This window comes from Paenibacillus sp. DMB5 (assembly GCF_001517085.1).
Taxonomy (GTDB): domain Bacteria; phylum Bacillota; class Bacilli; order Paenibacillales; family Paenibacillaceae; genus Paenibacillus_AQ.
Window position 1 is genome coordinate 173,015 of the sequence record NZ_LRAC01000140.1, and the last position, 53,461, is coordinate 226,475.

The following is a 53,461-nucleotide window of genomic DNA, read 5'->3' on the forward strand; positions in this document are numbered from 1 at the left end:
CGTCAGCAGACGGCGCGCGACCTCATCCTTCGAGCTGAGCGGAAGATCCAGCACAAGGCCGTCTGCATCGTAGATGGACACAATATTGGTGTCCGTGCCGAATCCGGCGCCTTCCCTGGACACATCATTGGCAACGATCAGATCCAGATTTTTGCGGACCAGCTTATCCTTTGCATAATATTCGGCGTTGCCTGTTTCGGCCGCAAAGCCGATCAGAAACTGGTTATCCTTCACCTTGCCCAGACTCTCCAGGATGTCGGTTGTTTTAACCAGCTCAAGCGTCATGGTATCCCCGCTCTTTTTAATTTTGGCATCCGCACTATGCTTCGGCCGGTAGTCGGCTACAGCAGCAGCCTTAATGAGAATATCGCAGCTGTTCCAGCGGCTGACAACCTCATCCAGCATAGACTGTGCCGATTCCACCCGGACCAGGGTAATTTCAGGATCCTGCGGCGGCGTTTCATCTGTCCGTGCCGCGATCAGGGTTACCTCTGCGCCCATGGCCCGCGCAGCACGGGCGATTGCAAAGCCCATTTTGCCGGAGGAATCATTGGAAATATAACGGACCGGATCAATCCGCTCAACAGTTCCGCCTGCGGTAACCATCACTTTTTTGCCGCTTAAAGGACCTTTAAGTCTATCAGCCTGAATATTGAAATACTGCTCGACCACACGGACAATCGACTCCGGCTCCTCCAGTCTGCCTTTGCCTACATAGCCGCAGGCCAGCAGCCCTTCTCCGGGTTCGATAAACTGCACGCCGCGTGAAGCCAGTGTATTCATATTACTGACTACAGCCGGATGCTGGTACATATGCACATTCATCGCCGGCGCCACCATGACAGGTGCTGTAGTGGCAAGCAGCGTGGTGGACAGCATATCATCAGCCAGGCCATGTGCCATCTTGGCAATTATATTGGCGGTTGCCGGTGCAATAAGCACCAGGTCGGCGGAACCGGCCAGATCAATATGAGAGATTGAAGCGGGGTCACGCTCCTGGAAGGTATCACTGTATACCCGCTGTTTGGACAGCGACTGAAAAGTCAGCTCGGTAATAAACTGCTTGGCCGAAGCTGTCATAATAACATGAACCTCGGCCCCCTTCTGGGTCAGCTTGCTCGTCAAAGCTGCCGCCTTATAGGCAGCAATGCCCCCTGTAACGCCAAGGATAATGATTTTGCCTGTTAAGCTGTTCAACATAATCCCCCCTGTTTCAAGCCAGTATCAGGCTCCGATGAACCGGATCTGACATTCAATAGCCGGATGATAGCCTGAGTCGGCCTATACCGGCAAGAAGAAACGGCTGCGCCGCCTTCAGTAAAGGTTGGCACCCGTTTCTAAAAAAATAACAACCTTCCGGTTGTCAGGAACAGCCCGGGTACGGGCTACATATGACATTATACTACATAATTCCGGCTGACCGGAGCAGAAACAGCTGTTAAACGAGAGCTGTTTCTGCTGCAGGTGCAGCAAGAAGCGGAAACTACTCTTCGCCGCGGGTCACAAGGATGCGGTCTTCATAGATTTCTTCCAGCGCAACGCCGACGAACTTATGGGATTTAGGCGCTTTGACATCAGTCTTGCCGCCTTCACGGAGCAGTCTTGCCCGGCGGGCTGCAGCGACAACCAGCGAATACTTGCTGTCAACCTTGTTCATCATTTCATCAATAGACGGATATAGCACGTAAGACACCTCTTCATCATTTACTGTAAATATGGTTCAATCCTGGCAGCGCTTATTATCTTACTTTGCAGTGCTCGGCGATAATAATGCTCTCAATTCGTTTGCAGGCGAGGTCGATCTCATCATTCACTACGGCGTAGTCATAGTGCCGGATCAGCCCAATCTCATCCTCGGCAACAGACATGCGGTGGCTGATTACATCGGGATGCTCCGTACCGCGTCCGCGGATGCGGTCCTTGAGCTCATCCATAGAAGGAGGCAGCAGGAAGACAAAGATTCCTTCAGGAAACTTCTCCTTGACCTTCAGCGCACCCTGCACCTCGATCTCCAGAATGATATCTTTACCGCTCTCCAGCGTACGTTCCACAAAATCACGAGGAGTCCCGTAATAGTTCCCTACATATTCTGCATATTCCAGCAGCTGGTCTGCTTCAATCATTGCAGCAAACTCATCCCTGCTCTTGAAAAAATAATTGACCCCGTTCTCTTCGCCTTCCCGCGGATTGCGGGTGGTGGCAGATACGGAATAGACAAGCTCAGGCATTTTGGGTCTTAGTGCTGTACACACTGTGCCTTTGCCAACGCCGGATGGTCCGGATAAAATAATCAGCAATCCTTTTGACATAGTACACTCCAATTGTTGTTATTCGTCGTTATCGTCATCTTTACTGGACAGACGGTGTGCCACTGTCTCCGGCTGAACTGCCGAGAGGATGACATGGTCGCTGTCCGTGATGATGACGGCCCGCGTCCGGCGGCCATAGGTTGCATCGATCAGCATATGCCGGTCTCTGGCTTCCTGGATGATACGCTTGATCGGTGCAGATTCCGGGCTGACAATGGAAATAATACGGTTGGCCGACACGATATTTCCAAAGCCGATGTTAATTAATTTGATTGCCATGTTCCGGTTGTTCCCCCCATAGGTTACATCATTGCTTGCCGAAAATCCTGTTACTCCATATTCGCCGCCTGCTCACGAATCTTCTCAAGCTCCGCCTTCATCTCGAGCGTGAGATTCACCAGATTCAGATGATTGCATTTCGACCCGATTGTATTCGTCTCCCTGTTCATCTCCTGGATGAGAAAATCCAGCTTGCGTCCTGCCGGCTCACTTCCATCAAGCAGGGCCCTGCATTGTTCAAAATGACTGTACAGCCGGGTAAGCTCTTCATCAATGTTACAGCGGTCGGCAAAAATAGCAATTTCCATTCCGAATTTATGCTCTTCAAATGGGAACGTTCGTCATTCAGTTCGCTCAGCCGCTGCCGCAGCTTATCGCGGTATTCATTTACAACTGCCGGGGCTAAGGTTGTCATCGCCGCGTGCAGCTCTTCAAGATGGACAAGCCTGCGCGACAGGTCGGCCGCAAGATAGCTTCCTTCCCGGGCACGCATCTGAAGCAGCGACTCCAGGCTCTGCGTTAATCCCCGCTCAAGCATCTCGGACCATTCTTCAGGCGTACCGGCTGATACAGCCGCCGGCCCCTCCTTCAGTTCCATAACACCGGGCATAGAGAGTATATCACGCAAGGTCAACTCTCCCGCAAGCTCGAACTCCTTCTTCAGCGCTTCTGCCGATTCCAGATAGGATTTGACCGCCTGACGGTTCAGCTCCTGCAAGGCAGGCGCCTCATCCGCGGTCTCCCTGTTAATGATAACATCTACCCGTCCCCGTCTGATATGGTTCTGCACAGTCTTGCGCAGCATATCCTCATAAACCGTCCAATCCCGGGGCATCCGCAGCACAACTTCGCAGTAACGGTTATTCACCGATTTGACTTCGAACGTAATCTTGTAACCGCCGAATTGCAGGGATGATTGACCGTATCCGGTCATGCTAAATGACAACGGAATCACATCCATTACACTATTGTAATTGATTCTTACTAGCGAAACAAGGGGGACAATTTGCGCCCCTGCTTGGCCCAAATATACTCCAGCAGCTGTACGCTCATGTCGTAGAACATAAACGGGGTCATCAGGTATATCCCGTTAAAGTGTTCGGTGGCGGCATCCAGCAGCTCCTTGGCGATGGCGACGCCCTCTGCCCGGCCGGCTTCGCCTTCCAGTCCCTGCATTCGAGTGCGCACCTCATCCGACAGCTGGATACCCGGCACCTCGTTATGCAGGTATTCGGCATTGCGGCCGCTTGCCAGTGGCATGATCCCGAGGAAAATCGGAATATCGAGATGCTTGGTCGCTGCCGCAATATTCGCAATCAGCTCCGGATCATAGACAGGCTGTGTCATAATATAATCGGCACCGGAGGCAATCTTTTTCTCCAGCCGCTGCACCGCTTTGTCCAGATGCTTCACGTTCGGGTTAAACGCCGCCCCGATCACAAACTTGGCCTTCTGTTTGAGCGGCTTGCCCGAGAAGGCAATCCCGTCATTAAGCTGCTTGATCATCCGGATAATTTCGAATGAGGTCAAATCGTAAATGGAGCTTGAGCCCGGCAGATCACCGAACCGCGCCGGATCTCCCGTAACAGCCAGCACATGGTCAATGCCCAGCGCATCAAAGCCCATCAGATGAGACTGGGTCCCGATCAGGTTGCGGTCCCGGCAGGCAACGTGCACCAGCGGCCTAAGCCCGGTCCGGGCCTGTACCAGCGAGCCGAGTGCCATATTGCTCATCCGTGTTACGGCAAGGGAGTTGTCAGCCAGTGTCAGGGCATCTGCCCCTGCTCTGCGCAGCGCCTCAGCGCCTTTCATGAACTTCGTAATATCGAGATCACGCGGCGGGTCGAGCTCAACAATCACTGTATGGCGCTCCTTCACCAGATCAACCAGATTTGGCTCACGGCCGCTGCGGCCGCCGTCCTCCTCCAGATGCTCATGCACGGTAATGCTGTGCACACTCTGTTTCACGGCCGGCTCCGGCAGAGGCTGCGGGACATACCCGCGCAGCGCAGCCGAGATTTCAGCGATATGCTGCGGTGTTGTACCGCAGCAGCCGCCGATAATCCGGCTGCCCATATCCGCAAAGACAGGGGCCATCTGCCCGAAATAATCCGGCGTTGCACCGTAGCGGTACTGCCCGTCCACATAATCGGCAATCCCTGCATTAGGATAGACCGACACCGGCAGCGCAAGGCTTCCTTGCAGTGTTTTGAGGGCACGCTTGATGCCGTTAGGCCCGGTCCGGCAGTTGAAGCCGATAATGTCTGCCCCGTCCTGCTCCAGAACATGAAAAGCCTCCGGCAGCGTTAACCCGTCAAGCGTACGCGCCGTCTCATCCACTGCCAGCTGGCAGATGACCGGAAGGTTGCTAAGCTTGCGGACCGCCTTCAGCGCCAGGTGAAGCTCCTCTACGTCATAGAAGGTCTCCAGCATAATCCCGTCAGGCTGCTCTTCTAGCAATGCAGCGAACTGCTGGGTGTAGAAGCGTTTCAGCTCGGAAGCGGACAGATTTGCCCGTTTGCCGGCACGGATAGAGCCTACCGCACCGACTACATACCCGGCCTCCCCCGCCGCCTTCCGTGCAATCCGCACACCGGCGCGGTTAATATCCTCCACCTTGCCCTCAAGGCCGAATTTGGCCAGCTTGTCATAATTGGCGGAGTACGTGTTGCTCTCCAGGAGCACGGCTCCGGCTTCAATATAGCTGCGGTGCACATCTTCAATGACTTCAGGAGAGTTCAGATTCAATTCTTCATAGGAGATGCCGACAGGGAAGCCCTTCTGATATAAAAAGGTTCCCATCGCCCCGTCTCCGACCAACACGTTATTCTTCCATGCAGAGCGCAAATCCGGCTTCACCGCAAGAACCTCCCCTATACTGTCATTAGTTTCATACTAATGTAACATAAAACGGGATGGATGATAAGCATTCGGGAGCCCAAATATGGACATACCAGGCGGAGGCCCTGCATGGCATTACAGAAAATGCCCATACTACTTTTATTAACCAGCAAAGGACTGTTCCGGGTTGAAAAGAAAAACGCGCAGACTGCTGCTCCGCAAATATGCAGTAATCCTTATTTTATCTGCACTGTCCCTGATGTATCTGTATTTATTGGACTGGCTGTTCGGCTATGGCCTGGGCAACATTGCTTACATCCTCAATTATCTCCTCTATTCCGCTTCGGAAAAGCTGGCTGCCGCCGTCATGGTGCTCGCGCTGATTGTGCCCGATATCATCTACTGGGTCCGCGGCACTCAGCCGGGACGGGGCTCCGAAAAATAGCTGCGGACAGCCGTAATAATGATCAGAATAACGGGGATGACAATCATGAACACCGGGTAGACCGTGTACAGCAGCCTGCCCCCTTCATCCAGATGCTCTGTGAAGCTGCGGGCATCCAGCATCGAAGTAAAAAGAATGATCAGTGTGCAAGGATAGAGCATCCGCCGGTACGGGAGTTTGAACAATTCAGAGATTCCAATCAGGGCGGCGCTGAAAAAGACCGACATTTTGAAAAAGACCCCGATGATCAGCACCATTACCACAAAAATATCCACCCGCTGGATGAAATCCGAAATCGAGATTTTGCTGATCGTCGGCATCAGCGGCAGCGGGGAACGCTTCGCGATATCCGCCCCCAGCACCGAAATATTCAGGGCAATCGTGGCGCTAAGCAGCAGCGCGGAAAAGAGCATGGCGGCAGCTATAATCCACGGGCCTTTCCGGGCATCGGATAGATAAGGCATCAGCATCGTAAAGACGATCATTTCTCCGAACGGGAACATATAATTCTGATGCACTACCGAATCCATTACCGGCCGGAAGCCGTCCTCCAGCACGGGCAGCAGATGTTGAAGATTAATGGAGCCTGACAGCATCAGCAGAATCATACTGAATAATCCGATCATTAAAACAATCGTGGTAAACACCAGCGAAGTCCGTGTAAGCACCTCAGTACCCTTATGCAGCACATAGGAGCTCGACAGAATCATCAGCATGCTGAGGATAAACAACGGTGTGTTATGCATCGTGGCCATTGCCAGCATCGTACTGCCGTCACGCAGGCCCCTGCCGGATAGGTTCATATACAAAATAATGTACAGCAATGCAACCGGTGTACCGGCGGTTTTGCCCAAAAGCTTGCGGGTGTAGCCAATGAACGTCAGATCCGAATGCTTTCTGTACAGATAGGCATACCCCCAAAACATCAGCAGGCCGGCCAGGGAGCCGACCAGAATGGAAAGCCAGGCATCCCTTCCGGCGGCCATACCCAGATTGACAACCAGGGAAGTCCCCAGTTCAAACAGAAGTGTTATGCTGAAAAACTGGAGTAATCCTATTTTCACTTTTCCCATATTGATCCTCCACCACTCTACGGATTTACCTGAAATGAGTTGCTGCGCATGTCGGTATGCCTGATGACTGCATCGGCCTCAATCTGATATTCACAGGCCGCAAAGACATCCTCCCAGTGATCCCTTACCTTTTTCCAGCCCTGCGGGTCTCTCCGCTCCATTGCCAGTCCAAACCCGATATAATCACTTTTGTATTTTTTTGCCGTCTCTATGGCTGCCTTGATTTTCTCGGCGGTGTCCTCTATGAGCACGGGGGAAAGATTCTGAAGTGTCTTAGGGGAAGTCAGGTCCAGGCTGTTCGGGCTTTCCTTGATTGAAGCCTGCTGGCTGATTTTTACAGTAAAAACCGGATGCTCCGGATCTGCTGCCTTTACCCCCACTTCAAGCTGGGACTGGTATACATTAAAGGCAAGAAAGCCGGCACCGGGATAACGGATCACCGCGGGATAGCCTTTGATTTTATTGTGCAAAAGCGCTGTCGCCAGCGCAGCGTCCCCCTTTAGCCAGCCCACCAGCCTGTCATCCTTGAAAGCGGCGAGCTCCGTTACTTTGAGCACAGCATGCGGGGCAATGGTTTTCATATTATCATTTGTATCCGCTGCTTCACGGCTGCCGTCAGTAATAACACCGTTAATCACCGGTCCCCCGCCCCTGAGCTGGATGCCCCTGATTACATCGTCAACCTCCATCCGGTAGTTATAACCGAAATGCTTGGAGGTCGTATCCAGCTTCTCTACCAGATCATTGGCAGGAATTTTGCTAAAAACGGTCATGGTGGACATTATGTCTCTGGCAGGCTGATTTTTGGCAATAAAAATCAGACTGGTAAGCCGGGTGTCGCTCTCCCGTTCAAGTACGTCCAGCAAATCCTTAATTCCTTCCCTGGCCAGCTTTTCGGATATAACCAGAACACGGACATGGCCCAGCGAGAGAAAGCGTGCCGTCTGGCGCGAAGCATTAGCCAGCGCCTCATACATCGTATGGCCCTTGCCTGTATACAAGGCCACCGGTGAAATGCCGCGGGCGTTTTCTCCGGAAATTTCGTCGGCGACAATGACCTGGAAGGAGAGGACAAATTTTTCTGCCTCCCCCTCACCCCGGTCTATGGCGACACCCGACACGATTGCCCGGCGGTTAAGCTCGACGCTGTCCCAGCATCCGGCCAGCACCAGGGGAATGACCAGTTGGACCGTAATAAGCAAAGCCAAAGAAAAGCTACTTTTCTTCATCTCGCCCATCCTCCCTATCCTCCTGCCTGCCGGCAGCATCGTTATTGCGTATAAGCGGCGCCAGCGCAGCTTCATGGCCGGTCGTCACCCGTTTGTAAGCCGGCATTTCCTTCCTGAGCTGCTCCGGTGATTTGCCGGGCTTCATTAGCCAGAGCGGCAGGCGGAGAAGGGTGTCCTTCTGCCCTTTTACAGACAACGGCACGAACGGCGATAAATAAGGAATACCGAAGGAACGCAGGCTGTTCATATGCGCCACCAGCACAATCAGGCCGAGCGTAATGCCGTAGAAGCCGAACATCCCGCCCAGCAGCAGAAATCCGAAACGGATGATCCGCCCTGCGATCGCCATGTTATAGGCCGGGATAGCAAAGCTCGCAATTCCTGTCAGGGCAACAACGATAACCATAATAGGTGTTATAATGCCTGCTTCCACTACAGCTGATCCAAGAATCAGTGCCCCTACAACCGATACGGTCTGTCCAATGACACGCGGCATCCGTACACCGGCTTCACGCAGGATTTCAAAAGCCCCCTCCATCAGCAGCGCTTCAACAAAGGCCGGGAACGGCACGGTCTCCCGCTGTGAGAGCAGATTAATAAGCAGGGTAGTCGGAATCATTTCATAGTGATAGGTGGTCAAGGCGATATACACTGACGGGCCGAGCAACAGCACTATAAAACTGACATACCGGACTATCCGCATAAGGATGGCAATGTCAAAACGCTGCGAATAGTCTTCGGCGGACTGGAAAAATTGGGTGAACACCGCAGGCATAATCAGCGCAAACGGGGTTCCGTCAATAATGATGACCACCCTGCCTTCGAGCAGATTACCTGCAGCAACGTCAGGGCGCTCAGAGTTATAAATGGTCGGAAACGGGGTAAAGGTCTTGTCCTGGATCAGCTCTTCGATGAATCCCGATTCCAGTACCTCGTCCATCGATATTTTGTTCAGCCGGCTCCGGACCTCCTCCACCAGATCCTCACCTGCTATTTCCTTCATATAGAGCATAGCTATATGCGTCTGTGTTTCGGTGCCGATTCTCGTATATTCCAGCCTCAGCTTCGGTGATTTGATCCGTCTGCGGATCAGGGATATGTTAGTGGCGACAGATTCCACGAACCCGTCTTTTGGCCCGCGTACAACCATCTGGGAGGATGGCTCCTCTACGGAGCGCTTTTCCCCGCCCTTGGTATCGCAGAGAACCGCACTCATGCAGCCCTCGATGAGAACAGCCGTATCTCCAGACAGTACAGCCAGTAGCAGATCATTCCAGCCCTCTGTGACCTCAGCATCCCCCAGCTCCAGAATACCGTCCAGCAGCACTGCTTGAACCATGGCAGGATTTGCTGTATCTTCCGGGAGCTTCTGCGGCTCCGCCAGGAGTGAGCCGATTACAAATTCATTGACGGCAGACGGGTCCGCCAGACCGCTGATATGAATTGCAGCTGCCTGGAAGCTGCGCGCTCCGCCGATCTGGAGTCTGCGCACTTTAAGATCCGGGCTTTCCCCGAGCTCGGTCCGGATATTCCGGATCGTCTCGTCCAGATCTCCCGTTAATCCCGATGTTCTGCCGTTTCTGCCCGTCACACCGGCTGCCACCGCCTGGCTGTCCATGCTCCGCCGCCTGCTGCTCATCGGACTCCCCCCTTCTGATAATGGTTCCTATTATTCGCGGTTCTTCCTGCCATTATTCGGCTATGCGGCGGGATAGAAACGTAAAAGAACCATCTGACTGCATAAAAAAAGGATGTCCGCAAGCCGTCAGGCTTACCGGACATCCTTCTATTCGCTGGCTGCAGTGTTATTACGGGCTGCACCCGGCCTGATTACACTTCTACAGAACCTGTATAGACCACCTGAGCCGGACCGGTCATATACACATGATTATCCTGTTCATTCCATTCGATGAACAGATCTCCGCCTTTAAGGCTGATTACCGCGGAGCGGTCTGTCAGATTATTCAGCACAGACGATACCAGCGTTGCACAGGCTCCAGTACCGCAGGCCAGGGTAGGACCTGCACCGCGTTCCCAGACCCGCATGTCCACATGTCCGCGGTCTCGGACGGTTGCAAACTCCACATTGACCTTTCTAGGGAACAGCGGATGAACCTCCAGCTTCGGCCCCCAGGTTGACAGGTCAAAATTCACAGCATCATCCACATAAATTACACAGTGAGGATTACCCATCGAAACGGCCGTAAACTTAAACTCCGTGCCATCTGTCTCAATCGGCTGATCCAGTACCGGCTCGGCATCGATAGCTACCGGAATCTGTGTGCCGGACAATACCGGCTCACCCATATCCACCGTTACGGATTCAACCACACCGTCCTTCACCTGTAGCGATACCTTCTGCTCGCCTGCGCCGATGGTTTCGATCACAATTTCATCCGACTCTACCAGCCCGTGCTCATAGACGTACTTGGAGACACAGCGGATGGCGTTGCCGCATTGTTCAGCTTCCGAGCCGTCCGAGTTCATAATACGCATCATATAGTCGCCCCGTTCGGACGGCAGAATGTATACAAGCCCGTCGGCACCGATTCCAAAGTACCGGTTGCACAGCTTCACCGCCAGCTCTGCAGCATTAGCCGGCAGCTCCTGCTCGCCGAATACGATAATAAAGTCATTGCCAAGACCGTGCATTTTTGTAAATTCCATCGAAAGGTCCACTCCTAAAAGGTTTGTTAGCATTCACATGTGAACCAAGCATACCTCAAGGAGCGGGGACAATGCTATTGATTTTATGCTGAAATTTTTGTACTTTTCATCACCGGACGGCCGCCGCTCTTGCTGCGGTTCTTTTTGCCGCCCCATACGCTGCCTGCTCCCATCAGGAAAGTCGGGATGCCTGCGCTTACGAATACCAGGCACCATTCCCGGAAGTTCAGCGGCACGGTCTTGAAGACCGGCTGCAGCACCGGCAGGTACATGACGAGCAGCATAAGCACCACTGACGACAGGACAGCCAGCACCAGCGCTTTATTCTGCAGCGGGTTGCGGTGGAACACTGAGCGCGAGCTGCGGCAGTCAAACACATGGATCAGCTGGGCCATGACCAGCGTTGCGAAGGCTACAGACTGTGCGCGGATCAGCTGCTCCGCACTGCCCGGAGCGGTACGCAGGGTCAGCCAGAAGGCGCCGAGTGTGCAGAGCCCGATCAGCAGGCCGCGGCTGATAATCTTCCAGCCCAGGCGGCGGGCAAATATATTTTCCTTGGCCCCGCGCGGCTTGTGCTCCATCAGATCCTTCTCCGGCTGGTCAACCCCGAGAGCCATTGCAGGCAGGCCGTCGGTTACCAGGTTAACCCACAGGATCTGGATCGGCACCAGCGGAAGCGGCAGGCCGAGCATCATAGCGAAGAACATGGTGAGGATCTCGCCGACATTGGAGGCCAGCAGATAACGGATAAATTTGCGGATATTCTCGTAAATATTCCGCCCTTCCTCAATTGCGGCAACAATCGTCGAGAAATTATCATCGCCGAGCACCAGCGCCGAGGCTTCCTTTGTAACGTCGGTACCGGTAATTCCCATGGAAATGCCGATGTCTGCCGCTTTGATCGCGGGAGCGTCATTGACGCCGTCACCGGTCATGGCAACCACATGGCCGCGCCGCTGCAGCGATTTGACGATCCGCAGCTTGTGCTCAGGAGATACACGCGCGTAGACATGCACATTATCGGACACCTTATCCAGCTCGTCGTCATCCATACGGCTGAGCTGTGTGCCTGTCAGCACGGTTCCGCCGCGCTGCAGAATACCTAGCTGGTGGGCAATCGCTTCTGCGGTTGTACCATGATCGCCGGTAATCATTACGGTCTTGATTCCCGCCCGGCGGGTTACACTGATCGCATCGCGCACTTCACGCCGCGGAGGGTCGATCATGCCGGCCAGTCCGGCAAAAACGAGCTGGCTTTCCGCTTCCTTCTCACTGCCGGCGGCCTCACCGGAGCGAAGATCCCGGTAGGCCATACCAAGCACCCGCAGGGCGCCGGAAGCCATCTCCTCGTTCGCTTCAAGCACCTTCTGCCGCAGCGTCGGCGTGCAGGGCACAACCGCGCCTTCCCACAGCATATAAGTGCAGCTGTTCAGCAGAACGTCCGGCGCACCCTTGGTGCAGATCATCCGCCCGCCCGGATGGCTGACGACAACAGACATCAGCTTGCGTTCCGAATCAAACGGGAATTCCTGTTCCCTTGTATAGGTTACTGCGAGCGACTGTGCAGTCAGGCCCATTTTGGCGGATAGGGCTACCAACGCACCCTCCGTCGGATCACCCTTCAGTTCCCACACGGGCTGGCTGCTCAGCGGTTTATCCGCAGATTCACCCTTTTCCTTACCTTTGCGTTTGCCGCGCAGCTCGCCCTGGAAGGTTTCAACAATCTCGGCATTGCTGCAGAGTGCTCCGATCTGCAGCATGCGCCGCAGATTCTGATCATTTTTCAGATCAACCGGTCTGCCCTTCTGCAGAATCTGTCCGGAAGGGGCATAGCCCTCACCGGTCACCTCCAGAATCCGTCCTGCGTTCCAGACCCGAGTAACCGTCATTTTGTTCTGGGTCAGCGTGCCTGTCTTGTCAGAGCAGATCACTGATGCACAGCCCAAAGTCTCTACTGAAGGCAGCTTACGGACGATGGCTTTGCGTTTGATCATCCGCTGTACGCCCAGCGCGAGCGCAATCGTCACGATCGCCGGCAGCCCTTCGGGGATAGCGGCTACGGCAAGGCTCACGCCAGCAAGGAACATTGCTGCTGCAGGCTGCCCGTGCAGGATACCGGCAAGCACTACAACTATGGTGAGACCCAGCGAAACATAAATCAGAATTTTCCCCAGCTGCTCCAGACGGTGCTGCAGCGGAGTTTCCTGCGATTCGGTGTTCTGGATCAGATCGGCAATTTTCCCCATCTCCGTATCCATACCGGTGCGGACAACAACAGCTTTACCTGTGCCGCGGGTAATCATCGTGCCCATAAATCCGATATTTTTCTGGTCGCCAAGCGGCAGCTCGGCAGCAGAAATGGCATCGGCATGCTTCGATACAGGCAGCGATTCGCCGGTCAGCGCCGATTCTTCAGCATACAGCGCACTGCATTCCAGCCAGCGGACATCGGCCGGAACACGGTCACCGCTCTCCAGCAGGACGATGTCACCGGGAACCAGCATTCTGGCCGGGATAAGCTCCTGCCTGCCTCCGCGCAAAACTTTGGCATTAGGAGCCGACAGCTGTTTCAGCGCCCGCAGTGAACGCTCGGCCCTGAATTCCTGCACAAAGCCAAGCACCCCGTTAAGCAGGATAATGGCGACAATCGTAATGGCATCGAGGTACTCGCCCAGCAGGCCGGATACCAGCGTTGCCCCCATCAGCACCAGCACCATAAAATCCTTGAACTGGTTAAGCAGCAGGGTCAGCGGCGAGATTTTTTTCCCTCCGACAGTTCGTTGAACCCGCTCTCCTTGCGTCTTTCCTCAGCTGCCTCTGCGCTCAGGCCCGCTCCCGGCTGAACGCCGAACAGCTTCTGCAGCTCCTCTGCACCGAGCCGGTGCCAGCTTTTTTGTTCCATATCGTTTCTTTCCCCTCCCGGTCGTTTCTTGACTTCCGGCGGCGCACAGCTTTTCCACCTGTTCATGACCAAGTGTATTCATGGTCGTCCCAAAATATCACTGCCCGTCTGCTTTCCCTTTTGCGCGAATGTGTTAAAGTATGGCATCATAGGGAGTAGCACTTAATCATTTTGCGACAGGAGAGCTTTTATCATGGCATTAGACGGTATTGTTACCAAAGCGATCGTGCACGAGCTTCAGGCCTTTATCGGTGCGCGTGTCGGCAAAATATATCAGCCCAGCACACACGATCTTATTTTCATCCTGCGCGGGGCGGGAGGCGGGGGCAAGCTGCTGCTGTCTGCGAACCCGACCTATCCCCGCCTGCACCTGAGCGAACGCAGCAGCGTTAATCCGGCGGAGGCGCCGATGTTCTGCATGCTGCTGCGCAAGCATTGTGAAGGCGGAACCATTGAGAGCATTGCCCAGGTCGGCATGGAGCGGATCATCCATATCAATATCCGGACCCGTGACGAGCTTGGCGATGTCTCGGCCAAACAGCTGATCATCGAACTGATGGGCCGCCACAGCAACATCATTCTTACCGATCTTGCCAGCGGCACGATCATTGACGGCATCCATCATGTGACCCCGTCAATCAGCAGCTACCGGGTTGTAATGCCGGGGGCCGCTTACACCGAGCCGCCGCAGCAGCATAAGCTGAATCCGCTGGAGGTCGGCGAAGAGGCATTCATCAAGCTGATGGCAGACGCTGAGGAAGCCGCACTGCTGGGCGAAAGCGAAGAAAAGGCTGACCCTGAGGACATGATCGAAGGAGATATAGCCGGGCTGCTGCGGTCGCTGGAAGGACCGGTGCAGGACGGAAGCGGCGGACCTGCTCCTTCAGCAGACCCTGGGGGCTGGATCGTACATGCTTTCAGCGGGATAAGCCCTCTGATCGCCGGAGAAATTCTGTACAGAGCAGGTAAGGATTATGTACCGCAGAATCCGGAGGCCCCTGAAAAGCTGTGGTCAGCATTTGATTCCGTAATGAAGCCTGTAAGAGAGCTCCGGTTCGCTCCGGTTTCCGGCAATAATGCCAAGGGTAAGCCGGTCTTTTCCGCCATTCCTCTGACTTTACTGGGCGAAGAGGTCCGGCATTACAGCACGATCAGCAGCTGCCTGGAGGAATATTACGGGGATAAGGCAGAACGTGATACAGTCAAGCAGCGGGTCGCCGACCTGATACGCTTTCTTACCAACGAGCGGAGCAAGAATGTGAAGAAGCTGGCCAAGCTGCAGAAGGATCTGGAGGAAGCGGATGATGCGGACCAGTACCGGATCTGGGGAGAGCTGCTTTTTGCCTCCCTGCATACCGTGTCCAAGGGCGACAAGGAAGCCCGGCTGGTGAACTATTACGATGACAATCAGGCAGAAATCACGATTCCGCTTGATCCGCTGCTCACTCCGTCGGACAATGCGCAGCGTTATTTCAAGAAATACAACAAGTATAAGAACAGCCTGCTTGTGATAGAAGAGCAGCAGGCCAAGACACATGAAGAGATCACCTACATGGAGACGCTGCTGCAGCAGCTTGCCCATGCCTCGCTTAACGATATTGAGGAAATCCGCGATGAGCTGGTCAGCCAGGGCTATCTGCGAGACCGCAGCAAAAAGGGTAAAAAGAAGAAGAAGGCTACCCGGCCGACCGTCCAGGTCTATACCTCATCCGAGGGCGTGGATATTTATGTCGGCAAGAACAACCTGCAGAACGAATATGTCACGAACCGCCTGGCCTCGCCTAATGACACCTGGCTGCATACCAAGGACATTCCCGGCTCGCACGTCGTGATCCGCAGTGAGGCGTTTGGGGATGCCACCCTGGAGGAAGCGGCACAGCTGGCCGCTTATTACAGCCAGGCCAAGCAGTCGAGCAGCGTTCCGGTTGATTGCACCCTGATCCGCCATGTCCGCAAGCCAAGCGGTGCGAAGCCGGGCTTCGTCATTTATGACCATCAGAAGACGCTGTTTGTTACGCCTGATGAAGAACGGATTAGAAGCCTGCCGAATACGCTGAGAAGCTGAACCTGCCTAAACCAAAACAAGCCGAACTGCGGGAAGGAAAACTTCCTGCGGTTCGGCTTTTCTATTGGACGCTATTCCAGTCAATAGAGCAGCTGACAGTTTCATAGATCTCGTGATGCAGCTTTCAAGGTTATCTGCGGTCACCTGCAGCATCACGGAGCTGCTTCAGCACATCCGCAGGCACGCTTACGCTGCCCAGATCGCCATGGAAAATGATACCCTGGCGCGCACCGTGAAAATCCGAGCCACCGGTAACCAGCAGCCCGTATTGCTGTGCCATCGCCGTATAACGTGCAGCATCTTCAGGACTGTGATCCGAGTGATGCGCTTCGATGCCGCGCAGCCCGCTGCGGGCAATAATGCCCCGCACCAGCTCATCATCGCCGTAAATGCCGGGATGAGCCAGCACGGGCGTTCCGCCTGCTTCAATAATCCATTCACAGGCTTCCTCCGGTGTGATGCGCGGTGGTGATACATAGGCTGCTGCGCCCTCAGCAAGATATTTATCAAAGGCATCTCGCATGTCGGCAGCAGCCCCAAGCCGCACCAGCTCATCGGCAATATGCGGCCTTCCGATGCTCTCGTCGGGCTTCAATGCACGGCCGAGATTGGCAAGCACCTGCTCCAGTGTAATATCAATACCAAGTTCACGCAGCCTGGCCAGGATCGCTTCGTTCCGGGCAGCCCGCGTATCCCGCTGGGCTGCCAGCCTGGAGAGAAACTGTTCCTGTTCAGTGTCTATATAATAGCCCAGAACATGTATCTCCTTGCCTTCTGCACGGGTGCTGATCTCTACTCCCGGTACGACAGTAATGCCGTATTTCCGTCCTGCCTCCAGCGCTTCCGCAACACCGCTGACCGTATCATGGTCCGTGATGGCTACGGCCGACAGCCCTTTATCAAAGGCGATCCGTACATTCTCCGCCGGCGGCTGCATGCCGTCCGAAGCCTGCGTATGCGTATGCAGGTCGGCATATCCCAGCAGACCGGTCCGGCCGGTTTCTTTTAACATAATGTCATCCTGCTGATTGTCCATCTCTGCCACCCCGTTGTTCTAAAGTAGGTACGCTGTTCATGCTATCCCATTCCTCACGGAGAATTCCCATCTTGACTGCATCGAAATATTCGCCGCGGACAATCCGCGCTTTGCGGATCTGCCCCTCCAGTGCCATACCGCACTTGGCGGCCAGTCCCATCATCCGTACGTTGCCCGACCAGGTGGCGATGCCAAGGCGGACAGTATCAAGTGAAGCAAACAGATAAGCCATCCACATTTTGAATGCCTCGGTTCCGTAGCCGCCTGACCAATAACGGGAATCAAAAATAGTAATCCCGATCTCGAGCCAGTCCGTTTCCTCCGATACCCAGTATCTGTTGACCGTGCCTTTGAGCGTTCCGTCTATTTCAATTACCAGCCTTGACCGCGGCTTGTCGGTCCGAGTCACTGCCAGCACTCCACGGTAGCTCTCTGCAAATTCCTCAAAGCTCTCTTCTTCCAGCGGGTAAAACGGACCGTCCCACTTCTGAAACTCCTGATCCTCAGCCTCATAGTAGTGATAGTAAATGGTCCGGAGATCCTCTTCAACCAGATCTCGCAAAATCACCCTGTTTCCCTGCAGCCGTACACCCATATCCTATTCCCCCGCTTTATCCTGTCTTGTTCCACAAGCCGGGCCCTGCTGTACTACCGGTCGTCCTTATGCTCACGCAGATAAGTCAGGAAGGTGACTGCCGGGATCGGTAGCAGCGTTGACTTCAGATGAATGGCATAGAACTGCCGCTTGAAGGAGGCATCGGTAATATCGACAACCTTGAGCAGCCCCAGCGCTACTTCATGCTTGACCGAGGACGTAGAGATAATCGTGATGCCCAGCCCGGCTTCTACCGCCGATTTTACCGCACCCGTACTGCCCAGCTCCATGACGATTCTCATGGCTCCCGGATCAAGGCCTTTGTCGCGCAGCTGCTCCTCCATCACAATACGGGTACCGATCCCTGTTCCCGCAGGACAAACGGGTATTGCAGCGCATCTACAAGGGTAACCTCCTCCTGCTCGGCCAGCGGATGCCCCCACGGTACGATCAGCTTCAGCTCATCCCCCATCACCGGCTCCAGCATCATGGCCGGATGGGCTACCGGCGCTTCAACCAGCCCGAAGTCCAGCTGATGCTTATGAATCTCCTCGATAATCTGTGAGGTATTCATAACCTTCATGTTAATAGAGATATTCGGATAATCTTTGCCGAACGGCCCAAGCAGGCGGGGCAGCACATATTCGCCGATGGTCAGGCTCGCCCCGAGCTGCAGCCGCCCCTCCAGCATATGCGTGAACGCCGACATGGCCTGATCCGCTTCGCGGATCAGCTGAATGCTCCGCCGTGCATACGGCAGGAGCACCTGTCCCGCTTCCGAGAGCACGATCTTCTTGCTCGAGCGGTCAAACAGCTTGGTGCCAAAATAATCCTCCAGCGCCTGCACCTGCATCGTAACCGCAGGCTGTGTCATATGCAGCCGCTGGGCGGCTGCCGAGAAGCTCCCCTGCTCGGATACCGTATAAAAAATATGAAGCTGATGAAAATTCATGTATTCAGGACTCCTTCAATGCTGTATAGATCGATCTTTTTATAAAAAAGGCATGCGGTCCTCGGCCGCATGCCTTTTTGCGTACTGCTGCGCGCTATCTGCGTTTGCGGCGCTTCTTCATCAGCTTCATCCGGCGGGAATTCCGCAGACGCGAGAAGTAGCCCTGCAGATCACGCAGCTGTGGAGTCGCCGAGATCCGCCCCAGAAAGGAGACAATCACCATCACGTGCAGCGGCCGGCCGGACAGGCTGGTGACACCCTCCAGCTCCTTGAACTCTGCAATCACAACGGTATCCTCATCGATCAGATAGGCGTTGTATTTGCTCTGCAGATACGGCTTGATCCGGTTCTGCTTCAGGCATTGCCACAAAAAAGCAGCGGGCTCTAAACCGGCATCTCCTTCACGGCTGACCCGGTCCGCATAGCGGCTCTGCGCGTGGCTTGTTATGACAATATCAGCGACCCTGTAGTCATTCAGCATGATGTGAAAAGGCTCATATGCCCCCCACCAGTCTAACCCTTTGCCATGCATCATCATCACTCTCCACCGGAAGGGTCTAGGGCATGCTCTTATTGTTGTCAATCTTACCGCATTGACGCAGCTTGTTCAAGCATGCCGCTCCGGACCGGCCGGTATCAGGCCTGTAGTCAGTGGCTCACTTTGCTCATTGCAAGGTCAGAATCATCCACATAGCTGCTCCCCTTGATCTTCTTGCATCTTTTTTTGAGCCGTGCCGCCTCCTCGGACAACGCCTCAATTGAAGCAAACTGCCGGAAACGGTTGGTCACAACCGCAACGGAGATCGAGACCAGCGGAATCTTTTCCATGCCGCCTGAACGGCCTTCGGTCAGAACATACTGCTGTGCCAGATGGCCCGGATGATAGAACTCTTTTATAACCTGCTCAAATTCCCTGATAATGGCCCGGCAGCAGTCCTCAAACTGGTAGTCGTTAATAAAAATAATAAAGTCATCCCCGCCGATATGCCCCAGGAACCCTTCCAGCTGCAGGGCGCAATGCTTCAATATCTCCGCAGCCGCCTGAATCAGCCGGTCTCCCTCTTTAAATCCGTACGTATCGTTATAAGCCTTGAAATGATCAAGATCTATGTATAATACACTGAATTGATCCTGCAGCAGCGACTTTACCATCCATTCATTGATACTCAGATTGCCCGGCAGGCCGGTTAGCGGATTAAGAAAGCTGGCTGCCACCGCCTGAATCTCGGCAAAGTTCAGCAGCAGGTCGCGCACGCTCACCGCACCAAACAAACGCCCCTCATGCGTAACGAGCACATAGTCGTAGAGATTCTCCTCGCTTCTGTCCATCGCCAGCCGGCTGACCTCCGTAATCCGTGTCTTGTAGTCCACCACAAGCGGATTGCGGTCCATGACCAGCTCCACTGCCCTGCCCATATACAGCGTATAGCCATACAGCGTTCCGATCTGCTGATAAAAGCGGATGCGCATAATCAGGGCTACGGCTTTCCCGTTTTCCGTAACGGAAACACCCTGCAGCCGGGGATTGCTTTTGAAAATCTGATCTACATATTCACATTTATGATGTGGGGAAATCTCCGGGATTTGCTCCGCAATTTCACCGATTTGAAGAAACATAGCCATAGGCTCCCCTTCCAGCAGCTTTAATAGGCTCTACAGGACAGCTGCCCTGTACCGGAAGCTGCCCCGGCCTGCCCAGCGCATAACCTTGCCCGAACTCAATGCCCGCCCTCTGCAGATATACAAGCTCCTCCGCTGTTTCGATGCCTTCTGCAATGACTTTGGTGGCTGAACGGGCCGCATACTCCCGGATCAGCTCCAGCAGCTCCTGCTGTTCCCGGCAGCCATGGATGCCCCGGATCAGCGACTTGTCCAGCTTAATGAATTCCGGCTTAAGGTATACCAGCGTTTTGAGGCTGTTATAGCCTGAGCCTGCATCATCAACTGCTATGCGGAAGCCCTGCTCACGGTAGTGGGACAGCACCTTTTCAAAGCCGATATAATCCTGTACAGCCTGCCGTTCAGTCAGTTCAAACACGACACGCTCCGGGGACAGCCCAAGCGACTGCAGCAGGGCCAGCGTCTCTCCGCTCTTGTGGCGCGTATCATTCAGCACCCCAGGATGGACATTGATGAAGACTAATGTGCCGCTGGCACGGTCCTCCAGAGGCAGCCGTTCCATATACCTCAGCAGTGACATCCTCCGGCAGTTCTGCTCAAAGCGGAACATCTGGTCCGTCCGCCCGGCAAATTCATAAAAGTGCTCTGTGGTCGGAAAATAGGCTGAGGACGGAGGACGGTTCAGCACCTCATGTCCGACTGTATGACCGGTACGCAGCTGCAGAATCGGCTGAAAATACGTATCCAGACGTTCATTGTTCATGATATCCAGCAGGGCGGATAACTGGCCGAGCTCCTGCAGCTCTCCCTTAAGCCTGACATTCAAATGCTGAAGATACCTGGGAATGGATTTTATCTTGTGGGACAGCGCCCGCTCTTTGCTCATTTTGATCACCTGTATGCCTGTCTTCGTGAATTTTATCACTCTTAGCACAAGCATATACGCAAAGTATTAAGCGGTGATTAAATATCCTGCCAAATATCGACAATCGTCCACTTTATTTATGGCCTGTTTCTGTTCAAAGCAAAAAGCAGACGCTTAGAGCGCCTGCTTCCTGATACCATTCCGCCTATGAACTTATCCTACAAGCCGTAATAACGTGACTTGTCCTGCCCGTTGCTGGTGTATTCCGTCTTCAGTTCATTGCGGTAGGATCTTTCGATCTTACGCACATATGAGAGTCTGCGGACGTTCTTCATCACTTCTTCCGCACGTTCTGCGTTCACATACATTACCGCATAATGCATCCTCCGGGAGACATAATGCAATGTTCCGTATTTCTCAAGGTTGCGTGCCGCCTTGACATCGCTGACCCATACGATATATCCTGTCCGTTCCGCAAACATAAGCTCATCCGCCCTTTCGTTCTCTCCCCTGCAAGGGGCAGCTTATCCGCAGGAGCACTTGCCTCCGCTGCCGCATCCGCCCTTTGGCGACGGATCATTGCTTGGCACCTTGATGCTCTCCGATACCGAGAAAGCGATCGCTTCCGACATTGAGTGTAAAATATCGTCCAGCGTCGCCTCCGCCTGCTTGAAGCGGACGACCTCTTCGAACATCTCAAGCTCCTTCTCGACTGCTGTCACTTCGTCCTTGGCCATATGGTAATTCGGGTGAAAATGCCCGAAGCGTTGTGTCTCCTCAAACAGCTCCTTCTTGCTCTGCAGCCGTCTGACCATGGCCTGGATTTCGGGATTGGCGCTTACGCGCCCCTTCCAGTATAAATAATCCGACACTTCAGCGGATTGATTAATCATATCGCCTAATTCATAGGCGTATGTCAGCACTTCGGCCATATCGACCGTATTCAATTCCGCTACGCTCATGAACGTCAACTCTTTTCTGTACTGATGTTCTACAGTAATGTGTAGACTATCCTATCATAACATAACCAGTCACCTAAGCAGAAGAAGAATTTCTCAGCTCCTGCGGGAGCAGCAGCTTCATTTCCTTCCAGTCACCCGGCGCCAGCTCTGCTTCTTCACACTGCCCGGTTCCGGCAGGCATCAGGCCGCCGGCGACCCTCCAGGGATGCCCGCGGAGCTGCTCAGGGATGAAATCACAGATTTCCCCGTCTATAGACAAGCGGACCTTAATCCCCCACCGGAAAGCCTGTTCCATCACCTTTTGAGCCGTAGTTGTATGGTATTCTCTCCATTCCCTTACCCACATCTGCGGAATGCTGTCCTCCCCTGGAAGCAAGGGCTCTCCTGCCCCGTCTGACGCTGCCGGCACTGTCCGCAGCACAGTCCTGCTTCCGAACAGGCCGGAAGCGCCTTCCGGTGAAGGGAGTACATAAGCCGACCCGGCGCAGGCGGCGTCATCAGGCAGACACAGCGGATGTGCCTCGTCCCGTTCCCCGGTTCCGCCGATCTGCCGCGGCGGCGCCAGGCCGGCTGCCGCCAGCTCCCTGCGCACCTGTTCTGCATGGCCCTGCTGCACAATGAAATGAAGCGGGCGATCCGGGTCAGGCTCTCCCCGAGCCGTGGATGCGCTGCAATGTCGGCAGCGTCCGCCTCATCCTGGCAGACAAGCAGGATGACCTGTGACCAGGCGGTCCGGCCGATGCTGCGCGACCACTGGGCAAGGGACTGCCTGACCTGATCAGGCAGCCCGCCGCGGGCATGGGCGGCAAGCCAGCCGGCCACCTCCTCAGGAGGCAGCCCCCGTTCGGCTGCCTCCTCCAGCCCTTCCCGGCTCAGCCGGAAGCTCCATATCCAGTCGTCTATATTCAGCAGCTGCGCACAGCCGGCAAGCCCCCAGCGAAGCCGGTAGGAGACATCCGGAAGAACCAATACCTCAAAATCCGGCTGGATGATAAAACTCCCTCCAGCTGCTTCGCCAACGGGTAAGGGATGAGCGGAACCGGCGCCGGGGCCGGAAGCCTGCAGCATCCCGGCGGCAGCACCGGCTTGTGTCCGGTCCACCGGAAACAGATTTCTGCGCTGCCCGTCATTCCCAGCTCACACCAGCCAAAGCCGGCCATGCACTGCAGCCAGCTGAGACACCCTTGCTGCAGTATCCCTGCTTCCTTGCCGGCAGCAAGGCCGGTCTGCTGCATGAAACTCAGGAGACTGCTAAGCGTATACCAGCTGCCCGGCATAAAAGCAGGAGACGGCAAAAGATAGCGCAAATGCTGCAGGGCAGGCTCCTCAGCAGGATAACGTTCCAGAATCACACTGTACAAATGGCTTGTCATTTGTGATTCATCAAGGTCCAGCCAGCTCTGCAACAGATCCTGCTCCAGCTGATAGGCTTTATCCCCGGCCCTGACCAGTCCGAGCGTTAACGCAAGATCCAGGAGCACCGTAACAGGAAGCGGCACCGACTCATAGGCCGGAGATCCCGTGAATACCCCCTGCAGATGCCTGTCCTGCACAGGCAGCAGGGCAGCCAGCCGGCCGGAATGCTTCTTGTGGATACCGCCTTTGGCAGTCAGCGGAAGCCCCTCCTGGCGGATGAACACCAGCGTCCGGAACAGCTGCGCCGCCAGTCCCGCCTCAGCCGGCCACTCAACGGCCACGTGTTCACCTGTCACCGGCTCAAGCTTGCAGGCGAAATACTCCTGCTGGACCGCCGCCAGCTGCCGCGGCGGAATCTGGAACAACTGCTCGCCCCACACCTTCTGGCGCAGCTCAACCAGCCCTGCCCGGCGCAGCTCCAGGATGGCCAGCTGCAGCTCAGCGCGGCAGAGTGTTTCAGGACGCAGCCGCTCGGCCTTCTCCGCTGCGAACGGCCTGTCTGCATAAGCGGCACATATCCGGCCCAGCACTTCCAAGGCAGATGGGCTCAGCGTCATCATGACATCGCCTCCTCCGGCGGTCCGGCCGCTTTAACCGCATATTCATATCCCTGCTCTGTCAGGAACAGGCGGCGCCGCAGTGCAAATTCCTGTTCACGGCTGTCACCGGTAACCAGGGTATAGAAATAGGCCCTGTTCTCGCCCTGCTTGGGACGCAGAATCCGGCCCAGCCGCTGCGCCTCCTCCTGGCGGGAGCCATAGGCGCCCGAGACCTCGATGGCAACCGAGGCATCGGGCAGATTAACTGCAAAGTTGGCTACCTTGGATACCACCAGCACCTTAAGCGTACCCTCGTTGAACGCGGCATACAGCTCGTTGCGTTCGCGCTGCGGCGTCTTCCCGGTTATCAGAGGTGCATTCAGGCAGGCGGCCAGCTCATTAAGCTGATCCAGGTACTGTCCGATTACCAGCACCTTTGAGCCTGCATGGGCCGCAATGATCCGTGCAGCCGCCGCAGCCTTGGACGGATTGCCGGCCGCAAGCCGGAACTGCTCTTTGCTTCCGGCATAGAGATACCGGCTTCGCAGATCCGGATTCATAGGCACGACCAGCTCCACACATTCGACGGAGGCGATCCAGCCCTGCTGCTCCAGTGATCTCCAGGGCAGCTCATAGCAGCGCGGCCCGATCAGCGAGAAGACATCCCCCTCGCGGCCGTCCTCCCTGACCAGCGTTGCAGTCAGTCCCAGACGCCGCGTCGCCTGAATATCGGCGGTAGCCCGGAATACCGGAGCGGGAAGCAGATGGACCTCGTCATAGATAATCAGGCCCCAGTTCCGTTCATTGAACAGGTTCATATGGACAAAATTCTCTCCTTTGGAGCGGCGGTGCGTCAGCATCTGATAGGTGGCCAGCGTGACAGGCCGTACTTCCCGGCGTTCACCGGTATACTCCCCGATCTCACCACACGTAAGGCTGGTCCGCTGCAGCAGCTCCTCCCTCCACTGTTCAACCGAGGTTGTGTTGGAAGTCAGGATCAGCGTCTCGCATTGCAGCTTTTCCATTACCGCCAGACCAACGACCGTCTTGCCCGCTCCGCAGGGCAGGACAACGACACCGCTGCCGCCCGTTCCGTAAAACAGACGGACTGCTTCCTCCTGGTACGCCCGGAGCCCGAAGTCAGCCTCATTGCCGCCGGCAGTCTTGGCCCCCTCCTGTTTCCAGACAAGGCTCAGCTCCTGTCCTTCCCGGTAGCCGGCATAATCCAGCACCGGGTACCCCAGTCTTGTCAGCTCCTGCTTCAGCAGCCCGCGGCAGCCCGCAGGGCATAAGCATTCCAGCGCACCGCTTCTTTTCAGGTGAAGCGCGTCCAGTCCGGAGCAGCCTTCGAGTTCATCCAGCAGCGACGCGCTGTCGGCCCGCAGCAGCACCAGCCGGCTGTCGGCTGCATTGGCATGCAGCGTTAGTCTCCCGTACCGCGTAATCAGTCTGCCGATTTCTTCCTCCAGCCCGGCCGGAATCCCCCATCTTGCCAGGTTCCGCAGACTGGCGATAATCTGCTCCGCCGTCCTTCCTCCTGCTGCAGCGTTCCATAAGGACAACGGAGTGATCCGGTAGGTGTGATAGGCGGGGAGGCTTTTTACAAGCTCCGCATAATCTGCAAGCTCTTTACCTGCGGCCTCGAATCCCGGATGTCCGCATTCCAGCAGCACCGTCTTGTCTTTGCGGGCAATACATGCCCCGGATCCGTTCATAGCATCGCCTCCTGTCTATTGTCACTGTAAGCTGTTCTGAAACAGACAGACAGGAAAAAGCCCATCTCCGCATTGCTGCGGATATGAGCTCCCCTTATTGCCCTCTTCAATGCAGCTGGCGCTGCGAAATTTCACTCAGCGCTTCTCCCGCTTCGTCGGCAAAGATTCGTTTTACAGCCAAATCGCCAAGCGATACCACACCGATCAGCTTGCCGCCGCGTGTTACCGGCAGGCGGCGGATTTGTTCCGAAGCCATCAGTTCAGCGGCCTCATCTACAGTAGCGTACTCCTCGATGGAGACCACCTTGCTGCTCATCACGGTCTCCACAGAGGAAGAACCCGGGTGCTTCTCCGCGTACCCTCTGAGAACCAGGTCCCGGTCCGTAATAACCCCGATGAGCTTTCCTCCCGCTTCCGAATCCACTACAGGAATAAACCCGGTATCGTAGTCTCTCATTTTGACGGCAACTTCATAGACATTGTCCAGCAGCGTAACCGCTGCAGGCTGCGATGTCATCACTTCCCGGACTGTTTTCACAAAAGAACCTCCTGTCTGCTCCGTAATATACGGAAGTAGGTTCCCCTCATTCTGGCGAATTATGCACTGTCAGAACAATTATTCATTCAGGCAGGAGTCAGCAAGTGCCACCAGCAGTCTGGCGCCGTGCAGCATCGCATCCTCATCAAAATCAAATTTGCTGTGATGATGCGGGTATACGGCATTTTTATCCGGATTCCCTGCGCCTACAAAGATAAAGCAGCCGGGAATCTCCTTGACATAATAAGCGAAATCTTCAGCCGGCATGATTTTTTCCATTTGTATAACCTGTACTGTATCCCCAAGCGCTTCAGGGGCAACCCGGAAAAACCGGCTGAACTCCGCTTCATCATTGACAAGCGGCGGATACCCCATCAGGTAATCCACCTTGGCTTCCGCCCCGTAGACCGCGGCAACCGCAGCCGCCATCTCTTCAATTCTGCGGCGGATCATATATCTTGTCTCTTCATCAAAAGCCCGGACAGTCCCTGTTATCCGGCAACGCTCCGCAATGATGTTCTGGGCTGTACCGCCCTGGATCGTTCCGATGCTGAGGACAGCCGGCTGCAGCGGATCCACACTGCGGCTGACGATGGTCTGCAGCTGGGTTACCAGCGCCGCGGCAGCTACAATGCTGTCTACCGTACGGTGGGGCATCCCGCCGTGTCCGCCTTTCCCGGTAATATCAATGAAGAACTCGTCCGCCGAGGCCATCAGCGGGCCCGGCGCACTGCCGACCGTTCCCAGCGGCAGCGGTGTCCACAGATGCAGCCCGTAGACGGCATCCGCTCCCTCGAGCACGCCTTCGGCGATCATGTCCTTTGCCCCGCCCGGACAGATCTCCTCCGCCGGCTGGAACAGGAAGCGCAGCTCACCCTTGAGCTCGTCCCGGCGGGCGCTGTAATAGGCCGCAGCTCCAAGCAGCATCGCCGTATGCCCGTCATGCCCGCAGGCGTGCATAACGCCGGGGTTCTGCGAAGCATATTCGCTTCCGCTCTCCTCTGTGATGTTGAGCGCATCCATGTCAGCACGCAGCACCACCGTCTTGCCCGGGCTGCCCCCTTTGAGAATTCCGGTCAGTCCGTAACCGGCTTTGCTCCGCCTCACCTCTATGCCAAACGCGGCCAGCCTGGCCGCCACAAAAGCCGATGTTTCCTTCTCTTCGTACGACGGCTCCGGATGACGGTGCAGATGGCGGCGCCATTCCACCATGTCCGGAAGCAGCTGTTCAATCTCTCTTTTATCCATTACGGTTCCATTCCCTTCTCCCGAGTGTTTATATTGTAGCAGAATCGCAAAAAACTGTGTATCTGCAGAGCCGGTCTGCCTTGCACAACCCCTGGAAACATACTATCATGAGGAAGAACATCTATAATATTGCTACGAAATTATCATTATACTTCACAAGGGGGATATGTGCGCTATGATATTTGAGAACACTGGCCTCGTAGGACTGCAAAGCGACCTTCAGTATCTGGATGAAAGTGCGGCCAAAGCCGGATTTATCCGCTGGCAATGGGAATACTACAGGGCTACTTACGATTGTAAGATTGAGGATCACCAGAACGGCGGCGAATATTTCCTTCGGATTAACACACGCGCCGTCGAAGGCAAGCTGGAAAAGCCCGATGCCGTGCTTGCGATTGAAGCCGTTTACCTGGGCAAGGCCACCTTTCCCCATGGCCTGGAGTACGAATCCCCGGTCCCTCAGCCCGTACTGGATAATGCAGCACAGCGCATTCTTGAGCTGAAAGGACTGCTTGAAGCTTGAACACCGTAAAAGGAAAAACCAAACAAAAAAACAGCCTGCCCAAAAGAGGCACACCCGATTTCCAGCTGCTCATCCTGACTCTGCTGCTTGTAGGCTTCGGACTCGTCATGGTGTTCAGCTCCAGCTCCAGCCTCACGCTGGCCAGTGAAAAGTTCGGAAACGATCCGCTGTACTTCCTTAAGAATCAGATCCAGTGGGTTGTGGTCGGCAGTGTTGTAATGTTTACTGTGATGAATATCCACTACAGCAAATTCAAGAAATGGTATGCCCCGATCTTTTTGCTTACGCTTGTTCTGCTGCTGCTGGTAGCCTTCACTGAGCGCACCAACGGCGCCAAGAGCTGGTTCAACATCGGTGGCCTCGGCATCCAGCCCACGGAGCTGCCAAAATCTCCATTATTCTGTACCTGTCTGCGCTGATAACCAAAAAGGGTGAGCGGCTGCGGGATTTGCGCACAGGCTATATCCCGGTCATGATCATTGTCGGTATTGTCGCAGGTCTTATCATGATGCAGCCGGATTTGGGCTCCTGTCTTATCCTTGTAGCAACCAGCGGACTCGTCATTTACGCTGGCGGCGCCAGTATGAAGCATATTATCGCCTCGATTGCACTGCTCGTGCTCGGCGTGGGTATTGTCATGGGTGCCAAGACTGCTATAGACTCCTTGTCGCCGCAGACAGCCACAGTAGCAGCAGACAAAAATTACAAGATGGACCGCATCGAGGCCTTTCTTGATCCTTTTAAGGATCCTGAAGATGGGGGTTACAATATCCTCCAGTCCCTGACGGCACTGGGAGAAGGCGGTACAAGCGGCGCCGGCTTCGGGCAGAGTATCCAGAAGCTTCATTATCTGCCCTACCCTTATACAGACTTTATATTCGCCGTTATCGGCGAGGAGCTGGGCTTCATCGGCACGGCTGTTTTCCTGCTAGTCTATCTGTACTTTATCTGGAGGGGAATCATGATTGCCCTCAGGTGCACCGATCCTTTTGGTACGCTGGTCGGTATCGGGGTCATGGGGCTGATCGCCATTCAGGCCTTTGTCAACATAGGCGGCGTCACCAAGACGATCCCGCTTACCGGGGTCACCCTTCCGTTCATCAGCTACGGCGGATCTTCACTGGTCGTAACAATGTTCTGCATGGGCATTATGCTAAGCATCTCGCGTGAAACCAACCGTCCGGCCAAAGAAGAGGTCACCAAATCTGTAACCACCGTCAGACAGGTACGCGCCAGCCGCTAAATCTGCCTCTTCAAGCTTCACAAGATACAAAAAGGCAGTCCGGAAAGCTAATTCCGGACTGCCTTTTTACATTCTTGGCTTACGAGATTTCGTCATTCTTAAAGGCAACGCCTTCTACTTTTACATTGACCTCAACAATATGAAGCCCTGTCATGCTCTCTACCGCTTCACGCACGTTCTGCTGCAGCATCCGGCAGACCTCATGAATCGGTGTCTCGTACAATACGATAATACGCAGATCCACTGCAGCTTCAAGCTGTCCGACCTCGACAGTGACGCCCTTCTGCACATTTTTGCCGCTGAGGCGCTTGGCCCAGCCTTCGGATAAGCCGCCTGACATGGCCGCTATACCCGGAGTCTCCAATGCCGCTAGTCCGGCAATTTTTGAGACGACATCATTGGATATCCGTATGTTTCCCATTTCAAGTTGAAGTTGTTCCGCCATGCCATATCCCCCCTACACTCATTATCAATTATTGTAATTCGAAAACAGGCTAAAAAGCAAATGACTTCTGCAGCACCGTTTACACTCTGGTTTAATTTGGGTATATTGAAATATGAATTTAACCTACATACAAAGATCGGGGTGTGTTTCACTTGAAAAAATGGATTTCTCCGGCGCTGCTGATTATCACTTTTATCTTAAGCGCAGTCGGACATTATGCGGACTGGGATCACACGCTGCAATTCGTGTTATCCGCAGTTGCGGTTGTTTTTGTAGCCGGCTTCCTCGGACGGGCAACCGAAAGCGTAGCCCACTATGCCGGACAGCGGCTGGGGGGCTTTCTTAATGCCACCTTCGGAAATGCCGCAGAGCTGATCATTGCCTTCTTCCTGGTCAAGGAAGGGCTGTTTGACATGGTGAAAGCAAGTCTCACCGGCTCCATTATCGGCAACCTGCTGCTGGTGCTGGGCCTGAGCATTTTTGCAGGGGGAATGAAGTTCAAGGTTCAGAATTTCAACGTCACCCTGGCCGGACTCAACGGCTCACTGATGATCGTGGCAGTTATAGCCCTCTTTGTTCCCGCCATGTTCTTTAACACCCACTCCATCACCGAGCGGGACACGGATGTGCTGAGTCTTGTTGTGGCGGGTCTGCTGATTGCATCTTATATGGCGTGGCTGATCTTCTCCATGATTACCCACAAGAAATATCTGGCCGATGTAACGGATGAAAGCGCAGAGGAGCTTCCTAACGAGCATGCTCCTGCCTGGTCCAAGGGCAAGTCCATCCTGTATCTGATTCTGGCTACTGTAATGGTCGCTTTTGTCAGCGAATGGCTGGTCGGCACGCTGGAGACGCTGACCGAGCGCTTCGGCTTCAGTGAACTGTTCGTCGGTGCGTTCCTGGTCGCTATTATCGGGAATGCGGCTGAGCACAGTGCGGCAATTATGCTGGCTATGAAGAACAAAATCGGGGCTGCAGTAGAGATCGCTGTCGGCAGCAGCCTGCAGATCGCTCTGTTCGTAGCACCTGTCCTCATCTTCGCCAGCTACTTCCTGGGCAATACCATGGACATCGTCTTTACGACTATAGAGATTGTAGCCATCGCCGTCTCTGTGTTTATAGCCAAATCAATTATACAGGACGGTTCCACCAACTGGTACGAAGGGCTGCTGCTGCTCGCGGTCTATATGATTCTTGGAGTCTCCTTCTACCTCGTATAGGCTCATTCTCCACCATTTCTGTACAACAAAAAAAGCACATGGGCGGTCAATAACCCTCATGTGCGTTTTTATGAACAGATGGAAGCTTCAGCCTAATTCCCGCGCTCTTCCGCCTTCTTGTTCAGCGCCTCGTACAGTACAGCCAGATTACGCTCCAGCTCACTCAGTACCTGCTTACCTGTATACTCTGGTACAAGCCCCGCCCTGACCGCAAAATCGACCTCTCTGGAGAAGCCGTACATCTGGGTATCCAGCACTTCCTCATAGAGAGGGCAGTAACGAGTCGCCAGATTCTCCATCTGCACTTCGATGAGCTTCTGAATTTTATCGGCATCTTCTTGTAGAAGAGTAATTGCTTTAAGATTAAGCTGTTCCTGCAAATCCGATGAAGTCATGCATTTTCCCCCCCATGTCCAAAAGTTACAGCTGTTACTGCTATTTAGTTTAATATTAGTCGAAATTGAGATTCAATACAAGAATTCAGTTTCGCGACTGCAAAAAAACGCCCTGCCGCATAGGCAGGACGTCTTTGAGGCTGATAGATTACTCAGCAACAACAGTAAAATTCAGACCGTGCTTGGAGAAAACTTCGCTCATTGCTTTCTTTGCTTCTTCGGCATCAGTGCCGTGAACATGAAGTTCGTAGCTTTGACTGGAAACCAGGGTTGTAAACAACCCAAGGATACTCTTAACGTCAATGTACTTGTTGTCCGCCTGAAGGACGATTGATGAGTTGAACTGGCTTGCCGTTTGGGCAATATCCACGATTGCCGCATTGTTACTGGACATAGGAATCCCTCCGCAACTTGATTAGAAAAACTTAGTTCGTTTGTTCATTTGTAACCAACTCCATGATACCTTGAATCCGCTTACTCGCGCAAGGTGTTTTCTGTTGATTACATTTTATTTCAGGTTTTCAGGATTCAGACCATCAAGCTCCGGAATCACGAAAATTCCGTCCTTGCGGATCAGCACATCATCAAAATAAATCTCCCCGCCGCCGTACTCGGGACGCTGGATCAGCACAAGATCCCAGTGGATCGAGGAACGGTTGCCGTTGTCGGTCACATCATAAGCCTGCCCCGGAGTGAAGTGAAGGCTGCCGGCGATTTTCTCATCGAACAGAATATCCTTCATCGGGTGCAGGATGTACGGATTGAAGCCGATTGCGAATTCACCGATATGGCGTGCGCCGTCGTCGGAATCAAGAATTTCGTTAAGGCGGGCAGTATCATTGCTGGTCGCTTCCACAATTTTTCCGTTCTCAAAGCGGAATTTCACATTTTCAAAAGTGATGCCGTTATACAGCGTGGCCGCGTTATAGCTGATCGTCCCGTTAACGGAATCGCGGACAGGGGCGCTGTAGACTTCACCGTCAGGGATATTTTTCTGGCCGGAGCATTTCTCCGCACCGATTCCCTTGATTGAGAAGGTGAGCTCTGTTCCGGGACCTGTGATCCGCACCTTGTCTGTCTTCCGCATAAGCTCCGCAAGGGCATCCTGGGCTTTGTCCATTTTGGCATAATCCAGGTTGCATACTTCAAAGTAGAAGTCTTCAAAAGCTTCAGTAGTGGTGTTGGCCAGCTGAGCCATGCTCGCGTTAGGATAACGCAGAACTACCCATTTGGTATGCTTAACCCGCTGCTCGCTATGTACCGGATGAGAATAGAGTGAATTGTACAGCTTCATATTTTCTTCCGGCACATCAGCCAGATCGTTGACATTCTCGCCGGCGCGGATGCCGATATAGCAATCCATCTGCTTCATGCGGTTCAGGTCGATCTCAGCCCAGGTTTTGATCCCTTCCGGGGTGGCATATTTAAGCATGCTGCGCAGGACGGTGCGGTCAGTCAGCTGGACAAAGGCATGGCCTCCGGCTTTGCCGACCTCCTCCACAACAGCTTTGATCAAATCTCTTTCACTGCCGATCATCTCGACCAGCACATTTTCGCCAGGCTGCACGTCTACGGAATACCCCACAAGGTTTGCCGCCAGCTTTTGAATTCTCGGATCCTTCATCCTGCTCTCTTCCTTCCTCTTACATAAAAATGGCATACCGTTCTATTGTAGCACGCCCTCTACTCAGCGCAAGCCTTCTGTGTCAGGTAACGTTCTATTGATAGCCGTAAAAATCCACCTTGGTCACATACGCTTCCCCGGCTGCGGGATCTGTCATCCCCGGATAACGGATGGTCCGCGTCCAGGTCAATCTCTTGGGCAGGCTATGCCTGGTGTCCACCTTCATAAAATAGACTGAGGTCACTTCAGCTTCATCTAACCGCTGTTCAAGCTCCCTGGATTTCTGTGTCCAGAGCGTATTCATCGCTTCCCTGACCTCAGCAGTCTGCCCTGCAGATTCAGCGTCTGACTCCTGCCGGATTGCCTGCATTTCCCGTTTTAGCTCCTCAGACAGCTGCCGCTTGGCTTCATCAGGACTTAACCTGATCCGCAGCACCCGGGTCCCTCCGGATGAACCGGATTCCTCAGTCACCTGCGTGTCCGGCTTTTGCAGCTCCTCCAGCTGCCGCAGTGGGTTGAGTCCGGCAAGCCTGCCGGCTTCACCGGATTGCTGAGGCAGCCACTCTCCGTTCTTCTTCTCCAGCTTTGTATAGAAGGAGGGAGCGGACGCCTTGCCCCGGCCTAACTTTTTCACGCCTTGCACATTTGCCGCCCTGGTCTCCCCCGCCTCATCCGGAAGCAGGGAATACAGGCTGATCCGGGTATGGTCCTGTACTTTGCCTCCATAATACAGGGCAGACTCCGGTACAGGCTTCCCCGCTATCAGCAGTGCCGCCGAACCTTCAAACGTAACGGCATCTTTTCCGTCCATTCCGGCCAGAGCCAGATTCAACTCCTCCGCGGCCGGCTTGCCGCCGGGCATTGTGCAGCCGCTGAGCAGCAGCAGAGCCAGAACCGCCGAGAGCTTTTGCTTATGAGACAAGACCGGTATTTTCATGGCACCCAAGCCTTTCCTGATCGGTTATCTTTCTAGGTTCTCCTTCTATCACAGGCTTATGCACTATAAACCCAAAGTGGGGTTTAACATGGAAGCTGGATCCGGTACTTTGCAGAGGCCGCATTCTTATCTATCAAAAAAGAACCCTTTGGGCCTGTGGCCTAAGGATTCTTTATATTTACATCCGAATTTTTACCGTCAATCACTACCTGGTTCCGCCCGTTATTCTTTGCCTCATAAAGCGCCATATCCGCTCTGTAAAAGAGCGACTCCACGCTTACCCGCTCATCCGTCCAGCTCCATTCTGCGATTCCGCAGGATACAGTGACCCGCGGCTCCGTCTCACCCATCACCCGCTTGCGGATCCGTTCAGCCACGAACCGGGCCTGCTGGATACCAAGCTGCGGCAGATAAACCGCGAGCTCCTCACCGCCCCACCTCGCTGCTATATCACCTTGCCGGATGGAAGATTTGACAATTTCACTTACCTGCTTCAGAATTTTGTCACCCTTCTGGTGACCGTATGTATCGTTCACCATCTTGAACTGATCGATGTCCACTACAACCAGTGTTCCGCAGAAGTCCTTTGTCTGCCGCTCCTTAATCTCTTCATCCAGGTAGTGACGGGCGTACAGGCCGGTCAAGCTGTCCCGGTTCGCCAGATAGCGAACCTCAGCATGCAGGCGGGCATTGCCGACAGCGAGTCCGATGTGGCCGGCCATCGCCTGCAGCAGACGGAAGCTGTCATAGGAGAAGTAATGCGGCTCGCGGTGAGTCAGCATAATCGCGCCCCGGACCTCTCCGCCCACATTCAGCGGAGTTGCAATCACCGACTGCGACTCCGTTGCGGTCATAAGCCGGGAAGAAACGCCTGCGGTATTGCTGTATTCTGATAAAATAAGCGGCTCACCCAGTGCATATACCTGCCCGCCCAGTCCCTTGCCTGTTTCGATGATCTCTCCGCGCAGCGCGGAAAGTTGCAGGCGATCGCTTCAAGCCCGCCCTTCTCTTCATTAAGGTGCAGTATACAGCAGTAATCGGCGCCGAACATCTCCAGCAGCTCTTCAAAGGCGTATTGGAAAATGTCCCCGAGACGCAGACTCTGATTGAGGCGCTGGGTCAGCTCATTGCTCATGCGCAGCTCGCGGATCAGCTGGTTCGAGCGCTCATACAGCTTGGCGTTTTCGAAAGCTGTTCCTGCAGTATCAGCGATCATGGTCAGAAAACGGAGATCTACATCCGGGAAGGACGGCTTGTCCAGCATCATGTGAAATACGCCGTATATCCCTTGCTTGCCGCCAAGCGGCAGGCCGATCTCTACAGAATTATTATCACGCCCGGCATGCAGAGACACGCGCCCGTCCTTGAATGCCTTTGCGCAGACATCGTCCATGCCCCAGCTCAACGGCAGCGGTTTGACCTGCGGGTGGGTGCTGCGGTGATCCTGGGACATAAACAGCTCCAGCCGCGCACCCGGATACATTGCCGATATGCTGTCGATCACCTCGGTCAGCACAGCGTTGACGTCAATGTTGTCGTGCATCCGCTGAACGATCTGGAACAGCAGGGATCGGCGGCTGCTTTCCCGCTCGGCATGCAGGTGGACGCCTGCCAGATCAGAGACAAATACATGCTCGAACCTGCGGTAAAAGCAGGTCTGGTAATGCATCGCCATCGCTTCCGCCGTATGCCGTCCGCCCTGTTCGTATTGCTCAGCCGGCATTGCACAGCCAAGCAGGGCGAAGATTTCACCTTTGCTTCTGGTAAACACAGGGATCACCAGCAGCTGCACCCCGGAACTGCCCGCCGGAACTTCTGGGGCGAATGTAACAGGCTCCCGTGAGTCTAGGCTGCCGGCTGCGCCCTTTTCCCACTCTGTTCTCCAGAGCCCGCTCTGCGCACCGGTTCCGTCAGCCGCTTCAATCCATTTTCCTCTATAGTTAAGCACACACCAATCCCACAGCTTCGCAAACGGAGGTACATTCAGCCCCCGCCATTCTCTGAAACTCTCTGCAAGCAACTGGCCTGCGTACGGGAAATCATAGGATACGATATCCGTCTCCCTCAGCCACGCGGCGGGATCACCTGGGTCTCCGCTTGATTGCATTGTGTCCTGCAACAGCATACGTGTATCTTTCTGAACGCATGCTTCCTGTTCCGACATAACTAGGATCCCCTTTGCATCTCAAATTAAAATATATCCGATAACATCTAATTAGCTATATTTTACTCCCTTTCTTCCTGTAATGCATTATATTTTCCTAAAACCCGGGATTTTTTTTAGGACCAAAGAACTAACGACAAAGATAGACAAAATCTTATAAAAGAAGAACTTGACTTTGCCTGTTGTTTTCATATAATATTTATTGTTGAACAAGACTGATAAGAAGTCTTACTTGGGCGTAACGTTGTGTCACCCTCACGCATCCCGTTACTGCCAGGGCAGCGGCTGAACTTCCCCGGCAGAGTGAAACCAAATACACGCTTTCACGAAGACGGTTGCGGCACAAATAGGCCCTACCATGAAATTTCAATTATAAAGGAGTCTACTTTAATATGGCACGTTACACCGGACCTAAATTCAAACTCAGCCGCCGTCTGGGCATTTCCCTTAGCGGTACAGGCAAAGACCTGAAACGCCCTTTCCCTCCGGGACAGCATGGCGCTAACCAACGCAGAAAAGTAAGTAACTACGGAATGCAGCTTTTGGAAAAACAAAAACTCCGTCACATGTACGGTTTGGGCGAGAAGCAATTCCGCACATTGTTCTCCAAAGCTCAGAAGCTCCAGGGTATCGCGGGCGAAAACTTCATGTTCCTGCTCGAAAGCCGTCTGGACAACCTGGTTTACCGTCTTGGATTTGCTAACTCCCGTGCAGGCGCACGTCAGCTGGTAGCCCATGGCCACGTAACTGTAAACGGCAAAAAAGTCGACATCGCTTCTTACCGTGTAAGCGTTGGCGATGTAATCGGTCTTCGCGAAAGAAGCCGTTCCATGAAGTCCATCAAGGAAGCTCTGGAAAACCGCAATCACCTTCCAGCTTACCTGGAATATGCTGATGCAGCATTCGAAGGCAAATATGTTCGTTTGCCAGAACGCGCCGAGCTGTCCCAGGATATCGATGAAAAGCAAATCGTCGAGTTCTACAACCGTTAAGATTGGTTCGATCAAAGCCTCCGGTTCTCCGGAGGCTTTTTTTGTAGTCTTCTACATCAGATTCAGCCTGGCGAACTTGCGCTTTCCTACCTGAATAATATCCCCATCCTGCGGACTGACCTCTACAGCCTGCTCCTCCAGCCTTATTCCATTAAGCTTCACTGCCCCCTGCCGGATGCTGCGTCTGGCCTCACTATTTGTCTCCGCAAAACCGAGCAGCGTCAGCAGCCTAACCAGCTTAAGGGTACCGTTCTCCAGCTCTGCGGCAGCAAGGCTGTAGGTATCTATCTCCTCCGGCAGCGCACGCTGTTGAAAGACCGTAACAAAATGCTGCTGTGCGGACTCTGCCGCTTCTGCCCCATGGTACATCCGGACCAGCGTATGGGCCAGACGCATCTTCACATCCCGCGGATGGGCAGTTCCTGAATCCAGGCTCCGCTCCAGCGCCGCCAGTTCCTCATTACTGAGATCGGTCGCCATTTCGAAGTATCTCAGCATCAGCTCATCCGGCACAGACATTGTTTTACCGTACATTTCATCCGGTGCTTCATCAATGCCTATGTAGTTGCCCAAGCTTTTGCTCATCTTCCTGACCCCATCGAGGCCTTCAAGCAGCGGCATAAGGACAACAGCCTGCGGCTCCGCCCCGTATTCCTTTTGCAGGGTACGGCCCATAAGAATATTGAACTTCTGGTCTGTGCCGCCGATCTCGATATCCGTACTGTTCACCACCGAATCCATTCCCTGCATAAGCGGGTAGAAGAACTCATGCACACTGATTGCCTGCCCGGCCTGGAACCGCTTGGTAAAATCATCCCGCTCCATCATCCGCGCCACCGTTACTTTTGCCGCCAGATTGACAACCTCAGCAAAGTCCATGGGAGTTAGCCAATCCGAATTGAGAAGCAGGCTGGTTTTATCCGGATCAAGAATTTTGAAAATCTGCTGCCGGTAGGTTGCCGCATTGCGCTGAACTTCCTCCTTGCTGAGCTGTTTTCGCGTCTCGGATTTGCCTGTAGGGTCTCCGATCATTCCGGTAAAATCCCCGATAATCAGCTGCACCTGATGACCGTACTGCTGAAACTGGCGCAGCTTGTGCAGAACAACAGTATGCCCGATATGAATATCAGGTGCCGACGGATCAAGCCCCAGCTTAATGTTGAGCGGCACCCCCGTTCCCACTGACTTCACCAGCTTGGTTTTCAGTTCCTCCACCGGCACGATTTCCGCTGCACCGCGAACGGCCGTTTCCAGCTGGCACTCCACCTCCCGCTGCTGCGCAGGGGTCAAATCTTCCCAATTCATACCATGTCCTCCTTCAAATTGTCCCAGTTGAATGCAAAAAGAGCCTCTGCTCATCCCTAAAGGGACGAGCAGACGGCTCGCGGTACCACCCTAATTAAAGATCCCCGCCATGAGAGAAGCAGCAGCAGATCCTTCACTTCATTATCATAACGGGTATGCCCCGGTTCCGGACTACTGGCAGGCCTCCAAAGCACCCGTGTTCCTCCGGACAGCTCCAGACTGTAATTCAAAGGGGCCTGGTGCCGGTTCGCACCACCCACCGGCTCTCTGAAACACATGGCTTACCTTCTACTGATGTCCTTCAACGCTTTTGTCCGTATCCAATTTAAGTAATTTTATACCATGTAAGGATTCTAAAAGTCAACAGTTCCTTAAACTTACTTTCCGGCAGAAGCGCATTCAAAACCGGCAAATTGTGCTATAATAGTTCCGTTAAAAGGAGGATTATCGTCGATGGTTGAGGAGAAAAAGAAGAAGACCGCAAAACAGCGTCCCCCGCGCAGATCCTGGCTCCGCAGGTTCGGTTCAGTCGTAAAATGGATGTTCATACTCGGCATCCTGGGCCTTCTGTTTGCCGGCGGTGCCGTGGCAGGCTATGTCACTTCGATTGTGAAGGACGATCCTGTACGCTCAGAGGAATTGATTCAGCAGCAGGTCAGCCAGAACGCCATTACCGGCTTTGCTTATTTCCGTGACGGACAGCCGATAGGCCAGCTCCGTACCGAAGAAGACCGCAGGCTTATTGAATTTAATGATATTCCGCAGCTGGTGATCGATGCCGTTCTCGCCATTGAGGACAACAATTTCTACGAACATGTAGGAATTGATTTCAGCAGCACCCTGCGTGCCGTCAAGCAGAAGCTGCTTAACGAGTCCGTCCAGACCGGGGGCAGCACCCTGACCCAGCAGCTGGCCAGACGTGTATTTCTTAACCTTGACCGCACAGAAGACCGTAAGGTCAAGGAGATTTTACTGTCACTGCGCCTGGAGCGTTTTTTATCCAAACAGGAAATCCTTACAGCCTACCTTAACAAGGTTCCCTTCGGAAACGGCTCCAATGGCTACAATGTTTACGGTATCAAGGCAGCAGCCAAAGGAATATTCGGGCTGGATGATCTCGACAAGCTCAATGTCGCTCAAGCCGCTTACCTGGCCGGGCTTCCCCAGCTTCCCTCCAAGTATTCCGCCTTCAACGGCGTAGGTGAATTCAACGAGACGGCCTTCGGCCGGGCCATGGAGCGCCAGAAGCTTGTGCTGCGCCGGATGCTTGAAGAGAACAAAATCACGACATCACAGTACAATGAAGCGCTGCAGTTTGATATCCAGGCTTCTCTGGCTCCGCATACGAAGAAAGCTTATGCCACCTTCCCTTACCTGATGCTGGAAACAGAGCGCAAGGCAGCGGAAATTCTGCTGTCCCTCAATGAAGACAAGAATGATACAGAAAGCACGGAGGGCGCTGAAGGTTCAACAGCCTCCGGCAACGACACAGTCCTGCTTGAGGAAGCACGTCAGCAGCTGATGACCGGCGGTTACCGCGTATACACCACAATTGACAAAAAAGTATACAGCGCCATGCACAGCATTTCGGAAGACAGTGATAATTTTACGAAGGACAGTGAATCAAGAGGCAAGGAACAAACGGCCGGTATGCTGATCGACAACAAGACCGGGGCCATCCTTGGAATGATAGAGGGCCGTGATTTTAATATTGAACAGATGAACTATGCCACGCAGATGATCCGTCAGCCGGGTTCTACCATGAAACCGATCGCAGCCTACCTGCCTGCGCTCGACAGCGGTCTGATCCAGCCGGCCAGCATCCTGGACGATGCCCCGATTATCCTGAAGGACGGCACCAAGGGCTTTCATATTCCAAAGAATGCCAACAACCGCTATCAGGGGCTTGTTACGGCCCGTTACGCTCTTAACAAATCACTCAATCTGCCGGCTCTGAAGCTGTTTAACGACAAGGTCGGCATTGAAGAATCCTGGGCTTTTACCAAGAAGCTGGGGATAACCACTATTCAGGATGATGATTACCATGCGCAGACCGGGGTTATCGGCGGTCTCCGCTACGGAGTATCCGTCGAGGAATTAACGAACGCCTATTCTTCAATCGGCAACAACGGCGCTTTTAATGATGCCTACATGATTGAGAAGATCGTCGATTCCCAGGGCAAAATCATTTACCAGCATAAAGTGAATCCGGAGCAGGTGTTCTCTAAGCAGACGGCTTATCTGATGACAGACATGCTGCGGACTGTCATTACAGAGGGTACAGCTTCCACCGTAAAAAGCACTTACAAACACTTCAAGGAAGTGCCGATTGTCGGTAAAACCGGTTCCACTCAAAACTATGGCGATGTCTGGTTCATGGGTTACACACCAGATGTAACACTCGGCATGTGGGTCGGCTACAAGGAGCAGATCAACACGCTTCAGGGCGATACCCAGAAGCGGCAGGCCCAGACACTGTGGGCCAAGGTCATGAACGCCGTAATCGACAAGCAGCCGGATCTGTTTGTAACCAAGGAGTTCGCTCAGCCTGAAGAGATAGTCAAGAAGACGGTCTCGGCATACAGCGGCAAGCTGCCGACTGATCTGACCGATAAGTTTACAACAGACCTGTTTAATGCCAAATATGTGCCGCAGGGCAGTGATGACGGCATCTCCAAAGCTAAATACATTACCTACAATGGTGTGAACTACCTGCCGCTCGAAGGTACACCAGACGATTTCCTCAAGGAGAAGATCGTCGTCAAGCGGGAGAAGCCGATTCAGGATCTCATCAAGGAGCTGCAGGCAGCCTTCGAGGGGATGAAGGAGCATGAATCGCTGCAGTATTATCTGCCTGCGGATGCCAAAACCGACTTCCCGACCGAGGTTGACCCGCGTGTCGATGATGGTACGGCTCCTTCACCTCCCGGCAATGTCAGTGTCTCCTATAGCACAGGTAAGGCTGTCATTTCATTTACCGCAAGCGGCTCGCCGGATGTTGTAGGCTACCGCCTGTACCGTTCCCTGAACGGAGGCGCCTTCCAGAAGCAGGCGGTCATTTCTGCAGGCGAGAGCACCGTCTTCAAACCGGGCACACCGCAGAATGTCAACGCCACCTTCTATGTCACAGCTGTGGACGTAGCAGGGCATGAGACAGCTTCAGGCAGTGTTGCCGGCGGCGCTGCCCCGACACCAGAGCCGACGCCAACCCCCGATATCCTTCCGGGAGCAGAGGCTACACCTGAAGGCGGCCAGCCGTCTGACGGTACTGTAGAAGATCCAGGTATGATCATCATAGAATCGCCGGGCAGCGAAGAAGTACCTACCGGCGGCGTTAACAACGCAACCGGCGGCAACAGTAATGCCGGCTCCGGCAATGCCCAATAAGATATCAAACACAAAGAAACACCGGTTCCCGCTGAATGCAGGAACCGGTGTTTCTTTGTATCTTCCTATCGGATTAATCCTCAATGGTGGAGAGGTCGCCTGCCGGAAGCTGCAGCTCCCAGGCCTTCAGCACGCGGCGCATAATTTTGCCGGAACGGGTCTTGGGCAGTTTCTCTTTGAACTCAATTTCACGGGGGGCAGCATGCGCAGACAGCCCTGCTTTGACAAAGGCCGCAATCTCATCCTTCAGCTCTGCAGTCGCTGTATAGCCTTCTCTGAGCGATATAAAAGCCTTTATAATCTCTCCCCGCAGCAAATCGGGCTTCCCGATAACCCCTGCCTCAGCCACGGCAGGGTGCTCTACCAGCTTGCTCTCCACCTCAAAGGGGCCGATGCGCTCCCCTGAGGAATTGATTACATCATCGATCCGGCCCTGGAACCAGAAATACCCGTCCTCGTCCATATAAGCAGAATCACCGGAGATGTACCAGCCGGGTATCCGGAAGTATTCATCGTATTTAGCCTGGTTGTTCCAGATCTTCGCCATCATGGAAGGCCAGGGCGTACGGATCGCCAGATTACCCATCGAATACGGCGGCAGCACATTACCCCTGTCATCGAGAATGGCTGCCTCAATGCCTGGCAGCGGGCGTCCCATGGACCCCGGCTTAATATCCATCCCGGGATAATTGCAGATCAGCTGGGCTCCGGTTTCAGTCATCCACCACGTATCATGAATACGCTGATGGTAGACTTTATCGCCCCAGCGTACCACCTCCGGATTAAGCGGCTCTCCTACTGACAGCACATGCCTGAGGCTGCCAGATCGATTCCGGCAAGGCTGTTCTCCCCTGCACCCATCAGCATGCGGAATGCTGTAGGCGCACTGTACCAGACGGTGACAGCGAAGCGCTCAATCGTTCTGTACCAGTCTCCCGGACTGAAGCGTCCGCCCCGCACCACATTGGCAACACCGTTCAGCCAGGGCGCGAAAATTCCGTAAGAGGTGCCGGTAACCCATCCGGGGTCTGCGGTACACCAGTAGATATCATCTGGCCGCAAATCCAGCACAATTTTGCCTGTATAATAATGCTGGATCATCGCTCTCTGTACATGGTAGACCCCTTTGGGCTTCCCGGTAGAACCGGAGGTATAATGCATAATGAGGCCATCCTCCAGGGTAAGCCATTCCGGCTCCAGTTCCGCCTTCGCTGCCGCCATCTCCGCCTCATAGCTGATGATTCCCTGCTCCTCTACGTCCCCGCCAACTACTATAATATGCCGGAGTGCAGGCAGCTCCTCCCGTCTCACCCGTTTCAGCAGCTCCGGTGTAGTCACCAGAGCAACCGCACCGCTGTCCTCCAGCCGGTCTTTTACAGCTGTCTCCATAAACGCCTCGAACAGCGGCCCTGCCACTGCCCCAACCCTGAGGACACCGAGCAGGCTGAAATACAGCTCCGGGCTGCGCGGCATAAAAATAAAAACACGCTCTCCCTTGCCCACGCCGTATTTGCGCAGAACATTACCAAAACGGCTGGAATGTTCCTGGAGGTCAGCGAAGGTATACCGCTCTTCCCGGGACGAATCGCTGTAGATCAGGGCAGTGGATCCACCACGTCCTTCCGAGACATGGCGGTCAATCGCTTCATGGGCCATATTCACCTTGCCGGTGTGATACCAGGAAAAAGTCCGCTCTACATCCTCCCACCGGAATTGCTGCACTGCCAGGGTATAATCCTGCATATTAGCATGTTCTACACGGCCCGGCAAAATTTCATCGTGGACTTGCCCCATTACTCTTGCCTCCCCTGCTGGATTGATTTAAGCTTGAAAAGCGGGAATTCTTTAACCCGCCAACTGTCAATGCGATAATTGTGAATATTTTATGTCGGAATCAGTATAACACAGTAAGCGATTTCATTCCATAATTTAGTTAGACGGAAGGAGCCCGGTACATGGAGCACTGTAAAATCCCAGTCTCGCACACCCTCCTGCATAACAATAGCCTAATCACCGTGAGCGGCCCTGTGTCTTCAACCTTTTTGCACAGCCTCACTATTCATCCCGATCTTGATGCATTCCGCAAACCGCATGAGCAGCTGGAGGCCCTAATAGAAATCAGCGAATTATCTGAAGGCCGGGTAATTGCCGCCGTCTGTGACCAGATCCTGGTTGGTTATGTCACTTTTCATTATCCGGATGAGCTGGAGCTGTGGTCACAGGCCAATATGCCTGATCTGATTGAACTGGGGGCAATAGAGGTAGCCGATGGTTACAGGGGGAGCGGACTTGGCAGGCAGATGCTTGCCTCCGCTTTTGAGAAGGAACAGCTGGAGAATTACATTGTGTTCACTACAGAGTACTACTGGCACTGGGACCTTAAAGGCAGCGGTCTGGATGTATGGGCATACCGGAACATGATGGAAAAGCTGATGAAATCTGTGGGGATGGTCTGGTATGCACCGATGATCCGGAGATTTGCTCACATCCGGCCAACTGCCTGATGGTCCGGATCGGCAGCAGGGTGCCTTTGTCCTCCCAGGAGACCTTTGACAGAGTCCGCTTCAGGCAGCGTTTTATGTATTAGCCGATTAATCTTTACAGCTCCGCCGCTTTCAGCATATATTCGAGAATGGCATGTGAGGACCGTGCTGCCTTGACTGTAAATTCATTATAGCTTAAATGGGCTGAACCGTCGGCTTTATCCGACATGGAACGGATGATAACAAACGGAGCCTCATTCATATAACAGACCTGGGCAACAGCCGCCCCCTCCATCTCTGCGCAAGCGCCGTTCAGATCCCGGTACAGCGCTTCGACCGCTTCACTGCTGGCGATGAACTGGTCCCCCGAAAGCACAATACCCGTTACATAATGCTGCTTCAGCTCTTTACAGGCCTGCTCGGCCAGCTTCACCAGTTTCTCGTCTGCGGTAAAGACAGACACCTCCTGATACGGAATAACCCCCTTGGGGTAGCCGAGCGCCGACACATCCATATCATGCTGAATACAGGCCGAGGAAATGACGATATCGCCGATATCAAGAAGGGGATGAACCGCTCCGGCCACTCCGGTAAAGAGTACCTTGATACGCCAAACGTATCCAGCAGAATTTGCGTGGTGACTGCCGCATTCACTTTGCCGACCCCTGATTTGCAGAGAACCGCCTTTCTGCCAAAAACGTCGCCGGAATAGTATGTAACCCCTGCCTTGACTGCAGTCTGCTTGTTGTCCATGCTGCTGAGCAGCAGCTCAATTTCCTCATCCATCGCGCCTATTAATCCGATAACCTCACTCAATCGATATTCCTCCGTTACCTCCGCTGTCGCGGGAATCTGAAACCATTCACCCCGGGCAACATAAAAAGCTCCCGAAGGAGCTTTCTACGTACCTCTATAAAAGATTCTTACTTGTTCACGTGATTGACAGAGAGGCGGAGAATAGTCTCATGCGGCAGAATAACCCGCGGATTCTCAACGGTCTCCTTCTTCATCAGCTTGGTCAAAAGTCTCATTGCAACCGCACCCAGGTCATACATCGGCTGAGCTACAGTAGTCAGCAGCGGACGAACCATGGACGCCATGCGGATGTTGTCTACGCTGATGATCGAGAAATCATCAGGAACCTTCAGACCTTCATCCTGAATGCTGTGGATGGCGCCAATCGCCATTTCATCAGTTGCAGCAAAGATGGCTGTCGGCTTCTTCTTGAGGCCAAGGAAGTACTTCATCGCTTCGACACCGGATTCGTAACGGTAGTTACCGATGCGCACCAGGTCTTCCTGATACTCGATTCCAGCAGCTTCCAGTGCTTTCTTGTAGCCCTGGAACCGCGCATAGCCGTTAGCCGGATCCTGCAGCGTCCCGCTGATCATCGCTATTTCACGGTGCCCGTGACGGATAAGCGTGTTCACAGCATCAAAAGCCGCATTCTCATGGTCGATATCAACCGAAGGATAGGTGCCCTTCTCGTCGCGGGTTGCACAAAGCACGATTGGAACAGCCGAGGTCTGGAACGCCTGGATATGCTCTTCCGTTACCGTACCGCCCATAAAGAGCAGCCCGTCAACCTGCTTCTCCAGAAGCGTATTGATTACACGGATTTCCTTCTCTTTGCGTTTGTCCGCATTACACAAAATAATGTTGTAATGATACATGTTCGCGATATCCTCAATCCCGCGGGCAATTTCCGCAAAAATCGAGTTGGAGATATCGGGAATGACAACTCCTACGGTTGTCGTTTTCTTGCTGGCGAGACCTCTCGCCACGGCATTTGGACGATAGCCCAAACGTTCAATTGCTTCAAATACCTTCTTCCGGGTCTGCGGCTTCACGTTAGGGTTATTATTCACAACCCGTGATACCGTAGCCATAGATACGCCTGCTTCGCGAGCTACATCGTAAATGGTTACCGTCAAATTACTCTCTCCATTGCGATAAATTTTATCGTTCGACTAATTAAAATTATGATACGACACTTTGTACAATTGTGCAATGATAACGCTTCATTTTCCTTTCAAATTTCTTTCAAAGTTAAAAAAGTCCTGTGAAAGTATGAAGTTTTTGTCTATAAACCGCAAATACAGCACGTTCATCCTGCACAAATAATGAGCCTGATACTATGGTAACAAAAAGTCCGTGAAAAATCCAACATTCGTGAAAAATTTTCATCATTTTTGCAGAAAAAACTTTTCATTTCGCGCTTTCTGCCGATTGTACTGCCAATTGCGCCAGTCTGCTTCCGGTTTCTTCCATCCATTTCACATCAGCAAGCTCGACAGCAAGCCGGTAAACATCGAGCAGGACATCAATCCGGGCCTCAGCGGCTTCACGGATGCTCTCCTCCAGTTCACTGAACCCCCCGGGAAATTCGCCTGCACTTAAGACCTCCTTCAGCACACTCGCCCACTCATTCCGTTCAGCAAAAGATAGCCGCCGCCCCGGAATGACATTCTCCAGCTCCCCGATCAGCCTGCCCAGCTCCCTCTTAATGGATGGCAACGGTTCATAACGGGCGCAGACCCCGCATGTATACACGGGTACGTGAGTGATTTTGATCTTTGCGCTGTAAATCAGGGTGTGCATATGTATGGTCATGGTTCCGCCGCAGTTGCATGACTTTTTAACAACGTTATCTTTTAACATCTCCTACACCTCAGGCTGAAGAAATTGAAAAACGCAGAAAGCTACCTTTTCCAAAGCTATATTCGACTTCCGGCATCCAAACTCCTTCCGATTTGCATTAAATGATTTAATTGGCAATAAAGCAAAGTAATGTTTATGCAAAGATGACTTCATATTTCAAATTTGATAGAATGAACAGGATATCGAGATCCGAAGGGAGCTGCTGACAATGAGATTATCAGGTAAAAAAGTGATCGCACTGGTGGATGATGAATTCGAGGATCTGGAGCTCTGGTATCCGGTATACCGGGTTCGCGAGGAAGGCGCCGAGGTCCATCTGGCCGGACTTGAGAAGGGTAAAACCTATATCGGCAAATACGGTGTACCCGCGACAGCCGAATACTCCTGGGATGATCTGAGCGCAGCCGATTACGACGGCATTCTTGTGCCCGGAGGCTGGGCACCCGATAAAATCCGCCGCTACAGTGCCGTACTGAAGCTGGTTCAGGATTTCAACGCTGCTAAAAAGCCGATCGGCCAGATCTGCCATGCCGGCTGGGTGCTGATCTCCGCCAAAATCCTGGACGGGGTAACCGTTACCTCAACGCCAGGAATCCGTGATGACATGGAGAATGCCGGAGCTATCTGGAAGGATGAAGCTGTAGTGACTGACGGACACATCATATCCGCCCGCCGCCCGCCGGACCTCCCTCCATACGGTAAAGCCTTCTGCGATGCACTGGCCGGGGAATAAGCGGACGTATAATTTATTATCAAGCATGACAAACAAGCCCTGCCTCATCATCTCCTGAGGTTCAGGGCTTGTTCCGTTTCTTTGTCCGGCGGTTAGTCACGGATTTCGAGCGATACCTTCTGGTTAATCGGGGCCGGATAGCTGGTTATAGTAAATGTCAGCGGCTGGGCGTACTTATTGCTGCCTAATCCCACATAATCCAGCACAGGGATCGACTTCTGGTCGGCTGACGCCTGATACGGCGGAATATCATACAGTTCGGCGGATGAATGAATCTGGCCTTTGGAATCGGTAAACTCACTGTCCAGGATTAAAGCGTTATAGTATTTTTTCTTCCCCGGTGCTGTGTTATGATTCAGAATCATCGTTGTTCCTCTTTCGGCTGAGTACAGGGACATGGTTAAGTAATTGTCAGGCGCTTTGATGATCTGCTGCTTTTCCGTATCAATAACCAGTTTCAGGGCATCCTTATCCAGCGCCAAAATGCCGTCGAGCTGAAATTGAAGCGGCTGGCTGGACCGGCTGTCATTCCCGAAGATCAGAATCTCCTTGCCTTCAACCACCACTGTGCGGACAGGGCTCATACTCGAATAAATACGGCTGCTCCCCAATAAAAACCGCGGATTGATCATGGAAAAGATTTGTTTGCCGTTGTGCTCATTGTAAACGGGCTCCAGGTAAATCCCGGTCGCAGCAGTATACACTTCGTTGATACGGATTTCCTGTCCGTCTACCGTCAGCGTTTTGTTAACGGTGTGGACCTCGCCTGACTTGGCTATCTTCCCTTTATCCAGTGTAATAGGGACAGACAGCGCCGCCAGCGGCTTTTCTCCTGAGACTTCCGTTACAGTTCTGGATTTACCCAGCACCAGTTCAAGTGTAATCTGGTCCGGCAGCGAACCCAACCCTCCAGCCCACTGCAATATTTCGTAATCATATGTCGTTCCGGTTGGCACATCCCTGATATTTAAAGAAAAGCCGTAGGGATAGTTCACCGGTGAATAGCCTCTTCCTTCCAGCTGCAGATTATCCACACGGGCTTTTTGACCGGTATTATTTTGCAGGGAATACAAGATCATGATGCCCTTGCGGTCTGCGGCAATTCCGTCTACCTTCAGTACAAACCCGTTCTGCTCAGCCGTTACACCGCTAACCCGCTCTATCAATCCTGCTTCAATGGCTGTGGATACGGTAGTATCATTTATTGATTTTTCAAAATATGGTGTGAACGCCTCAATCATCTGTGATGGAGCTGATAAGTTCTGTGGTTCCAGCGGCTCCGGCTGCTTACCGATCCAGGGAACCGCGAACAGCGCCGCAGCAGCTAATACTACTGCTACACTTACCGAAAACCTTTTACGTGCTGATGTCCGGTTGCGGGCTGGGCCTGATATTCCGCTGCGTATTGCCGCATTCATTTTAACTTGCGGTATATCCTCCAGTTCCCTTGATATTCCGTCAAAATACTCCTTTAACAGCCTTTCTTCACTGCCAGCCATTTGCCGCTCCCCCTTTCATTTTGTTACGCAGCTGTTTGAGCCCCTTGTTCAGCCACGTTTTGACTGTTCCTTCCGGCTTGTCCAGTACTTCGGCAATCTCTGTTAACGTCATGTCGCGGTAGTATTTCAATACAAGCACCTGGCGGTATTTCAGCTTCACGCTGTCCAGCGCCTGCTCCATATCCAGCTTCCGGTCACTGGTCATTACCATGACAACCCCGCCGGTTTCATCCGTTGTTTTTACCGAAACCAGCCGCTTCCTCCGCTTCATTTCATCGTTGCAGCAGTTAACCATTATCCGTGTTATCCAGGGTGCAAATTTTCCGGAATCTTTAAGGCTTTTCCGCTTGCTCCAAGCCCGGTACGTTGCTTCCTGCAGCATCTCAAGTGCATCCGCCTCACTGCGGAAATAGCTGTAGGCTATTCCGTAGAGGATCCTTTTCTGTCCCGATACAAGGCTGATAAAGGCCTGAGCCTCCTCTTTGGCCTGCTGTACATGTTCAAGCTCCATCAGATTTTCCATTCTCCGCTATCTGAGCCTCCTTTATATGCAGCTTCAAAAGCTTCTTTTGTACTTCTATCTATACTGACTCCCGGAGCCCGGAAACGGTTTTACTTTTTTTTCTAATGCTTTTATGTGCATCCCTGTAACGCAAAAAGTCCGGCGTATTCGCCGGACCGTGCATTCAGCAAACCTGTAATTCGCTGATTTTCTCTACGATGTTTTTTCCTTTATTGCTTCTGCCGCCGTAGCTCCCCGTCCGGCAAATGTGCCAAGTACCTCTTCCGTCTCCAGGCTTGTCTTGTACCGGAAGCACGCTTTCGCCGTCTCTCTGGCCTCGGACGCTACGGTATTAAGGGTTCGGTGCTTCACACGCAGCAGTGCCTGCGGCGACATGCTGAGATTGCTGATACCGAGCTCCAGCCAGAGCGGCAGTGAACGTTCATCCGCTGCCAGCTCGCCGCAGACGCTGATATCAATGCCGGCGCTGCGTGCCGCCTGCACAGTCATCCGGATCATGCGCAGCACCGCCGGATGGTATGGATGGTACATATGGGCGATCTGCTCGTTCATCCGGTCCACGGCCAGTACATACTGCACCAGATCATTGGTGCCGATGCTGAAGAAATCGACTTCTTCAGCCAGGAGATCGGCAATCATAACAGCAGCCGGAACCTCAATCATGATGCCGACCGGAATGTTGGCGTTATAGGGAATGCCCCGCTGATCCAGATCCTGCTTCACCTCGTTCAATACAGCCTTGGCGGCCTGAACCTCTTCCACGGAAGAGATCATCGGGAACATAATTTTGACATTGCCGTAATGGCTGGCCCGCAGAATTGCCGTCAGCTGGGTTTTGAACAAATCCGTCCGGTCCAGACTGATGCGGATGGCGCGGTAGCCAAGGAACGGGTTCTGTTCTTCCGGGAGCTGGAAATAATCCAGATGCTTGTCTCCCCCGACGTCCAGTGTGCGGATAACCATCGTGCTGCTGCCAACCTTCTCGGCGACCAGCTTATAAACCTCAAACTGCTCTTCCTCTGTCGGAAAGGAGTGCCGGTCCATGTACAGGAATTCTGTACGGAACAGGCCGACTCCCTCCGCACCGTACTTCAGCGCCATATCCAGCTCCTTGACGGAGCTGATATTACCGGCCAGATGCAGATTAACGCCGTCCTTCGTAACAGCTTCAACGGTAGCGAGCAGCTCGAGCTGTTCCTTTTTGCGCTGCTGCTTATCACGTCTAGCGGCATATAACTGTATCGTGGCTTCATCCGGATGCAGCTGTACAATGCCGGTATCCCCGTCCATCGCCAGCATGTCGCCGGTCTGGATCGGATTGCTGATTTTGTTCTCAAGGCCCGCAACCAGCGGGATCCCGAGCGCCCGGGCCATGATTGAGGAATGTGAGGTTTTGCCGCCCATCATGGTGACAATCCCCAGCACGTATACCGGATTCAGGTGGGCCAGCTGGGACGGAGACAGCTCCTTCGCCACCAGAATGTAGGGCTGTGTATCCGAAGGCAAGGTCACCTCCGGAGCACCCAGCAGATGCTTGAGCAGACGGTTGCCGACATCCTTGATGTCTACCGCCCGCTCCTTCATATATTCATCGTCCAGCAGATCGAACATGGCTACGAAATGATCTATAGCTTCCTTAACGGCCACCTCGGCTGCCTTATACTGGCGTTCAATAATACCGCGGATCTCACTCATAAACACCGGATCATCCAGAATGGCCAGATGGGCGTCAAAAATGCTGGATTCCTCCGGCCCGACGACCTCACGGAATTCTTTTTTGATAAATTCAATCTCATCTTTAGAGGTGCGGATCCCTTCATATAACCGCTCAAATTCCTGGGCCAGATCAACCGGATTCACTTGCGTGTCCGGCAGGCTCCATTCCCAGTTAGGCAGGACAAAGGCCTTCCCGATAGCTACACCTGCTGCAGCGCCTATGCCTTGAATCATGCTTCCACCCCTCCAACACTTTCATGTAATACCACGGACATTACCGAAGACTGCCCCTTTTTAACATTTTTGAATGGAGCATAGCTCCACGATTTGACACGGTCAGGATTGGTGATAACCATCGGCGTTGCCAGCGAAGCGGCATGCTCCTGCAGGTAAGCCAGATCGAACCGGACGAGCAGCTGCCCCGGCTCCACGCTGTCACCTTCCTGTACAAGCGCCTCAAACGGCCCCTTAAGCTGGGATGTATCGATCCCGATATGCATCAGCACCTCAAGCCCCTCGGGCGTAGAAATGCCTATTGCGTGCATTGTAGGGTACACGTGCATAACCTTGCCGAATACGGGCGAGACCAGCTCTCCTTTTTCCGGATAAAAAGCCACCCCGTCGCCAACCAGCTTCGCGGCAAAAATATGGTCAGGCACTTCCTCAATCGGCATCATCTTGCCCTGAATTGGGGCACAGAACAGCACCTGCGGTAGATCGCGCAGCATCAGCTTGTCAATTTCCTCGCGGATCAGCTCGGAGTAGGTTCCGAATACCACCTGCACGTTGCCGCCGCCAAGCTTAATAATGCCCGCAGAGCCGAGGCCCTTGAGCGCTGATGTATCTATATATCGGTCGTTGTGCACCGTTAATCTTAGCCTTGTGATGCAGGCCTGCACCTGGACGATGTTTTCTTTGCCGCCCAGCGCCTCCAGAATCAGCGGAGCCTGATAAGGTATATTACCCGCCCAGTCGCCAAGCTCAGAGCCTTCCTCGCGTCCCGGAGTCGGAATCTGGAAGCGGCGGATCGCCCAGCGGAACAGATTATAATAAACAACCGCGTAGCCTATGCCGATCGGAATCAGCAGCCAGGCACGCTGGGAAAGATGCATATTCAGGAAGAAGTCAATCGCTCCCGCCGAATACGAGAACCCGTGATGAATGCCCAGAAGATAGGTCAGCACCATAGCCAGACCTGACATTACCACATGCACCGCGAACAGATACGGGGACGCAAACAGAAACGCAAATTCGATCTGCTCCGACACCCCGGTCAAAAAGCAGACCAGCGCGGCACGCAAAAAAGTCTTCTTGATCTTAGGCTTCAAATCCTCGCGCGCTTCCTGTATGATGGCCAGTGCAATTGCCGGGAGCGCAAACATCATAATCGGAAACAGCCCGGCCATAAATACGCCTGCAGTCGGGTCACCCGCAAAAAAACGCGGCAAATCCCCCTGAACGACCGCACTGCCGTCAGGAGTGGTAAAGCTGCCAAGCTGGAACCAGAACACATTGTTCAGGATATGATGGAGCCCGAAGGCTGTAAGCACCCTGTACAGTACCCCGTATACGAACACGCCGTACCCGCCGGCAGACTGTATATCACGGAACAGATGATCAAGCACATCCTGGAGCAGCGGCGAGACGCCGAGCATCACCCAGGCAAACAGCGCGGAGAACAGTCCCATGAACAGGAGCACAAAACGCGACCCGCCAAAAAACTGGATCGCCTCCGGAAGCTTGATATTTTTAAATTTGTTATGTGCCACACCGGCGACTATCCCGAGGATAATTCCGATGAGTGTTGCAGGCTGAACCGTTCCGTCGCCCATATTGGAAACAATCCGGTCATAGGTGAACATTCCCGCTAATGCTGCAAGACCGGCCGGCCCGGCCTGATTGGACAGCCCCCAGGCAACGCCCACAGCAAATAAATAAGGCATGAAATAAAATATTCCCTGCCCCGCGTATGTAGTCACTTCAGATACCGAAGAAAGTCCCCATGCAGACCACGGTAAGCTGCCCAGACTCAGCAGAATAGCTGCAGCCGGCAACACCATGGTAGGAAGCATTATGGCTCTGCCCAACTGCTGCAGTGATCCGAGCCAATTCAAGGTGACCCTCTCCTTTCGTTCTATGCTAAATGGTAAGCGCTCCAACAGTTTTTGTCAAAAAGAATACGCAACTCCTAGAATACCACGCGGGGCGGGAGGATGGGAAGATTATTCTGGCTGTCTGAGTCTGCTGAGTCAGTTACCATTATTGCTCCTGTTTCACCGGCTGCTTCAGCTCCCTTGCTGCTACAACTAACT

General features: G+C 53.6%; 43 protein-coding genes, 7 pseudogenes and 1 other annotated feature (1 of these 51 only partly in view). Of the genes and pseudogenes, 9 read left to right on the forward strand and 41 right to left on the reverse strand.

All coding sequences use genetic code 11. The features are described from left to right. The 6 genes and pseudogenes from coaBC to AWJ19_RS23505 all read right to left on the reverse strand — a co-directional run. Positions 1 to 1,200, reverse strand: the 5' portion of a protein-coding gene (coaBC, locus tag AWJ19_RS23480) for a bifunctional phosphopantothenoylcysteine decarboxylase/phosphopantothenate--cysteine ligase CoaBC (RefSeq protein WP_068727533.1). 36 nt of this gene lie to the left of the window's left edge; the window shows 1,200 of its 1,236 coding nt (coding positions 1–1,200); its start codon is at positions 1,198 to 1,200; its stop codon lies beyond the left edge, outside the window. A gap of 283 nt (positions 1,201 to 1,483) precedes the next feature. Next, positions 1,484 to 1,684 carry a DNA-directed RNA polymerase subunit omega gene (rpoZ, locus tag AWJ19_RS23485; RefSeq protein ID WP_068727534.1) on the reverse strand — a complete coding sequence of 67 codons (201 nt, stop codon included), beginning with the start codon at positions 1,682 to 1,684 and terminating at the stop codon, positions 1,484 to 1,486. Positions 1,685 to 1,739: 55 nt separating this feature from the next. Then, complete coding sequence (gene gmk / locus AWJ19_RS23490) at positions 1,740 to 2,309, reverse strand: guanylate kinase (protein ID WP_068727536.1); 570 nt, start codon at positions 2,307 to 2,309, stop codon at positions 1,740 to 1,742. Between the two features lie 18 nt (positions 2,310 to 2,327). Further along, positions 2,328 to 2,588 carry a DUF370 domain-containing protein gene (locus AWJ19_RS23495; protein WP_006209218.1) on the reverse strand — a complete coding sequence of 87 codons (261 nt, stop codon included), beginning with the start codon at positions 2,586 to 2,588 and terminating at the stop codon, positions 2,328 to 2,330. A 50-nt stretch (positions 2,589 to 2,638) separates the two neighbouring features. Further along, positions 2,639 to 3,534: pseudogene (locus AWJ19_RS23500) on the reverse strand (YicC/YloC family endoribonuclease). Between the two features lie 38 nt (positions 3,535 to 3,572). Then, complete coding sequence (locus AWJ19_RS23505; RefSeq protein WP_068727538.1) at positions 3,573 to 5,447, reverse strand: bifunctional homocysteine S-methyltransferase/methylenetetrahydrofolate reductase; 1,875 nt, start codon at positions 5,445 to 5,447, stop codon at positions 3,573 to 3,575. A 169-nt stretch (positions 5,448 to 5,616) separates the two neighbouring features. Here AWJ19_RS23505 and AWJ19_RS23510 point away from each other — a divergent pair, with 169 nt between their 5' ends. Next, complete coding sequence (locus AWJ19_RS23510; protein ID WP_068727540.1) at positions 5,617 to 5,874, forward strand: hypothetical protein; 258 nt, start codon at positions 5,617 to 5,619, stop codon at positions 5,872 to 5,874. Here the strand turns inward: AWJ19_RS23510 and AWJ19_RS23515 are convergent. From AWJ19_RS23515 to AWJ19_RS23535, 5 genes and pseudogenes are all read right to left on the reverse strand, one after another. Then, a complete protein-coding gene (locus AWJ19_RS23515; RefSeq protein WP_068727542.1) occupies positions 5,847 to 6,947 on the reverse strand; it encodes a GerAB/ArcD/ProY family transporter in 1,101 nt (366 codons plus the stop codon). The two genes, AWJ19_RS23510 and AWJ19_RS23515, sit on opposite strands and share 28 nt — an antisense overlap. Positions 6,948 to 6,964: 17 nt before the next feature. After that, positions 6,965 to 8,176 carry a Ger(x)C family spore germination protein gene (locus tag AWJ19_RS23520; RefSeq protein ID WP_157890078.1) on the reverse strand — a complete coding sequence of 404 codons (1,212 nt, stop codon included), beginning with the start codon at positions 8,174 to 8,176 and terminating at the stop codon, positions 6,965 to 6,967. Next, positions 8,163 to 9,815 carry a spore germination protein gene (locus AWJ19_RS23525; protein WP_068727544.1) on the reverse strand — a complete coding sequence of 551 codons (1,653 nt, stop codon included), beginning with the start codon at positions 9,813 to 9,815 and terminating at the stop codon, positions 8,163 to 8,165. Before AWJ19_RS23525 ends, AWJ19_RS23520 begins: the two co-directional genes overlap by 14 nt. A 191-nt stretch (positions 9,816 to 10,006) precedes the next feature. Next, complete coding sequence (dapF, locus tag AWJ19_RS23530) at positions 10,007 to 10,843, reverse strand: diaminopimelate epimerase (RefSeq protein ID WP_068727546.1); 837 nt, start codon at positions 10,841 to 10,843, stop codon at positions 10,007 to 10,009. Between the two features lie 83 nt (positions 10,844 to 10,926). Further along, positions 10,927 to 13,745, reverse strand: a pseudogene (locus AWJ19_RS23535) (calcium-translocating P-type ATPase, SERCA-type). A 193-nt stretch (positions 13,746 to 13,938) separates the two neighbouring features. Here AWJ19_RS23535 and AWJ19_RS23540 point away from each other — a divergent pair. After that, positions 13,939 to 15,810 carry an NFACT RNA binding domain-containing protein gene (locus AWJ19_RS23540; RefSeq protein WP_068727548.1) on the forward strand — a complete coding sequence of 624 codons (1,872 nt, stop codon included), beginning with the start codon at positions 13,939 to 13,941 and terminating at the stop codon, positions 15,808 to 15,810. 130 nt (positions 15,811 to 15,940) lie between these two features. On the opposite strand, the gene AWJ19_RS23545 is transcribed toward AWJ19_RS23540, so the two are convergent. The 14 genes and pseudogenes from AWJ19_RS23545 to AWJ19_RS23610 all read right to left on the reverse strand — a co-directional run bounded on the left by AWJ19_RS23545 (position 15,941) and on the right by AWJ19_RS23610 (position 27,296). Continuing rightward, on the reverse strand, positions 15,941 to 16,822 hold the full coding sequence (locus AWJ19_RS23545; protein WP_068727618.1) for a PHP domain-containing protein: 882 nt from the start codon (positions 16,820 to 16,822) through the stop codon (positions 15,941 to 15,943). Positions 16,823 to 16,826: 4 nt separating this feature from the next. Further along, on the reverse strand, positions 16,827 to 17,441 hold the full coding sequence (locus tag AWJ19_RS23550; protein ID WP_068727550.1) for a GNAT family protein: 615 nt from the start codon (positions 17,439 to 17,441) through the stop codon (positions 16,827 to 16,829). A 53-nt stretch (positions 17,442 to 17,494) separates the two neighbouring features. Then, positions 17,495 to 18,393 (reverse strand): annotated as a pseudogene (locus tag AWJ19_RS23555) (selenium metabolism-associated LysR family transcriptional regulator). 94 nt (positions 18,394 to 18,487) lie between these two features. Further along, positions 18,488 to 18,925 (reverse strand): hypothetical protein, encoded by a 438-nt coding sequence (locus tag AWJ19_RS23560; RefSeq protein ID WP_068727619.1) that lies wholly within the window; start codon positions 18,923 to 18,925, stop codon positions 18,488 to 18,490. A 116-nt stretch (positions 18,926 to 19,041) separates the two neighbouring features. Continuing rightward, on the reverse strand, positions 19,042 to 20,010 hold the full coding sequence (locus AWJ19_RS23565; protein ID WP_068727552.1) for a GGDEF domain-containing protein: 969 nt from the start codon (positions 20,008 to 20,010) through the stop codon (positions 19,042 to 19,044). Then, positions 19,991 to 20,899, reverse strand: coding sequence for an EAL domain-containing protein (locus AWJ19_RS23570; protein WP_068727621.1), 909 nt, complete (start codon positions 20,897 to 20,899; stop codon positions 19,991 to 19,993). The genes AWJ19_RS23565 and AWJ19_RS23570 overlap by 20 nt, the downstream gene beginning before the upstream one ends. 197 nt (positions 20,900 to 21,096) lie before the next feature. Further along, positions 21,097 to 21,360 (reverse strand): YlbG family protein, encoded by a 264-nt coding sequence (locus AWJ19_RS23575; protein WP_039872590.1) that lies wholly within the window; start codon positions 21,358 to 21,360, stop codon positions 21,097 to 21,099. A gap of 42 nt (positions 21,361 to 21,402) precedes the next feature. Beyond that, a complete protein-coding gene (locus AWJ19_RS23580) occupies positions 21,403 to 21,840 on the reverse strand; it encodes a YlbF family regulator (protein ID WP_068727554.1) in 438 nt (145 codons plus the stop codon). 73 nt (positions 21,841 to 21,913) lie between these two features. Next, complete coding sequence (locus AWJ19_RS23585; RefSeq protein ID WP_068727558.1) at positions 21,914 to 22,186, reverse strand: hypothetical protein; 273 nt, start codon at positions 22,184 to 22,186, stop codon at positions 21,914 to 21,916. Then, positions 22,177 to 22,809 carry a helicase-associated domain-containing protein gene (locus tag AWJ19_RS23590; protein WP_068727559.1) on the reverse strand — a complete coding sequence of 211 codons (633 nt, stop codon included), beginning with the start codon at positions 22,807 to 22,809 and terminating at the stop codon, positions 22,177 to 22,179. Before AWJ19_RS23590 ends, AWJ19_RS23585 begins: the two co-directional genes overlap by 10 nt. Further along, on the reverse strand, positions 22,746 to 23,816 hold the full coding sequence (locus AWJ19_RS35385) for a hypothetical protein (RefSeq protein ID WP_068727560.1): 1,071 nt from the start codon (positions 23,814 to 23,816) through the stop codon (positions 22,746 to 22,748). Before AWJ19_RS35385 ends, AWJ19_RS23590 begins: the two co-directional genes overlap by 64 nt. Then, positions 23,813 to 25,510, reverse strand: coding sequence for a DNA repair helicase XPB (locus tag AWJ19_RS23600; protein ID WP_068727563.1), 1,698 nt, complete (start codon positions 25,508 to 25,510; stop codon positions 23,813 to 23,815). Before AWJ19_RS23600 ends, AWJ19_RS35385 begins: the two co-directional genes overlap by 4 nt. 106 nt (positions 25,511 to 25,616) lie before the next feature. Then, positions 25,617 to 26,048 (reverse strand): CBS domain-containing protein, encoded by a 432-nt coding sequence (locus tag AWJ19_RS23605; RefSeq protein ID WP_068727565.1) that lies wholly within the window; start codon positions 26,046 to 26,048, stop codon positions 25,617 to 25,619. A gap of 78 nt (positions 26,049 to 26,126) precedes the next feature. After that, entirely contained in the window at positions 26,127 to 27,296 is a 1,170-nt protein-coding gene (locus AWJ19_RS23610) for a M20 family metallopeptidase (protein WP_068727567.1), read from the reverse strand. 175 nt (positions 27,297 to 27,471) lie between these two features. On the opposite strand from AWJ19_RS23610, the gene AWJ19_RS23615 reads away from it, so the two are divergent. Then, positions 27,472 to 27,819 (forward strand): YugN family protein, encoded by a 348-nt coding sequence (locus AWJ19_RS23615; RefSeq protein WP_068727575.1) that lies wholly within the window; start codon positions 27,472 to 27,474, stop codon positions 27,817 to 27,819. Beyond that, positions 27,816 to 29,062, forward strand: a pseudogene (gene ftsW / locus AWJ19_RS23620) (putative lipid II flippase FtsW). The gene AWJ19_RS23615 and the pseudogene ftsW overlap by 4 nt, the downstream one beginning before the upstream one ends. Positions 29,063 to 29,141: 79 nt before the next feature. On the opposite strand, the gene AWJ19_RS23625 reads toward ftsW, so the two are convergent. Beyond that, positions 29,142 to 29,507 carry an Asp23/Gls24 family envelope stress response protein gene (locus tag AWJ19_RS23625; protein WP_019911482.1) on the reverse strand — a complete coding sequence of 122 codons (366 nt, stop codon included), beginning with the start codon at positions 29,505 to 29,507 and terminating at the stop codon, positions 29,142 to 29,144. A 152-nt stretch (positions 29,508 to 29,659) separates the two neighbouring features. Between AWJ19_RS23625 and cax the strand changes: the two genes are divergently transcribed. Further along, the gene (cax, locus tag AWJ19_RS23630) at positions 29,660 to 30,730 is read left to right on the forward strand and encodes a calcium/proton exchanger (RefSeq protein WP_068727577.1); all 1,071 of its coding nucleotides are present in this window, start codon (positions 29,660 to 29,662) and stop codon (positions 30,728 to 30,730) included. 92 nt (positions 30,731 to 30,822) lie between these two features. On the opposite strand, the gene AWJ19_RS23635 is transcribed toward cax, so the two are convergent. The 6 genes from AWJ19_RS23635 to AWJ19_RS36845 all read right to left on the reverse strand — a co-directional run bounded on the left by AWJ19_RS23635 (position 30,823) and on the right by AWJ19_RS36845 (position 35,793). After that, positions 30,823 to 31,125 (reverse strand): YlaN family protein, encoded by a 303-nt coding sequence (locus AWJ19_RS23635; protein WP_068727580.1) that lies wholly within the window; start codon positions 31,123 to 31,125, stop codon positions 30,823 to 30,825. Between the two features lie 148 nt (positions 31,126 to 31,273). Then, a complete protein-coding gene (locus AWJ19_RS23640) occupies positions 31,274 to 31,519 on the reverse strand; it encodes an HPr family phosphocarrier protein (protein ID WP_039872573.1) in 246 nt (81 codons plus the stop codon). 114 nt (positions 31,520 to 31,633) lie between these two features. Continuing rightward, entirely contained in the window at positions 31,634 to 32,749 is a 1,116-nt protein-coding gene (locus tag AWJ19_RS23645; protein WP_068727582.1) for an aminopeptidase, read from the reverse strand. Between the two features lie 94 nt (positions 32,750 to 32,843). Continuing rightward, positions 32,844 to 33,686, reverse strand: coding sequence for a hypothetical protein (locus AWJ19_RS23650; protein WP_128083679.1), 843 nt, complete (start codon positions 33,684 to 33,686; stop codon positions 32,844 to 32,846). 161 nt (positions 33,687 to 33,847) lie between these two features. Beyond that, positions 33,848 to 34,654, reverse strand: a complete 807-nt coding sequence (locus AWJ19_RS36840) for a sensor domain-containing diguanylate cyclase (RefSeq protein WP_347231147.1) — start codon at positions 34,652 to 34,654, stop codon at positions 33,848 to 33,850. Continuing rightward, the gene (locus AWJ19_RS36845) at positions 34,537 to 35,793 is read right to left on the reverse strand and encodes a hypothetical protein (protein ID WP_241781859.1); all 1,257 of its coding nucleotides are present in this window, start codon (positions 35,791 to 35,793) and stop codon (positions 34,537 to 34,539) included. The genes AWJ19_RS36840 and AWJ19_RS36845 overlap by 118 nt, the downstream gene beginning before the upstream one ends. Before the next feature lie 449 nt (positions 35,794 to 36,242). On the opposite strand from AWJ19_RS36845, the gene rpsD reads away from it, so the two are divergent. Next, a complete protein-coding gene (rpsD, locus tag AWJ19_RS23660) occupies positions 36,243 to 36,842 on the forward strand; it encodes a 30S ribosomal protein S4 (RefSeq protein WP_068727586.1) in 600 nt (199 codons plus the stop codon). Positions 36,843 to 36,893: 51 nt separating this feature from the next. On the opposite strand, the gene tyrS is transcribed toward rpsD, so the two are convergent. Further along, entirely contained in the window at positions 36,894 to 38,147 is a 1,254-nt protein-coding gene (tyrS, locus tag AWJ19_RS23665) for a tyrosine--tRNA ligase (RefSeq protein WP_068727588.1), read from the reverse strand. 57 nt (positions 38,148 to 38,204) lie between these two features. After that, positions 38,205 to 38,461: a binding site (T-box leader), on the reverse strand. A gap of 139 nt (positions 38,462 to 38,600) precedes the next feature. On the opposite strand from tyrS, the gene AWJ19_RS23670 reads away from it, so the two are divergent. Next, positions 38,601 to 41,534: a transglycosylase domain-containing protein gene (locus AWJ19_RS23670; protein ID WP_068727589.1), complete on the forward strand. Its 2,934-nt coding sequence runs from the start codon at positions 38,601 to 38,603 to the stop codon at positions 41,532 to 41,534. A gap of 73 nt (positions 41,535 to 41,607) precedes the next feature. Here the strand turns inward: AWJ19_RS23670 and acsA are convergent. Next, a pseudogene (gene acsA, locus AWJ19_RS23675) lies at positions 41,608 to 43,277 on the reverse strand (acetate--CoA ligase). 212 nt (positions 43,278 to 43,489) lie between these two features. Here acsA and AWJ19_RS23680 point away from each other — a divergent pair. After that, a pseudogene (locus tag AWJ19_RS23680) lies at positions 43,490 to 44,121 on the forward strand (GNAT family N-acetyltransferase). Positions 44,122 to 44,132: 11 nt separating this feature from the next. On the opposite strand, the pseudogene AWJ19_RS23685 reads toward AWJ19_RS23680, so the two are convergent. The 3 genes and pseudogenes from AWJ19_RS23685 to AWJ19_RS23695 form a co-directional block, all read right to left on the reverse strand. Further along, a pseudogene (locus AWJ19_RS23685) lies at positions 44,133 to 44,833 on the reverse strand (5'-methylthioadenosine/adenosylhomocysteine nucleosidase). A 107-nt stretch (positions 44,834 to 44,940) separates the two neighbouring features. Beyond that, positions 44,941 to 45,951 (reverse strand): catabolite control protein A, encoded by a 1,011-nt coding sequence (gene ccpA, locus AWJ19_RS23690; protein WP_068727591.1) that lies wholly within the window; start codon positions 45,949 to 45,951, stop codon positions 44,941 to 44,943. Between the two features lie 274 nt (positions 45,952 to 46,225). Beyond that, positions 46,226 to 46,678, reverse strand: a complete 453-nt coding sequence (locus AWJ19_RS23695; RefSeq protein WP_068727593.1) for a hypothetical protein — start codon at positions 46,676 to 46,678, stop codon at positions 46,226 to 46,228. Between the two features lie 208 nt (positions 46,679 to 46,886). Between AWJ19_RS23695 and AWJ19_RS23700 the strand changes: the two genes are divergently transcribed. Next, complete coding sequence (locus AWJ19_RS23700) at positions 46,887 to 47,411, forward strand: type 1 glutamine amidotransferase domain-containing protein (protein WP_068727594.1); 525 nt, start codon at positions 46,887 to 46,889, stop codon at positions 47,409 to 47,411. A 92-nt stretch (positions 47,412 to 47,503) separates the two neighbouring features. Here AWJ19_RS23700 and AWJ19_RS23705 read toward each other — a convergent pair whose 3' ends face one another. From AWJ19_RS23705 to AWJ19_RS23720, 4 genes are all read right to left on the reverse strand, one after another. Further along, positions 47,504 to 48,910: a hypothetical protein gene (locus AWJ19_RS23705; protein WP_068727596.1), complete on the reverse strand. Its 1,407-nt coding sequence runs from the start codon at positions 48,908 to 48,910 to the stop codon at positions 47,504 to 47,506. Then, positions 48,897 to 49,421, reverse strand: a complete 525-nt coding sequence (locus tag AWJ19_RS23710) for a sigma-70 family RNA polymerase sigma factor (protein WP_241781860.1) — start codon at positions 49,419 to 49,421, stop codon at positions 48,897 to 48,899. Before AWJ19_RS23710 ends, AWJ19_RS23705 begins: the two co-directional genes overlap by 14 nt. 204 nt (positions 49,422 to 49,625) lie before the next feature. Next, on the reverse strand, positions 49,626 to 51,383 hold the full coding sequence (gene ptsP / locus AWJ19_RS23715; protein ID WP_068727598.1) for a phosphoenolpyruvate--protein phosphotransferase: 1,758 nt from the start codon (positions 51,381 to 51,383) through the stop codon (positions 49,626 to 49,628). Next, the gene (locus AWJ19_RS23720) at positions 51,380 to 53,263 is read right to left on the reverse strand and encodes a glucose PTS transporter subunit IIA (RefSeq protein ID WP_068727599.1); all 1,884 of its coding nucleotides are present in this window, start codon (positions 53,261 to 53,263) and stop codon (positions 51,380 to 51,382) included. Before AWJ19_RS23720 ends, ptsP begins: the two co-directional genes overlap by 4 nt. Positions 53,264 to 53,461: the final 198 nt, after the last annotated feature.

Coding starts and splice junctions, on each gene's coding strand:
- AWJ19_RS23575 (WP_039872590.1), bottom strand. CDS start 21,360: ATGTTTGCGGAACGGACAGGATATATCGTATGGGTCAGCGATGTCAAG.
- AWJ19_RS23695 (WP_068727593.1), bottom strand. CDS start 46,678: ATGTTAAAAGATAACGTTGTTAAAAAGTCATGCAACTGCGGCGGAACC.
- AWJ19_RS23710 (WP_241781860.1), bottom strand. CDS start 49,421: ATGGAGCTTGAACATGTACAGCAGGCCAAAGAGGAGGCTCAGGCCTTT.
- AWJ19_RS23495 (WP_006209218.1), bottom strand. CDS start 2,588: ATGGCAATCAAATTAATTAACATCGGCTTTGGAAATATCGTGTCGGCC.
- AWJ19_RS23635 (WP_068727580.1), bottom strand. CDS start 31,125: ATGACTTCATCGGATTTGCAGGAACAGCTTAATCTTAAAGCAATTACT.
- AWJ19_RS23545 (WP_068727618.1), bottom strand. CDS start 16,822: ATGTTAAAAGAAACCGGCCGGACCGGTCTGCTGGGATATGCCGACCTG.
- AWJ19_RS23610 (WP_068727567.1), bottom strand. CDS start 27,296: ATGGATAAAAGAGAGATTGAACAGCTGCTTCCGGACATGGTGGAATGG.
- AWJ19_RS23525 (WP_068727544.1), bottom strand. CDS start 9,815: ATGAGCAGCAGGCGGCGGAGCATGGACAGCCAGGCGGTGGCAGCCGGT.
- AWJ19_RS23565 (WP_068727552.1), bottom strand. CDS start 20,010: ATGTTTCTTCAAATCGGTGAAATTGCGGAGCAAATCCCGGAGATTTCC.
- AWJ19_RS23700 (WP_068727594.1), top strand. CDS start 46,887: ATGAGATTATCAGGTAAAAAAGTGATCGCACTGGTGGATGATGAATTC.
- AWJ19_RS23540 (WP_068727548.1), top strand. CDS start 13,939: ATGGCATTAGACGGTATTGTTACCAAAGCGATCGTGCACGAGCTTCAG.
- ptsP (WP_068727598.1), bottom strand. CDS start 51,383: ATGATTCAAGGCATAGGCGCTGCAGCAGGTGTAGCTATCGGGAAGGCC.
- AWJ19_RS35385 (WP_068727560.1), bottom strand. CDS start 23,816: ATGATGACGCTGAGCCCATCTGCCTTGGAAGTGCTGGGCCGGATATGT.
- AWJ19_RS23640 (WP_039872573.1), bottom strand. CDS start 31,519: ATGTCCAGTAACAATGCGGCAATCGTGGATATTGCCCAAACGGCAAGC.
- AWJ19_RS36845 (WP_241781859.1), bottom strand. CDS start 35,793: ATGCAATCAAGCGGAGACCCAGGTGATCCCGCCGCGTGGCTGAGGGAG.
- AWJ19_RS23670 (WP_068727589.1), top strand. CDS start 38,601: ATGGTTGAGGAGAAAAAGAAGAAGACCGCAAAACAGCGTCCCCCGCGC.
- gmk (WP_068727536.1), bottom strand. CDS start 2,309: ATGTCAAAAGGATTGCTGATTATTTTATCCGGACCATCCGGCGTTGGC.
- AWJ19_RS23615 (WP_068727575.1), top strand. CDS start 27,472: ATGATATTTGAGAACACTGGCCTCGTAGGACTGCAAAGCGACCTTCAG.
- AWJ19_RS23580 (WP_068727554.1), bottom strand. CDS start 21,840: ATGAGCGTAGCGGAATTGAATACGGTCGATATGGCCGAAGTGCTGACA.
- AWJ19_RS23625 (WP_019911482.1), bottom strand. CDS start 29,507: ATGGCGGAACAACTTCAACTTGAAATGGGAAACATACGGATATCCAAT.
- AWJ19_RS23585 (WP_068727558.1), bottom strand. CDS start 22,186: ATGTGGGTAAGGGAATGGAGAGAATACCATACAACTACGGCTCAAAAG.
- AWJ19_RS23650 (WP_128083679.1), bottom strand. CDS start 33,686: ATGAAAATACCGGTCTTGTCTCATAAGCAAAAGCTCTCGGCGGTTCTG.
- rpsD (WP_068727586.1), top strand. CDS start 36,243: ATGGCACGTTACACCGGACCTAAATTCAAACTCAGCCGCCGTCTGGGC.
- AWJ19_RS23570 (WP_068727621.1), bottom strand. CDS start 20,899: ATGAGCAAAGAGCGGGCGCTGTCCCACAAGATAAAATCCATTCCCAGG.
- tyrS (WP_068727588.1), bottom strand. CDS start 38,147: ATGAATTGGGAAGATTTGACCCCTGCGCAGCAGCGGGAGGTGGAGTGC.
- AWJ19_RS23560 (WP_068727619.1), bottom strand. CDS start 18,925: ATGCATGGCAAAGGGTTAGACTGGTGGGGGGCATATGAGCCTTTTCAC.
- AWJ19_RS23705 (WP_068727596.1), bottom strand. CDS start 48,910: ATGGCTGGCAGTGAAGAAAGGCTGTTAAAGGAGTATTTTGACGGAATA.
- AWJ19_RS23520 (WP_157890078.1), bottom strand. CDS start 8,176: ATGAAGAAAAGTAGCTTTTCTTTGGCTTTGCTTATTACGGTCCAACTG.
- AWJ19_RS23515 (WP_068727542.1), bottom strand. CDS start 6,947: ATGGGAAAAGTGAAAATAGGATTACTCCAGTTTTTCAGCATAACACTT.
- AWJ19_RS23600 (WP_068727563.1), bottom strand. CDS start 25,510: ATGAACGGATCCGGGGCATGTATTGCCCGCAAAGACAAGACGGTGCTG.
- dapF (WP_068727546.1), bottom strand. CDS start 10,843: ATGGAATTTACAAAAATGCACGGTCTTGGCAATGACTTTATTATCGTA.
- AWJ19_RS23645 (WP_068727582.1), bottom strand. CDS start 32,749: ATGAAGGATCCGAGAATTCAAAAGCTGGCGGCAAACCTTGTGGGGTAT.
- AWJ19_RS23550 (WP_068727550.1), bottom strand. CDS start 17,441: ATGGGTGTACGGCTGCAGGGAAACAGGGTGATTTTGCGAGATCTGGTT.